This window comes from Streptomyces sp. R-07, from assembly GCF_049913175.1.
Taxonomy (GTDB): domain Bacteria; phylum Actinomycetota; class Actinomycetes; order Streptomycetales; family Streptomycetaceae; genus Streptomyces.
Genome location: NZ_CP183978.1, coordinates 5700291 through 5756548, shown reverse-complemented (window position 1 = coordinate 5756548; position 56258 = coordinate 5700291). Strand labels below are relative to the sequence as shown.

At 71.2% G+C, this 56258-nt stretch carries 53 protein-coding genes, 5 tRNA genes and 1 pseudogene (2 of these 59 cut by a window edge); 19 read left to right on the top strand and 40 right to left on the bottom strand.

Features of this window, described 5'->3' with window-relative positions; genetic code table 11:
- The 4 genes from ACN9M0_RS26580 to ACN9M0_RS26565 all read right to left on the bottom strand — a co-directional run.
- A protein-coding gene (locus ACN9M0_RS26580; protein WP_426404323.1) for a [protein-PII] uridylyltransferase crosses the window boundary here: on the bottom strand, positions 1–900 show its 5' portion. It extends 1566 nt beyond the left edge of the window; only the first 900 of its 2466 coding nucleotides appear in the window; its start codon is at positions 898–900; its stop codon lies beyond the left edge, outside the window.
- A 20-nt stretch (positions 901–920) separates the two neighbouring features.
- Positions 921–1259 carry a P-II family nitrogen regulator gene (locus tag ACN9M0_RS26575; RefSeq protein ID WP_015036464.1) on the bottom strand — a complete coding sequence of 113 codons (339 nt, stop codon included), beginning with the start codon at positions 1257–1259 and terminating at the stop codon, positions 921–923.
- Positions 1256–2602, bottom strand: coding sequence for an ammonium transporter (locus ACN9M0_RS26570; RefSeq protein WP_366038737.1), 1347 nt, complete (start codon positions 2600–2602; stop codon positions 1256–1258). The genes ACN9M0_RS26575 and ACN9M0_RS26570 overlap by 4 nt, the downstream gene beginning before the upstream one ends.
- Before the next feature lie 320 nt (positions 2603–2922).
- Positions 2923–4398 carry a transcriptional repressor NsdA gene (locus ACN9M0_RS26565; protein ID WP_366038739.1) on the bottom strand — a complete coding sequence of 492 codons (1476 nt, stop codon included), beginning with the start codon at positions 4396–4398 and terminating at the stop codon, positions 2923–2925.
- A gap of 426 nt (positions 4399–4824) precedes the next feature.
- Here ACN9M0_RS26565 and ACN9M0_RS26560 point away from each other — a divergent pair, with 426 nt between their 5' ends.
- A complete protein-coding gene (locus ACN9M0_RS26560; RefSeq protein WP_366038741.1) occupies positions 4825–5478 on the top strand; it encodes a bifunctional DNA primase/polymerase in 654 nt (217 codons plus the stop codon).
- A gap of 63 nt (positions 5479–5541) precedes the next feature.
- Here ACN9M0_RS26560 and ftsY read toward each other — a convergent pair whose 3' ends face one another.
- Complete coding sequence (ftsY, locus tag ACN9M0_RS26555; protein ID WP_366038742.1) at positions 5542–6762, bottom strand: signal recognition particle-docking protein FtsY; 1221 nt, start codon at positions 6760–6762, stop codon at positions 5542–5544.
- A gap of 87 nt (positions 6763–6849) precedes the next feature.
- Between ftsY and ACN9M0_RS26550 the strand changes: the two genes are divergently transcribed.
- Together ACN9M0_RS26550 and ACN9M0_RS26545 are read left to right on the top strand one after the other, a co-directional pair.
- Positions 6850–8304, top strand: a complete 1455-nt coding sequence (locus tag ACN9M0_RS26550) for a cytosine permease (RefSeq protein WP_426404322.1) — start codon at positions 6850–6852, stop codon at positions 8302–8304.
- A gap of 52 nt (positions 8305–8356) precedes the next feature.
- Positions 8357–9328, top strand: coding sequence for an LLM class flavin-dependent oxidoreductase (locus ACN9M0_RS26545; protein WP_426404321.1), 972 nt, complete (start codon positions 8357–8359; stop codon positions 9326–9328).
- A gap of 104 nt (positions 9329–9432) precedes the next feature.
- Here ACN9M0_RS26545 and ACN9M0_RS26540 read toward each other — a convergent pair whose 3' ends face one another.
- From ACN9M0_RS26540 to ACN9M0_RS26525, 4 genes are all read right to left on the bottom strand, one after another.
- Positions 9433–10866: a sugar porter family MFS transporter gene (locus ACN9M0_RS26540; protein WP_366038746.1), complete on the bottom strand. Its 1434-nt coding sequence runs from the start codon at positions 10864–10866 to the stop codon at positions 9433–9435.
- 182 nt (positions 10867–11048) lie between these two features.
- The gene (gene smc, locus ACN9M0_RS26535; protein WP_366038747.1) at positions 11049–14585 is read right to left on the bottom strand and encodes a chromosome segregation protein SMC; all 3537 of its coding nucleotides are present in this window, start codon (positions 14583–14585) and stop codon (positions 11049–11051) included.
- Positions 14586–14814: 229 nt separating this feature from the next.
- Entirely contained in the window at positions 14815–15033 is a 219-nt protein-coding gene (locus ACN9M0_RS26530) for a hypothetical protein (RefSeq protein WP_030690660.1), read from the bottom strand.
- 389 nt (positions 15034–15422) lie between these two features.
- Positions 15423–15704 (bottom strand): acylphosphatase, encoded by a 282-nt coding sequence (locus ACN9M0_RS26525; protein WP_366038748.1) that lies wholly within the window; start codon positions 15702–15704, stop codon positions 15423–15425.
- Between the two features lie 192 nt (positions 15705–15896).
- Here ACN9M0_RS26525 and ACN9M0_RS26520 point away from each other — a divergent pair, with 192 nt between their 5' ends.
- Complete coding sequence (locus tag ACN9M0_RS26520) at positions 15897–16829, top strand: CAP domain-containing protein (protein WP_366038749.1); 933 nt, start codon at positions 15897–15899, stop codon at positions 16827–16829.
- Between the two features lie 74 nt (positions 16830–16903).
- Here the strand turns inward: ACN9M0_RS26520 and ACN9M0_RS26515 are convergent, their stop codons facing one another.
- Positions 16904–17488 (bottom strand): flavodoxin family protein, encoded by a 585-nt coding sequence (locus tag ACN9M0_RS26515; protein WP_366038750.1) that lies wholly within the window; start codon positions 17486–17488, stop codon positions 16904–16906.
- A 123-nt stretch (positions 17489–17611) separates the two neighbouring features.
- Here ACN9M0_RS26515 and ACN9M0_RS26510 point away from each other — a divergent pair, with 123 nt between their 5' ends.
- Positions 17612–17998 (top strand): winged helix-turn-helix transcriptional regulator, encoded by a 387-nt coding sequence (locus ACN9M0_RS26510; RefSeq protein ID WP_366038751.1) that lies wholly within the window; start codon positions 17612–17614, stop codon positions 17996–17998.
- A gap of 4 nt (positions 17999–18002) precedes the next feature.
- Here the strand turns inward: ACN9M0_RS26510 and mutM are convergent, their stop codons facing one another.
- From mutM to ACN9M0_RS26465, 9 genes are all read right to left on the bottom strand, one after another.
- Complete coding sequence (gene mutM, locus ACN9M0_RS26505) at positions 18003–18863, bottom strand: bifunctional DNA-formamidopyrimidine glycosylase/DNA-(apurinic or apyrimidinic site) lyase (protein WP_366038752.1); 861 nt, start codon at positions 18861–18863, stop codon at positions 18003–18005.
- Between the two features lie 142 nt (positions 18864–19005).
- Positions 19006–19800 carry a ribonuclease III gene (gene rnc, locus ACN9M0_RS26500; protein WP_366038754.1) on the bottom strand — a complete coding sequence of 265 codons (795 nt, stop codon included), beginning with the start codon at positions 19798–19800 and terminating at the stop codon, positions 19006–19008.
- A gap of 19 nt (positions 19801–19819) precedes the next feature.
- Positions 19820–19993: a 50S ribosomal protein L32 gene (gene rpmF / locus ACN9M0_RS26495; protein ID WP_015036448.1), complete on the bottom strand. Its 174-nt coding sequence runs from the start codon at positions 19991–19993 to the stop codon at positions 19820–19822.
- 2 nt (positions 19994–19995) lie between these two features.
- Positions 19996–20649, bottom strand: coding sequence for a YceD family protein (locus tag ACN9M0_RS26490; protein ID WP_366038759.1), 654 nt, complete (start codon positions 20647–20649; stop codon positions 19996–19998).
- A gap of 140 nt (positions 20650–20789) precedes the next feature.
- Complete coding sequence (locus tag ACN9M0_RS26485; protein ID WP_399695997.1) at positions 20790–21842, bottom strand: ATP synthase F0 subunit B; 1053 nt, start codon at positions 21840–21842, stop codon at positions 20790–20792.
- A 110-nt stretch (positions 21843–21952) separates the two neighbouring features.
- Complete coding sequence (gene coaD / locus ACN9M0_RS26480; protein ID WP_193384147.1) at positions 21953–22432, bottom strand: pantetheine-phosphate adenylyltransferase; 480 nt, start codon at positions 22430–22432, stop codon at positions 21953–21955.
- A 26-nt stretch (positions 22433–22458) separates the two neighbouring features.
- The gene (gene rsmD / locus ACN9M0_RS26475; RefSeq protein WP_366035914.1) at positions 22459–23040 is read right to left on the bottom strand and encodes a 16S rRNA (guanine(966)-N(2))-methyltransferase RsmD; all 582 of its coding nucleotides are present in this window, start codon (positions 23038–23040) and stop codon (positions 22459–22461) included.
- A 61-nt stretch (positions 23041–23101) separates the two neighbouring features.
- On the bottom strand, positions 23102–25297 hold the full coding sequence (gene recG, locus ACN9M0_RS26470; RefSeq protein WP_366035915.1) for an ATP-dependent DNA helicase RecG: 2196 nt from the start codon (positions 25295–25297) through the stop codon (positions 23102–23104).
- 59 nt (positions 25298–25356) lie between these two features.
- Positions 25357–27006, bottom strand: coding sequence for a DAK2 domain-containing protein (locus ACN9M0_RS26465; RefSeq protein WP_399695998.1), 1650 nt, complete (start codon positions 27004–27006; stop codon positions 25357–25359).
- A 237-nt stretch (positions 27007–27243) separates the two neighbouring features.
- Between ACN9M0_RS26465 and rpmB the strand changes: the two genes are divergently transcribed.
- Positions 27244–27429: a 50S ribosomal protein L28 gene (gene rpmB / locus ACN9M0_RS26460; RefSeq protein WP_003957616.1), complete on the top strand. Its 186-nt coding sequence runs from the start codon at positions 27244–27246 to the stop codon at positions 27427–27429.
- A gap of 106 nt (positions 27430–27535) precedes the next feature.
- Here rpmB and thiD read toward each other — a convergent pair whose 3' ends face one another.
- Complete coding sequence (gene thiD, locus ACN9M0_RS26455; RefSeq protein ID WP_426404320.1) at positions 27536–28330, bottom strand: bifunctional hydroxymethylpyrimidine kinase/phosphomethylpyrimidine kinase; 795 nt, start codon at positions 28328–28330, stop codon at positions 27536–27538.
- On the bottom strand, positions 28327–29289 hold the full coding sequence (locus ACN9M0_RS26450; RefSeq protein WP_366035918.1) for a thiamine-phosphate kinase: 963 nt from the start codon (positions 29287–29289) through the stop codon (positions 28327–28329). The genes thiD and ACN9M0_RS26450 overlap by 4 nt, the downstream gene beginning before the upstream one ends.
- 233 nt (positions 29290–29522) lie before the next feature.
- On the opposite strand from ACN9M0_RS26450, the gene ACN9M0_RS26445 reads away from it, so the two are divergent.
- Together ACN9M0_RS26445 and ACN9M0_RS26440 are read left to right on the top strand one after the other, a co-directional pair.
- Positions 29523–29756: an Lrp/AsnC ligand binding domain-containing protein gene (locus tag ACN9M0_RS26445; RefSeq protein WP_328942344.1), complete on the top strand. Its 234-nt coding sequence runs from the start codon at positions 29523–29525 to the stop codon at positions 29754–29756.
- A 20-nt stretch (positions 29757–29776) separates the two neighbouring features.
- Positions 29777–30274, top strand: coding sequence for a DUF3515 domain-containing protein (locus ACN9M0_RS26440; protein ID WP_366035919.1), 498 nt, complete (start codon positions 29777–29779; stop codon positions 30272–30274).
- Positions 30275–30305: 31 nt separating this feature from the next.
- Here ACN9M0_RS26440 and ACN9M0_RS26435 read toward each other — a convergent pair whose 3' ends face one another.
- The 3 genes from ACN9M0_RS26435 to ACN9M0_RS26425 form a co-directional block, all read right to left on the bottom strand.
- Entirely contained in the window at positions 30306–31445 is a 1140-nt protein-coding gene (locus tag ACN9M0_RS26435; RefSeq protein WP_399696000.1) for a D-alanine--D-alanine ligase family protein, read from the bottom strand.
- A gap of 90 nt (positions 31446–31535) precedes the next feature.
- Entirely contained in the window at positions 31536–32537 is a 1002-nt protein-coding gene (locus ACN9M0_RS26430; RefSeq protein ID WP_366035921.1) for an NAD(P)H-dependent glycerol-3-phosphate dehydrogenase, read from the bottom strand.
- Positions 32534–33286, bottom strand: coding sequence for a lysophospholipid acyltransferase family protein (locus tag ACN9M0_RS26425; protein ID WP_366035922.1), 753 nt, complete (start codon positions 33284–33286; stop codon positions 32534–32536). The genes ACN9M0_RS26430 and ACN9M0_RS26425 overlap by 4 nt, the downstream gene beginning before the upstream one ends.
- A 127-nt stretch (positions 33287–33413) precedes the next feature.
- On the opposite strand from ACN9M0_RS26425, the gene cofC reads away from it, so the two are divergent.
- Together cofC and ACN9M0_RS26415 are read left to right on the top strand one after the other, a co-directional pair.
- On the top strand, positions 33414–34061 hold the full coding sequence (cofC, locus tag ACN9M0_RS26420; protein ID WP_399696001.1) for a 2-phospho-L-lactate guanylyltransferase: 648 nt from the start codon (positions 33414–33416) through the stop codon (positions 34059–34061).
- A gap of 10 nt (positions 34062–34071) precedes the next feature.
- Complete coding sequence (locus tag ACN9M0_RS26415) at positions 34072–34281, top strand: hypothetical protein (protein ID WP_366035924.1); 210 nt, start codon at positions 34072–34074, stop codon at positions 34279–34281.
- 61 nt (positions 34282–34342) lie between these two features.
- Here the strand turns inward: ACN9M0_RS26415 and ACN9M0_RS26410 are convergent, their stop codons facing one another.
- From ACN9M0_RS26410 to leuC, 4 genes are all read right to left on the bottom strand, one after another.
- Positions 34343–35044: an HU family DNA-binding protein gene (locus tag ACN9M0_RS26410; RefSeq protein ID WP_366035925.1), complete on the bottom strand. Its 702-nt coding sequence runs from the start codon at positions 35042–35044 to the stop codon at positions 34343–34345.
- Positions 35045–35187: 143 nt separating this feature from the next.
- The gene (locus ACN9M0_RS26405; RefSeq protein ID WP_015036430.1) at positions 35188–35415 is read right to left on the bottom strand and encodes a hypothetical protein; all 228 of its coding nucleotides are present in this window, start codon (positions 35413–35415) and stop codon (positions 35188–35190) included.
- 104 nt (positions 35416–35519) lie between these two features.
- Positions 35520–36113, bottom strand: coding sequence for a 3-isopropylmalate dehydratase small subunit (gene leuD / locus ACN9M0_RS26400; protein ID WP_365225635.1), 594 nt, complete (start codon positions 36111–36113; stop codon positions 35520–35522).
- 6 nt (positions 36114–36119) lie between these two features.
- Positions 36120–37544, bottom strand: coding sequence for a 3-isopropylmalate dehydratase large subunit (gene leuC, locus ACN9M0_RS26395; protein ID WP_366035926.1), 1425 nt, complete (start codon positions 37542–37544; stop codon positions 36120–36122).
- 140 nt (positions 37545–37684) lie between these two features.
- On the opposite strand from leuC, the gene ndgR reads away from it, so the two are divergent.
- Positions 37685–38401, top strand: coding sequence for an IclR family transcriptional regulator NdgR (ndgR, locus tag ACN9M0_RS26390; RefSeq protein ID WP_005311436.1), 717 nt, complete (start codon positions 37685–37687; stop codon positions 38399–38401).
- 143 nt (positions 38402–38544) lie between these two features.
- Here the strand turns inward: ndgR and ACN9M0_RS26385 are convergent.
- From ACN9M0_RS26385 to ACN9M0_RS26345, 9 genes are all read right to left on the bottom strand, one after another.
- Positions 38545–38617, bottom strand: a tRNA-Glu gene (locus ACN9M0_RS26385).
- 41 nt (positions 38618–38658) lie between these two features.
- A tRNA-Gln gene (locus ACN9M0_RS26380) sits at positions 38659–38730 on the bottom strand.
- A gap of 14 nt (positions 38731–38744) precedes the next feature.
- Positions 38745–38817 (bottom strand) — tRNA-Glu (locus ACN9M0_RS26375).
- Between the two features lie 61 nt (positions 38818–38878).
- A tRNA-Glu gene (locus ACN9M0_RS26370) sits at positions 38879–38951 on the bottom strand.
- Positions 38952–38995: 44 nt separating this feature from the next.
- Positions 38996–39067 (bottom strand) — tRNA-Gln (locus tag ACN9M0_RS26365).
- A 93-nt stretch (positions 39068–39160) separates the two neighbouring features.
- Positions 39161–39883: an HAD family hydrolase gene (locus ACN9M0_RS26360; RefSeq protein ID WP_426404319.1), complete on the bottom strand. Its 723-nt coding sequence runs from the start codon at positions 39881–39883 to the stop codon at positions 39161–39163.
- A gap of 106 nt (positions 39884–39989) precedes the next feature.
- Positions 39990–41465, bottom strand: a complete 1476-nt coding sequence (gene gltX, locus ACN9M0_RS26355) for a glutamate--tRNA ligase (RefSeq protein ID WP_366035928.1) — start codon at positions 41463–41465, stop codon at positions 39990–39992.
- On the bottom strand, positions 41458–42243 hold the full coding sequence (locus ACN9M0_RS26350) for a fumarylacetoacetate hydrolase family protein (protein WP_041131422.1): 786 nt from the start codon (positions 42241–42243) through the stop codon (positions 41458–41460). The genes gltX and ACN9M0_RS26350 overlap by 8 nt, the downstream gene beginning before the upstream one ends.
- A gap of 129 nt (positions 42244–42372) precedes the next feature.
- Complete coding sequence (locus ACN9M0_RS26345) at positions 42373–42576, bottom strand: hypothetical protein (protein ID WP_366035929.1); 204 nt, start codon at positions 42574–42576, stop codon at positions 42373–42375.
- A 568-nt stretch (positions 42577–43144) separates the two neighbouring features.
- Here ACN9M0_RS26345 and ACN9M0_RS26340 point away from each other — a divergent pair.
- The 8 genes and pseudogenes from ACN9M0_RS26340 to ACN9M0_RS26305 all read left to right on the top strand — a co-directional run bounded on the left by ACN9M0_RS26340 (position 43145) and on the right by ACN9M0_RS26305 (position 53764).
- A pseudogene (locus ACN9M0_RS26340) lies at positions 43145–46985 on the top strand (sensor histidine kinase).
- Positions 46986–46994: 9 nt separating this feature from the next.
- On the top strand, positions 46995–47408 hold the full coding sequence (locus ACN9M0_RS26335) for a roadblock/LC7 domain-containing protein (protein ID WP_015036421.1): 414 nt from the start codon (positions 46995–46997) through the stop codon (positions 47406–47408).
- A 160-nt stretch (positions 47409–47568) separates the two neighbouring features.
- The gene (locus ACN9M0_RS26330; RefSeq protein ID WP_024756254.1) at positions 47569–47973 is read left to right on the top strand and encodes a DUF742 domain-containing protein; all 405 of its coding nucleotides are present in this window, start codon (positions 47569–47571) and stop codon (positions 47971–47973) included.
- Entirely contained in the window at positions 47954–48535 is a 582-nt protein-coding gene (locus ACN9M0_RS26325) for an ATP/GTP-binding protein (RefSeq protein ID WP_161374012.1), read from the top strand. The genes ACN9M0_RS26330 and ACN9M0_RS26325 overlap by 20 nt, the downstream gene beginning before the upstream one ends.
- 339 nt (positions 48536–48874) lie before the next feature.
- Positions 48875–52144, top strand: a complete 3270-nt coding sequence (locus ACN9M0_RS26320) for a nitrate- and nitrite sensing domain-containing protein (RefSeq protein WP_426404318.1) — start codon at positions 48875–48877, stop codon at positions 52142–52144.
- A gap of 7 nt (positions 52145–52151) precedes the next feature.
- A complete protein-coding gene (locus ACN9M0_RS26315) occupies positions 52152–52565 on the top strand; it encodes a roadblock/LC7 domain-containing protein (RefSeq protein ID WP_056644956.1) in 414 nt (137 codons plus the stop codon).
- 91 nt (positions 52566–52656) lie between these two features.
- Entirely contained in the window at positions 52657–53202 is a 546-nt protein-coding gene (locus ACN9M0_RS26310) for a DUF742 domain-containing protein (RefSeq protein WP_366035932.1), read from the top strand.
- On the top strand, positions 53183–53764 hold the full coding sequence (locus ACN9M0_RS26305) for a GTP-binding protein (protein WP_015036414.1): 582 nt from the start codon (positions 53183–53185) through the stop codon (positions 53762–53764). Before ACN9M0_RS26310 ends, ACN9M0_RS26305 begins: the two co-directional genes overlap by 20 nt.
- Before the next feature lie 225 nt (positions 53765–53989).
- On the opposite strand, the gene ACN9M0_RS26300 is transcribed toward ACN9M0_RS26305, so the two are convergent.
- The 3 genes from ACN9M0_RS26300 to ACN9M0_RS26290 form a co-directional block, all read right to left on the bottom strand.
- Positions 53990–54184, bottom strand: a complete 195-nt coding sequence (locus ACN9M0_RS26300; protein WP_366035933.1) for an acyl-CoA carboxylase subunit epsilon — start codon at positions 54182–54184, stop codon at positions 53990–53992.
- 14 nt (positions 54185–54198) lie between these two features.
- A complete protein-coding gene (locus tag ACN9M0_RS26295) occupies positions 54199–55782 on the bottom strand; it encodes an acyl-CoA carboxylase subunit beta (protein ID WP_366035934.1) in 1584 nt (527 codons plus the stop codon).
- A 153-nt stretch (positions 55783–55935) separates the two neighbouring features.
- On the bottom strand, positions 55936–56258 hold the final stretch of the coding sequence (locus ACN9M0_RS26290) for a polysaccharide lyase 8 family protein (protein WP_426405328.1). 1999 nt of this gene lie beyond the right edge of the window; only the last 323 of its 2322 coding nucleotides appear in the window; the start codon falls outside the window, past its right edge; its stop codon occupies positions 55936–55938.

Genomic DNA, 56258 nt, shown 5'->3' with positions numbered 1-56258 from the left:
ACGGGTGGAGCGGGCCTTGAGCACGCGGTTGACCTCGCGCCAGGTGACGTCGGTGGCGTACGAGATGGTCCGCGCGGCTTCGTACACCTCGCGGAGCAGGGTGTCGGCGTCGAGGAGGCCCAGTTCGGCGGCGACGGCGTCCTGTTCCTGGAGGGCGAGCCGGTCGGTGGCGCGGCCGGTGGCGAGGTGGAGGGCGTCGCGGGCGTCGAGGAGGCGGCGACGGGCGGCGTCGAGGCCTTCGCGGGGGGCGTCGGCGAGCCAGGAGGCGGCGACGGCGCGCAGGACCTGGGCGTCGCGGAGGCCGCCTCTGGCCTCCTTGAGGTCGGGTTCGAGGAGGTACTGCAGCTCCCCCATGCGGTCGGCGCGCTCGCGGCAGAGCGCGTCGAGTTCGGGGAGCCGCTCGGTGGCCTGGTTGCGCCAGTCGGCGAGGACGGTGGTGCGCAGGGCGGCGACGAGTCCGTGGTCTCCGGCGACGGGCCGGGCGTCGAGGAGGCCGAGGTGGACCTTGAGGTCCTCGGCCGCGGTGGCGCGGGCTTCGGCGGGGGTGCGGACGGAGTGGTCGAGGGCGAGGCCGAGGTCCCAGACGGGGTACCAGATGCGGTCGGCGAGGGCGGCGACGGCGGCCGGGTCGGCGGTGCCGTCGTGGAGCAGGAGGAGGTCGAGGTCGCTGCGCGGGGAGAGTTCGGCGCGTCCGTAGCCGCCGACGGCGACGAGGGCGGTCCCGCGGGGCGGTGCGGCGGCGGCGAAGAGGCCGGCCAGCCAGTCGTCGGTGAGCCGGGCGAGGGCGGCACGGCGCGGCGGCCCGGGCCGCTCCTTCTCCTGGAGGAGGAGCAGCCGGGCCGCCGCGTAACCGCCGGGTCCCGAATCTTCGGTCTCTTCGCTGACTTCGAGGCTCGTCACCCGGCGGCTCCTTCGTGTGCTTACAGTGCGTCCGGACCGCGCTCGCCGGTGCGGACCCGTACGGCGGTCTCGACCGGCACGCTCCACACCTTGCCGTCTCCGATCTTGCCGGTCCGGGCGGCCTTGACGACGACGTCGATGAGCTGTTCGGCGTCCTCGTCCTCGACGAGGACCTCGATGCGGATCTTGGGGACCAGGTCGACGGTGTACTCGGCGCCCCGGTAGACCTCGGTGTGGCCGCGCTGGCGGCCGTAGCCGCTGGCCTCGGTGACGGTGAGGCCGTGGACGCCGAAGGCCTGGAGGGCCTCCTTGATCTCGTCCAGTCGGTGCGGCTTCACGACCGCGGTGATGAGCTTCATGCGTCCACCTTCTTGTTCTCGCTCAGGACGGGCGTCGCCGCGGCGGTGCTGCGTCCGGTGATGCCGCCGCCGGCTCCGCTGAAGTCGTACGCGGTCTCGGCGTGCTCGACCTGGTCGATGCCGGAGACCTCGTCGTCCTCGCTGACCCGCATCCCCATCGTCTTGTCGATGATCAGGGCGAGGATCGCGGAGGTGATCAGAGAGTAGGCGAGGACCGCGAAGACGCCGATGGCCTGCTTGCCGAGCTGCTCCAGGCCGCCGCCGTAGAAGAGGCCCTTGGCGTCGGACTGGACGCCGCCGGTGGCGAAGAGGCCGACGAGGAGGGAGCCGAGCACACCGCCGACGAGGTGGACGCCGACGACGTCGAGGGAGTCGTCGTAGCCGAACTTGTACTTGAGGCCGACGGCCATGGCGCAGAGGAGGCCGGCGATGGCGCCGACGGCGATCGCGCCGAGCGGGCTGACGGCGCCGCCGGACGGGGTGATGGCGACGAGGCCGGCGACCGCGCCGGAGGCGGCGCCGAGGGTGGTGAAGGAGCCGTGGCGGACCTTCTCGTACGCGAGCCAGGCGAGCATGGCGGCGGCGGTGGCGACCTGGGTGTTGACGAACATCACGGCGCCGACGCCGTCGTCGTTGCCGAGCCAGGAGCCGGCGTTGAAGCCGAACCAGCCGAACCAGAGGAGGCCGGCGCCGAGCATGACCAGGGGGAGGCTGTGCGGGCGCATCGGGTCCTTCTTGAAGCCGACGCGCTTGCCGATGACGAGGATGACGCCGAGGGCGGCGGCGCCCGCGTTGATGTGGACCGCCGTGCCGCCGGCGAAGTCGATGACGCCCATCTCGAAGAGCCAGCCGCCCGCGCCCCAGACCCAGTGGGCGACGGGGAAGTAGACGACCGTGACCCAGAGGGTGATGAAGAGGGCCCAGGCGGTGAACTTGACGCGGTCGGCGAGGGCGCCGCTGATGAGGGCGGGCGTGATGATCGCGAACATCAGCTGGAAGACGGCGAAGACGTACACCGGGATGGTGTAGCCGTCCCAGAGCTCGGTGATGCCGATGCCGCTGAGGCCGACGTAGTCGGAGGACCAGCCGATGAGCGAGCCCGAGTCGGCGCCGAAGGCGAGGCTGAAGCCGAAGAGCACCCAGAGGATCGTGACGATCCCGAGGCTGATGAAGCTCATCATCAGCATGTTGAGGGTGGACTTGACGCGGACCATGCCTCCGTAGAAGAAGGCGAGTGCCGGGGTCATCAGCATGACCAGGGCGGAGCAGATGAGCATGAACCCGGTGTTGGCGGCGGACAGCTCGGGGGCGTCTGCTGCCAGGGTCGTGATGGCTGGTGCCATCGGCGTCTCCTCGTCGTCAATGCGGCCTGTGCGGGGCGGGGCCGGGGAGCGGTCGGCCGTGAGGGGGTGGCCGGTTATGCGCCAGAGATTCGCGCAGCGCGGTTTCCGCCGATGCCGCTCGATGTTTCGGCGCAGTGACGAAGGGGTGGGGTGTGTTACGTGGCCGTGAACGGACGGGTCACGGCCAGGTAACGCCTCGGGTGCACAAAAAGCCCGGCCGCGTCGCCTGTCCGTGTGACCTTGCGGCGGGGGAGCCGAGTCGGGCAGTACGGGACGGGCGGCGCGGCCGGGGTTCTGGGGGCTCGCCGGTGCCGGGCGGGTCAGACCGCTTCGGCGGCCTCGGGCAGGAGCTGGGTGAGCCGGTCGGTGAGCTGGACGACCTCGGCGACGTCGCTGTAGTTGCGTGCGGCGTGGTCGACGGTCTTGCGGAGCCGGGTGTTGACCCGCTCGGAGCGGATGCTGCGGGCGACCCCGAGGGCCTTCTCGGCGAGGACGACGGACTGCTCGGGCTCGCGCTTGAGGAGGTGGACGGTGGCCATGCCGATCAGGTTGAGGGCGTACGACCGCTGGTGGTCGGGGTCCTTCTCGAAGAGCTCGACGGCCCGCTCCATGACGGGCTCGGCGAGCGAGGCGTAGGTCGGGGAGCGGCCGGCGACGTAGGCGAGGTCGCGGTAGGAGTGGGAGTTCTCGCCGTTGAGCTCGGCCTCGGAGAAGAAGCCGATCCAGTCGGGCTCGGGCTCGCCGTCGAGGCCGACGTCGGCGAAGGTGTCCTCGGCCATCCGGACGGCCCGCTTGCACTTGGAGGGCTGGCCCATGTTGGCGTAGGCGCGGGCCTCCATCGCATACAGCATGGCCTGGGTGCGGGCGGTGGCGCAGTCCCGGCTGCCGTACTGGGCGAGGTGGATGAGTTCGAGGGCGTCGTCGGGCCGGCCGAGGTGGATCATCTGGCGGCTCATGGAGGACAGGATGTACGAGCCGAGGGGCTTGTCGCCGGCCTCCTTGGCGGCGTGCAGGGCGAGCACGAAGTACTTCTGGGCGGTGGGCTGGAGGCCCACGTCGTAGCTCATCCAGCCGGCGAGTTCGGCGAGTTCGGCGGCGCAGGTGAAGAGGCGCTTGGCGGTGGCGGCGGGCTGGGACTCCTGGAGGAGGTCGGTGACCTCGTGGAGCTGGCCGACGACGGCCTTGCGGCGCAGTCCGCCGCCGCACTGGGCGTCCCACTTGCGGAACATGGCGGTGGTGGACTCCAGGAGGTCGAGCTCGATCTCGGAGAGCCGGTTGGGGCGGCGGGCGTCGACGAGGGGCTCGGGGCGCTCGGTCTCGCCCGTCGGGGTGGGGACGAGCCAGCGCTGCATCGGTTCGATGAGGGCGGGTCCCGCGGCGAGCTGGAGGGAGGAGCCGAGGAAGCCCCGGCGGGCGAGCATGAGGTCGCTGCGGGAGAACTCGCTGAGCAGGGCGACGGTCTGCGGTCCGGCCCAGGGAAGGTCGACGCCGGAGACGGAGGGCGACTGGTGGGCGGTGCGCAGTCCGAGGTCCTCGATGGCGACGACGGAGCCGAAGCGCTCGGAGAACAGCTCGGAGAGGATCCGCGGGATGGGCTCGCGGGGCTGCTCGCCGTCGAGCCAGCGGCGTACGCGCGAGGTGTCCGTGGAGATGTGGTGCGCGCCCATCTGGCGTGCCCTGCGGTTCACTTGGCGTGCCAGTTCGCCCTTCGACCAGCCGCTGCGCACGAACCACGAGCCCAGCTGCTCGTTCGGGCGCTTGCCGGCAGTCGTACCGTCTGCGCCGTTGCCGCTCACTGGAACGCCCCCATCCACCTGATGTATCTGTCGTCCGAACCCCTATCAGAATGCCGTCTCTCACGGCACCCGTCCGACGTTCGCACTCCTTCGAACTGGAAACCGGGTTGCCTCCGGCATACCCATGCGCGCATGCGGTCCCGGGCTTCGAGTACCGAAAGTAATCCTACGATCACCCCTCCACGAGGGCGATTCAAGAAACGCCACCATTCGCCACCCCTTCGAATGAACTCGCCCCGCGCGGAACGCGATTCACTTGACATGCGACGAACCGGAGTCGGCGGACGGAAGCGCGGAGAGGCGCGCGCCTCGGTCCGCACCACCCCTCGCACGACCGCGCACCACACCGGGCGACGGAGCGTGACGAAGGGTGACGACGGTGCTCCGGGTCGTAACCACCGGCGCGCTCGACCCGTTGGAGGGGGCATGGGTTTCACGATCGGCGGCATTCGTGAGATGCGGTCCGGCGCACGCCGCCGCGTACGCACCACGGAGTGCACTGCGGTGGCCGAGTACACGGGACTGTGGGGCTGGGACGTCGTCCCCGGCGCGCGGGCCGTCTCCGGCCAGTGCTCCTGCGGGGATCCGGCGTGCACCGCCCCCGGCGCCCACCCCCTCTCCTTCGCGGAACCGGTCCCGGCGGGCGCCGGCCTCGACGACGCCACCAAGGCGTGGTCCGAGTACCCGGGCGCCGCGCTGCTCCTGCCGGTGGGCCGGGCCTTCGACGTGATCGAGGTCGCCGAGGCCGCGGGCCGGCGGGCGCTGGTGCGCCTGGAGCGCATGGGCCTGCCGCTGGGCCCGGTGTGCGCGACCCCGACCGGCCGGGCGCGGTTCTTCGTGGCCCCGGGCGCGGCGGCCGAGCTGCCGCAGCTGCTGTACCGGATGGGCTGGGACGACGCCGATCTGGACCTGCACGGTCTGGGGCCCGGCTCCTACGTCACCGCTCCCCCGTCGGACCTGGGCGGGCTCGGACCGGTGCGCTGGCTGCGGCCCCCGACGCTGGACACGGCGGGCGCGCCGCCGCAGGCCCGGCTGCTGCTCGGCACCCTGGCGTACATCTGCCACCGGACGCACTTCTAGACACGCGTGAGGGCCCCCGCCACGAGTGGGCGGGGGCCCTCACGCGTGCGCGTGGACCGCGGGTCAGTCGCCGATCAGGGCGTCGACGAAGGCGCCCGGCTCGAAGGGCGCCAGGTCGTCCGGGCCCTCGCCCAGGCCGACCAGCTTGACCGGGACGCCCAGCTCGCGCTGGACGGCGACGACGATGCCGCCCTTGGCGGTGCCGTCGAGCTTGGTCAGCACGATGCCGGTGATGTCGACGACCTCGGCGAAGACGCGGGCCTGGATCAGGCCGTTCTGGCCGGTGGTGGCGTCGAGGACGAGGAGGATCTCGTCGAGCGGGCCGTGCTTCTCGACGACGCGCTTGACCTTGCCGAGCTCGTCCATGAGGCCGGTCTTGGTGTGGAGGCGGCCGGCGGTGTCGATGAGGACGACGTCGGCGTTCTCGGCGATGCCCTCCTTGACCGCGTCGAAGGCGATCGACGCCGGGTCGCCGCCCTCCGGGCCGCGCACGGTCCGGGCGCCGACGCGCTCGCCCCAGGTCTGGAGCTGGTCGGCGGCGGCGGCGCGGAAGGTGTCGGCGGCGCCGAGGACGACGGACTTGCCGTCGGCGACCAGGACACGGGCCAGCTTGCCGGTGGTGGTGGTCTTGCCGGTGCCGTTGACGCCGACGACCATGACGATGCCGGGGACGTCCGCGGGGCTCTCGGTCTTCACCGTGCGGTCGAAGTCGCCGAGGAGGGCGACGAGCTCCTCGCGGAGCAGGCCGCGCAGCTCGTCGGGGGTGCGGGTGCCGAGCACCTTGACGCGCTCGCGCAGCCGGTCGACGAGCTCCTGGGTGGGGGCGACGCCGACGTCGGCGGTGAGGAGGGTCTCCTCGATCTCCTCCCAGGTGTCCTCGTCGAGGTGCTCGCGGGACAGGAGCGTGAGCAGCCCCTTGCCGAGCGAGTTCTGGGAGCGGGCGAGGCGGGCGCGGAGCCGCACGAGACGGCCGGCGGTGGGCTCCGGGATCTCGATCTCGGGGGCGGCGGGCTCGACGACGACGGGGTCCTCGACGGCGGCCGGCGTCTCGACGGCCTCCTCCGCCGGGAGTTCGACCTCCTCGACCGTGCGGCGTGGTTCTTCCCGCGGCGTCTCCGCCTCGTCGCCGACGTGCGGTTCCGCGGGCGGAGCGGTGATGGTCGGCGTGGTGGACGGCGGCTCGGCCGGCGGCAGCTTCTTCTTGCGACCGCTGATCACGAGCCCGCTTGTCACGGCGACCGCGACGACCAGAGCGATGACTACAGCAAGGATGAGTGTGTCCATAACTCGTCCAGTATCGGCCACGAGGGGGCTGACGGCGGAGCACGTACAGTGGGTGGTTCCCCCACATCTGTACAACGGAGTACCCCTATGCCCCACGCCTCCGAAGCCGCAGGCGCGACGCACGACGGTGCCATGGAGACCCGCGGTCTCGAACCCGTCCCCGACGCCGAGCGGACCGGGCGGGTCCGCGAGCTCTTCCCGACCTGGGTCGCGGCGAACATCAGTGTGCTGCTGCTCACGATGGGCGCCGGTCTGATCGTCTTCAACGGCCTGAACTTCTGGCAGGTCCTGACCGTGGCGATCGCCGCGCCGGTGCTGTCGTACGGGATCGTCGGCCTGATCTCGATCGCGGGGAAGCGCGGCGGGGCGCCGGGGATGGCGCTGTCGCGGGCGGTGTTCGGTCAGCGCGGAAACCTTTTTCCCGGTGCGTTGATCTGGGTGGCCCGCTGGGGCTGGGAGACCATCAACGCGGTCACCGGGGCGTACGCGGTACTGACCGTCCTCGACCTGCTCTTCGGCGTGAAGTCGAACACGCTCCTCATCGTGGTGACGCTGCTGCTCTTCGTGACCTGCACGTTCCTGGTCTCGGGCCTCGGCATCAACGCGCTGCGGGTGTGCAGCAAGTGGTCGACGTACGTCTTCGGCGCCTTCTCCGTGCTCGTCCTGGTCCATCTGGTGGCGAACACCGACTGGTCGGCGGTCTTCGACAAGCCGGCCGGCTCGACGGCGATGATGGTCGCGGGCATCGGCACGATCGCGGCCGGCGGCATCAGCTGGGTGCCCTCGGGGCCCGACTTCACGCGCTACCTGCCCCGCACGGCCTCCTCGCGGGCGATGGTCGGCTCGACGATCGGCGGCGCCGGGATCGTGGTGCTCCCGATGGTGCTGATGGGCGCGGTGATGGCGGTGTCGACGCCGGACCTGGCCTCGGCGCAGGACCCGGTCTCCTTCATCGGTGAGCTGCTGCCGATGTGGATCTCCGTGCCGTACCTGGTGATCGCGCTGCTCGGGATGGTGCTGATCAACTCGATGTCGATGTACTCGGCCGGGTTCACGGCGCAGACCCTGGGCATCAAGGTGCCGCGGGCCGCGGCGGTGAGCGTGAACGCCGTGATCAGCCTGGTCTTCGGATTCCTCCTGATGGTCGTGGCGACCAGCTTCATCGGCTCGTTCATCTCCTTCCTGACCCTGCTCGCGGTGGCGTTCTCGGCCTGGATCGGGGTCTTCGGCGTGGACATGCTGCGCCGGAGGTCGTACGACGCGGTGGCGCTGATGGACACGACCAGGACCAGTGCCTACTGGTACCGGGGCGGTTTCGCCTGGCAGGCGATGACGGCGTGGGCCGTGGCGCTGCTCGCGGGACTGCTGTTCACGAAGGTCGACTGGTTCTCCGGTCCGCTCGCCTCGTCGTGGATCGGCGAGAACGGTCTCGGCTGGGCGGCGACGATCGTGGTCGCGGGCGTGCTGTACGCGGTGCTGCCGCGCACCGCGCAGCCGGCGCCGGTGCCGGCCGCCGAGGTCCGCGAGACCGTTTCCATCTGACGCTCCGTCAGCTACTGTCCCCCTTCCGCGCACCAGCGAAGGGGGACTTCCCATGCCGTTCAGCGTCGTACGGTTCAACCTCGTCGATCCCCGCGCGACCCCGGACTCGCTCTCGGAGCGCTACCGGGCCGCGCTCGCCATGACCTCGTACGCGGACGAGCACGGGGTCGACACGGTGCAGACCGAGGAGCACCACGGGGTCGAGAACAACTGGCTGCCCTCCCCCTTCGCCTTCGCGGGCGCGGTCTTCGGCGCGACGCGCAGGATCGCGGTCACGGTCTCGGCGATCATCGGCCCGCTGCACGACCCGTTGCGCCTCGCCGAGGACATCGCGGTCCTGGACCTGCTGAGCGGCGGCCGGCTCGTGACGGTGGCGGGGATCGGCTACCGGCCGGAGGAGTACGAGGAGCGCGGGGTCGACTGGGGGCGGCGCGGCAAGCTCCAGGACCTGCTCCTGGAGACCCTGCTCACGGCCTGGACCGGGGAGCCGTTCACGTATCAGGGCCGTACGGTACGGGTCACCCCGCGGCCGTTCACCCGGCCGCATCCGATGCTCCTGGTCGGGGGCTCGTCGCGGGCGGCGGCGCGGCGGGCGGCCCGGCTCGGGCTGCCGTTCTTCCCGAGCGCGCACCTGCCGGAGCTCGAGACGTACTACCGGGAGCGGTGCGCGGAGTACGGCACGGAGGGCTGGACGATGATGCCGGCCGAGGTGACCCCGCTGCTGCACCTGTCGGAGGACCCGGACCGGGCCTGGGCGGAGTACGGGGAGCACTTCCTGCACGAGGCGCGGACGTACGCCTCCTGGCAGTCGAAGGACATCCGCTCGGCGGTGCGGTCGGCGGCGACGACGGTCGCGGAGCTGCGGGCGGAGGGGGTCTACCGGATCGTCACCCCGGAGGAGTGCCTGGCGCTCGGCCTGGAGAGCCTCGTGCTGCATCCGCTGTGCGGCGGGATGCCGGTCGAGGAGGGATGGCGGAGCCTGCGGCTGTTCTGCGACGGCGTACTGCCCCGGATCGCGGCCTGAGACGACGTACTGCCCCGGCTCGCGGCCTGAGACGACGTACTGCCCCGGCTCGGGGCGTGAGGCCTCGGCCGGGGCAGTCGTCGTGAGGAGAGGGGCAGCGGGGTTTAGCCCATCTCCTCCAACGCCTTGCCCTTCGTCTCCTTGACGTACCGCAGCACGAAGGGGATCGAGAGCACGGCGAAGACCGTGTAGATGATGTAGGTGCCGGAGAGGTTCCAGTCCGCGAGGGACGGGAAGCTCGCGGTGATGGCCCAGTTGGCGATCCACTGGGCGGAGGCGGCGACGCCGAGGGCCGCGGCGCGGATCCGGTTGGGGAACATCTCGCCGAGGAAGACCCAGACCACCACGCCCCACGAGAGGGCGAAGAAGAGCACGAAGACGTGGGCGGCGACGAGCGCCACGACGCCCTGCGTCTCGGGCAGCTTGCCGTCGACGAGGTCCGCGGAGAAGGCCCAGGCCTCGAAGGCGAGGGCGATCGCCATGCCGACCGAGCCGACGAGGGCGAGCGGCTTGCGGCCGACCCGGTCGACCAGGACCATCGCGATCACGGTGCCGATGATGTTGATGATCGACGTGGTGAACGAGTAGAAGAACGAGCTCGACGGGTCGACGCCGACGGACTGCCAGAGCGTCGAGGAGTAGTAGAAGGCGACGTTGATGCCGACGAGCTGCTGGAAGACCGAGAGTCCGATGCCGACCCAGACGATGGGCAGGAGCTTGAAGCGGCCGCCCGCGACCATCAGGTCCTTGAACGTGGACTTGTGCTCGCTGCGCATGGCCCGGTCGATCTCGGCGACGCGGTGGTCGAGGTCGACGCCATGGCCCTCGACCTCGGCGAGGACCTCCTTGGCCCGGTCGACCTTCCCGACGGAGATGAGGAAGCGGGGGGACTCGGGGATCGCGAAGGACAGCATGCCGTAGAGGAGGGCGGGGACGACCATCACGCCGAGCATCCACTGCCAGGCCTCGATGCCGCCGATCTCGCCGCGCTGGTCGCCGTCGGCGAGCTGGAGGATGCCGTAGTTGACCAGCTGGGAGATGGCGATGCCGATGACGATCGCGGCCTGCTGGAAGGAGCCGAGCCGGCCGCGGTAGGCGGCGGGGGCGACCTCGGCGATGTAGGCGGGGCCGATGACGGAGGCCATGCCGATGGCGAAGCCGCCGATGATCCGCCAGAGGGCGAGGTCCCAGAGGGCGAAGGGCAGCGCGGAGCCGACGGCGCTGACGGCGAAGAGCACCGCGGAGATCTGCATGCAGCGGATGCGGCCGATGCGGTCGGCGATCCGGCCGGCGGTGGCGGCGCCGATGGCGCAGCCGATCAGGGCGATGGCGATGACCTGCGCGAGGGTGCCGGAGCCGATGTCGTAGCGGTCGCGGATCGCCTCGACGGCGCCGTTGATCACGGAGCTGTCGTAGCCGAAGAGGAAACCGCCCATCGCGGCGGAGGCCGTGATGAAGATGACGTGGCCGAGGTGGTCCGGGTGGGCGGCTCGGCCTTCGGAAGGCGGCGGCGTGGGCGCCTGCGCGGTGCTGGTCACATGGACTCCTCGGTGGGGGGCAAGCCCTTCCAGTGGCGCACAACTTCACGCCGCTCACCACGTGAAGGTAAAAGCAACGTTGCAGAGACTATGCCTTCAAGTTTCGAAGTCAAGAGGCGATGTCGTGTGACTTTATGAGCACAGCGATGGGTCCTTGAGTTCAGAACTTGAACGTTCGCCCGTCAACGCAGCCGCTGGCTGATCACCTTCGAGACGCCGTCGCCCTGCATGGACACGCCGTACAGCGCGTCCGCGACCTCCATCGTCCGCTTCTGGTGCGTGATCACGATGAGCTGGGAGGACTCCTGGAGCTCCCGCATGATCCTGATCAGCCGCTGGAGGTTGGTGTCGTCGAGCGCCGCCTCGACCTCGTCCATCACGTAGAACGGGCTGGGCCTGGCCTTGAAGATCGAGACGAGGAGCGCCACGGCGGTGAGCGAGCGCTCGCCGCCGGAGAGCAGCGAGAGCCGCTTGACCTTCTTGCCCGGCGGGCGGGCCTCCACCTCGACGCCGGTGGTGAGCATGTTGTCCGGATCGGTGAGGATCAGCCGGCCCTCGCCGCCCGGGAAGAGCCGCGAGAAGACGCCCTCGAACTCGCGGGCGGTGTCCCGGTAGGCCTCGGTGAAGACCTGCTCGACGCGCAGGTCGACCTCCTTCACGACCTGAAGCAGGTCGGTACGGGTCTTCCTCAGGTCCTCCAGCTGCTCCGAGAGAAACTGGTGCCGCTCCTCCAGGGCCGCGAACTCCTCCAGGGCCAGCGGGTTGACCTTGCCGAGCTGGTGGTACGCCCGTTCGGCGGCCTTCAGCCGCTTCTCCTGCTCCGAACGGACGAACGGGCGCGGCTCGTCCCGCGCGTCCTCGTCCCGTGTCTCCCCCTCCGCGGCCGGCGACGGGGGCACGGGCTGGTCGGGGCCGTACTCGGCGACCAGGGCGGTCGCCTCCACGCCGAACTCCTCCAGGGCCTTCGCCTCCAGCTGCTCGATCCGCAGCCGCTTCTCGGCGCCGAGAACCTCGCCCCGGTGCACGGAGTCGGTCAGCTTGTCGAGCTCGGCCTTGAGGTCCCGGCCCCGGACGCGGGCGACCGTCAGGCCCTGCTCCCGGTCGGCGCGCGCCGCCTCGGCCGCCGCCCGCTCCCGCTCGGCGCGGACCAGCGAGACCTCGACATGGGCCAGGAGCGCGCGGGCACCGGCGGCGACCGCGCCGGCGACCCGCTCCTCGTGGCGCAGCCGGGCCCGGCGCTGCTCGGCACGCGCGCGTGCCTCCCGTTCGGCGCGGGCGGCCCGGTCGAGCGAGTCGGCCCGTCCGGCGAGTCCCTTGACCCGCTCCTCGTGGGTACGGACCTGGAGCCGCGCCTCCATCTCGGTCTGGCGCGCGTGGGACCCGTCGGCCGCGAGCCGGTCGCGCGTGGAGGTGTCGGGCTCGTCCTCGGCCGGCATCTCCTCGGCCACGAGGAGCCGTTCGGCCAGCTCCTCGGCTTCAGCGGTCGCCTTCTCCAGGGCCTCCTGGGCGCGGGCGGCGGCCGCGGCGGTCCGCTCGGCCTCCCCCGCCGCTCCCCTGGCCTGCCCGGCGAGCCGTCCGAGACGCTGGGCGACGGCGGACCTCTCGCGCTCGCCGGCGCGGCGGCGGGTGTCGAGCTCCTCGACGAGCGCGCCGGCGGTACGGCGCCGCTCGTCGGCCTCCTGCAGTGCGGCCGCCGACTCCTCGCACCGCACGCCCAGTTCGTCGAGCTCGGCGGCGGCCTCGGCGACCGAGGCCTGTACTTCGAGGAGGCTGGGCGCCCCGGCGGAGCCGCCCTGCGCGAAGTGCGCCCCGAGCAGGTCCCCCTCGGTGGTGACGGCGGTCAGCGCGGGCCGGGTCCTGATCAGCTCGGTGGCCTCGTCGAGGTCCTCGACGACCACGATTCCGGCGAGCAACCGGCGGACGGCGCCGAGGAGTTCGCGGGGCCCCCGGACCAGGTCGGCGGCGTACCGGTATCCCTCGGCGACGGGCAGCGGGTCCGGTTCCGGGGCTCCGCTCAGGACCAGGGTGGCCCGGCCCGCGTCCTGCTTCCGCAGCAGGCGCAGGGCTTCGGCGGCGGCGGAGGGTCCGTCGGCGGCGACCGCGTCGGCGGCCGCGCCGAGGGCGGCGGCGACGGGGATCTCGTACCCCGGGGTGACGGTGAGGAGTTCGGCCGCCGGGCCGAGGAGTCCGCTGAGCCCCGCGGAGAGCAGTGCGCCCGTGCCGTCCTTGCGGCGCAGCCCGAGGGCGAGGGTGTCGTGCCGGGCCCGGGTCGCGGCGCGGCGGCGTTCGGCGGCGCCGGCGGCCTCGCGTGCGGCGCTCAGCGCGGCCTCGGCGTCGGCGAGTTCGCGGCGGGCGGCCTCGTACCGCTCGCAGTGTTCGGTGTCCTCCGCGTCGAGACCGTCGACCTCGGCCTTGAGCTGCTCGTACTCCTCCTGGGCGGCCGTCGCCCGCTCCGCCGCCTCGTCGCGGGTGGCGGCGAGGCGGTCGATCTCGGCCTGGGCGGCGGCGGCGCGCGAGCGGGCCGCGTTGACCTGGCCGTGCAGCCGGGCGAGGCCCTCGCGCCGGTCCGCGATGGCGCGGGCCAGGTCCTTCAGGCGGCGCTCCTCGTCCGCGAGCGTCCGCTCCAGGTCGGCGCGGTGGGCGACGGTGTCCTCCAGGGCCCGTTCGGCGGCCTCCAGGGCCGCTTCGAGCTCCGCCTCCTGTGCGCGAACCCGGGCGGCCTCCCGCTCCAGGTCCTCCGGGTCGCGGCCGCGCCGCTCCTCGGCGGGCGCGGTGGTGGCGCTCTTCACGCGCGCGTCGGCCAAGGAGACGGTGCCGCGTACGCGTTCGGCGAGCTGGGAGAGGGCGTACCAGTTCTGCTGCGCGCGCTCCAGGCGGGGCACGAGGGTGCGGGCCTCCGCCTCCAGCTCGGCCTCCCGGGCGAGGGCGGCGCGCAGCTCGGCCTCGGTGGTCTCCTTGCGGGCGAGCAGGGCCGCCTCGTCGGCGACCTCGGCCGTGAGCGCCGTCTTGAGGTGGACGAGGTCGTCGGCGAGGAGGCGGAGCCGGGCGTCGCGCAGGTCGGCCTGGATGACGACGGCGCGGCGGGCGACGGCGGCCTGCCGGCCGAGCGGCTTGAGCTGGCGGCGGAGTTCGTCGGTGAGGTCCTGCACGCGCGCGAGGTTGGCCTGCATCGCGTCCAGCTTCCGCAGCGCCTTCTCTTTGCGCTTGCGGTGCTTGAGGACGCCGGCGGCCTCCTCGATGAAGGCGCGGCGGCCCATCGGGTCGGCGTGCAGCACGGAGTCGAGCTGTCCCTGTCCGACGATGACGTGCATCTCGCGTCCGATGCCGGAGTCGGAGAGCAGGTCCTGGAAGTCGAGCAGCCGGCAGGTGTCGCCGTTGATCTGGTACTCGCTGCTGCCGCCGCGGAACATGATCCGGGTGAGGGTGACCTCGGCGTAGTCGATGGGCAGCGCGCCGTCGGAGTTGTCGATGGTCAGCGAGACCTCGGCGCGGCCGAGCGGCGGGCGCCCGGTCGTGCCGGCGAAGATGACGTCCTCCATCTTGCCGCCGCGCAGCGACTTGGCGCCCTGCTCGCCCATGACCCAGGAGAGGGCGTCCACGACATTGGACTTGCCCGATCCGTTGGGTCCCACGACACAGGTGATTCCCGGCTCGAACCGCAGCGTGGTGGCCGAGGCGAACGACTTGAATCCGCGGAGTGTCAGGGCCTTGAGGTGCACTCCGGGGACTCTACCGGGGCCCGTGCGTTTCGCCCGCTATGGCATGGGGCAGATCCTCGGATGAGGAGGGGTGGGACGCGGGGGAAACAACAGGTGAAAGAGTGAAGGGACGCCGAAGCGCCCCTTGCGTGTCCAGCTGTCGTGCACGTGCGTCGATCCGCACGATCAGCTGTGTTGTTCGGCTGCGCCGACGAGAATGCTTTCCACCTGGCCCCTGGGGGCTGGGTTGTCAGGTGAGCGCAGGCTCTGCCTGGGGTACGTCGAGGTCGATGCTGTTCAGCAGCGACTCTCCCTGGTGCTGAGCGGCGGCAGCGGCGAGCGTGTCGTTCTCGGACTGGATCCGTACCAGCTCGGATTCGAGGTCCTGGACGCGCTGCTGAAGCCGTCGCATCTCGGCGAGGAGTCGCGGGTCGGAGCCGCCGACGTAACCGAGAAGCGCCTTTGCCATGATGGATGGTCCTCCACAATGAGTGACCGACCGAAGCGGTGTGGGTCGTGAGGGATTCGCACCCGCGGTGCTCGGCAGTACTGCTTGTCGTGCCGGTTCCACTGCCAAACAGCTAAGGTGCGCGGGGATTCCAGCGTCTCACCAAAAAGTTTGACGGTCAACACGATCACGCCCCGTTTGAAGGGCTACCGAGGAGTCCACGGCCGCTCAGCGGGCGGCGGGGCCTTCGAACTCGGTGCCTCGGGGGCGTCGCGATCATTCTTACCGGGCAGCCTTGCACGCCCGGCGTCACTTGGCAACCATCAGGCCGTTCGCTGGTCACACCCCTGTTACCGCCCGTCCGCCCGGTACCGCTCTCGGTCACCGGACGGGGTGTCGGAGCGTGATCGTCAGCGGATGGCGAAGCCGTCGTAGCCGCCGCGCGGGGTGTCCCAGATCTCGGTGACGCCGTCCACGCGTCCGGGTGTGTCGTCGGAGTGGAGCCAGCCGAGCAGACGGTGGCAATTCTCACGCGGCCCCTCGGCCACCACCTGTACCCGGCCGTCGTCGAGGTTCAGGGCGAAGCCCACCAGGCCGCCGATCTCCAAAGCGTTTGCCCTGGTGAACCAGCGGAAGCCCACTCCCTGTACCCGGCCGCGCACCCAGGCGGTCATCCGTACGTCGTCACTCATGGCTGCACGCTAACCGGCGGATTGCCAGATGAGCACATCGCCCCTGCTTTACATGGCGTACAGTCCCGACCGAACACGCCTCACCCGTTCGGGCGCCCGCCGTTCGACTGTCGATCCGACATCGGTACCGACAGCAAAGATCAGCAAAGCCCGGCAAAGACCAGTGAAGACCAGCAGAGGAAGGCAGAGCAGATGGGACGCCACCGTCGCTCCGGCGCCGCACCCGCCGCAGAAGACTACGCGGCCGGTTCGGGCCACCCTCAGCGGGGTGCCCGCCGCCGCCGGCCCGTGCGGACCGGCCTCCTCGGCGCCTCCGCGGCGGTCGCGGTCGGCGCCGTCGCCGTCGCCTCGGGCCTGCTGCCCGGCGGGGACACCTTCACCGTCGGCAGCGCCGGTACGAGCGAGCGCCAGGTCCAGTCCCGGCAGGCCCCGGAGCTGACGACGCAGGGCGGGTCCACGCAGACTCCGACCGGCGAGTCGGGCGGTACGAGCAAGAACGCGGGCACGGGCAGGACCACCGCCGCCTCCCCGTCCGCGAAGCCGTCCGCGAAGCCGTCCACGAAGCCCTCGGCGAAGCCGAGCCCGAAGGTCACCCCGAAGCCGACCCCGACGAAGACGCGGACGGCCGCTCCGAAGCCCGTGCCGACCAGGACCTCGGCCGCGCCCACGACGCAGGCGCCCGCGCCGAAGCCGGCCCCGACCACGGCGGCGCCGACCCGGACCACGGTCACCTCCACCGCCGACCGGGGCGCGGCCGCCGAGGCCGAGGTCCTGCGCCTGGTCAACACCGAGCGCGCCAAGGTGGGCTGCACCCCGGTCCGCGCTGACGCACAGCTCGCCTCGCTGGCCGGCGCGTTCAGCGCGGACATGGCGACCCGCGGCTTCTTCGACCACACGGACCCGGACGGCGACACCCCGTGGGTCCGCGCGCAGCAGGCGGGCATCTCGGGCATGGGCGGCGAGAACATCGCGCGCGGCCAGGTGGACGCGGCGGCGGTGATGGCGTCCTGGATGAACAGCGACGGCCACCGCGCCAACATCCTGAACTGCGACTTCACCACTCTGGGCGTCGGTGTCGCCTTCGGCGACGGCGGCCCCTGGTGGACACAGGACTTCGGCTACTGAGACGGGCGAGAACGAGAGGGCCCCGTCACCTTCGTGGTGACGGGGCCCTCTCGTGTGTGAGGACGCCAGGGGCGTCAGGCGGCGGCCTTGCCGGTCGCGAAGGTGCGGGCGGTCTGCGCGACGCGGCGGCCGAGGTGTTCGGCGGTGGCGACGTCGGCCTTGTGGACGCCCTCGGGGCCGAGGTCGGTGTGGGTCTGGGCGCCGGCGCCGGAGAAGAAGCCGAGGCGGTTGAGGTCGTTCTCGGAGGCCTCGCTGCTGTTCCAGCCGGGCTTCAGGCCGAGGTTGACCCAGGTCATGCCGTGCTGGCCGGCGAGGGTCTGGAAGAACTGCAGGGTGTGCAGCTTGTCGCCGCTCTTGGAGCCGGAGTTGGTGAAGCCCGCGGCGAGCTTGTCCAGCCAGGCGTCGGTGAACCAGCGCTTCGAGGTGGCCTCGGCGAACTGGTGGAAGGCGCCGGAGGCGGTGCCCATGTAGGTCGGGGAGCCGAAGACGATCGCGTCGGAGGCGTCGAGCAGCTCCCACTCGGCGTCGGTGATCCCGTCGACCTTGATCAGGTGGACGGTGGCGCCCGCGTCGGCGGCGCCGTCACGGACGGCCTCGGCCAGGACCGCGGTGTGGCCGTAGCCGGAGTGGTAGGCGATGGAGACGACGGGGGTGGTCACAGAGGGCTCCTCGAAGAGGTGTGCGGGGTGATGACCAGAAGTAGAGCACTAACTTTTGGATAGCGCAACCTGTGAGCTGGCGCACTCATGGCGGTAAGCGCTGTGCGGGAGTACGGTGGGGGCATGACTGACGACCTCGCCTACGACGTGTTCGCGCGCGCCTGTCCCTCGCGCGGCACGCTGGAGCACGTGACGGGCCGCTGGGGCAGCCTGACCCTGGGCGCCCTGCACGAAGGGACGTTCCGCTTCAACGAGCTGAGGCGCCGGGTCGACGGCGTGAGCGAGAAGATGCTGTCGCAGACCCTGCACGCCCTGGAGCGCGACGGCCTCGTCCACCGCGAGGCGCAGCCCACGAACCCGCCGCGGGTCGACTACCGGCTCACCCCGCTCGGCCGCGAGATCGCGGAGCGGCTGATCGGTCTGATCGAGCTGGTGGAGGGGCGGATGGACCAGGTCATCACCGCCCGCGAGAGTTACGACGCGGAGCGCGCCGAGACCGTCACCGCCTGACGGTTCAGGCGGTCGCGCGCGGCGGGCGCTGGCAGCGCGGGCAGAAGTAGCTGGACCGGTTCATCCACGCCCGCCGCCGCATCGGCGTACCGCAGCGGCGACAGGGCTCGTCCTCGCGTCCGTACGCGTCGAGCGAGCGGTCGAAGTAGCCGGACTCACCGTTGACGTTCACGTACAGGCTGTCGAAGCTGGTGCCGCCGGCGTCGAGCGCCGCGTTCATCACGTCCCTGACGTGCCCGAGGAGTTCGGCCGAGCGCGGCCGGGTCAGGGTGGCGGTCGGCCGGTCGTAGTGCAGCTTCGACCGCCAGAGCGCCTCGTCCGCGTAGATGTTCCCGACGCCGCTGATCAGCGACTGGTCGAGCAGTGCCCGCTTGACGGTGGTACGACGCAGCCGCAGCGCGCTCTGGAAGGCGGCGTCGTCGAACGCCGGGTCCAGCGGGTCGCGGGCGATGTGCGCGATGACGTCCGGAAGCCCGTCCGGGGTCTGGTCGTGGAGCGAGAGGCCGCCGAAGGTCCGCTGGTCGACGAAGCGGAGCTCGGTGCCGGCCGCATCGTCGAAGCGGACCCGGATGCGCAGGTGCTTCTCGTCCGGGGCGTCCCCCGGCTGGACGAGCAGCTGCCCGCTCATGCCGAGGTGTCCGAGGACGGCGGTGCCGGAGTCGGCGAGCGGCAGCCAGAGGTACTTGCCGCGGCGCCTGGCCACCTCGAAGCGCTGCCCCTTCAGCCGGGCCGCGAAGTCCTCGCCGCCCGCCGGGTGGCGTCGTACGGCCCTCGGGTGCAGCACCTCGACCTCGGTCACGGTCCGTCCGGCGACCCAGCGCTCCAGACCGCGCCGTACGACCTCGACCTCGGGCAGCTCGGGCACGGGACTCCTCCGAAGGGGGTACGGGGTGGTGGTCAGCCAGCCTACCGCCCGAGGCTTCCCCGGAAACGGCTCCGCCCGCCCCTGGCAGGGGCGGGCGGGAAGGACTCCGTCGAAGGAACGCGGGAGCTGCACGGGATCGTGGTCAGGCGGTGGCCGGGGTGGCCCCGTCCTTCCGGTCCTGCTCGGCGGTGGTGCCGGCGTCGGCCTCGGCCTTCGCCGCCGCCGCGCGCTCGTCCGCGGCCGCGCGGATCGCGCGCCACGCGGATTCCGCCGCCTGCTGTTCCGCTTCCTTCTTGCTGCGGCCGGTGCCGGTGCCGTACGAGACACCACCGACGCGGGCGGCAGCAGTAAAGGTCTTCTCGTGGTCCGGACCCTCTTCGGAGACGAGGTATTCCGGGACACCCAGACCCTCGGCCGCGGTGAGCTCCTGGAGACTGGTCTTCCAGTCCAGTCCGGCACCGAGGTTCGAGGACTTCTCGATCAGCGGGTCGAAGAGCCGGTGCACCAGCTCGGACGCCGCGTCGAGGCCCTGGTCGAGATAGACCGCGCCGATCACCGCTTCAAGGGTGTCGGCGAGGATGGACGCCTTGTCCCGGCCGCCCGTGCCCTCTTCGCCCCGGCCGAGCCGGATGAAGGAGCCGAGTTCGAGGCCGCGGCCGACCTCCGCCAGTGCGCGCGAGTTGACCACCGCGGCCCGCAGTTTGGCCAGCTGGCCTTCCGGCAGGTCGGGGTGGGTGCGGTACAGCGTGTCCGTGACCACCAGGCCGAGCACGGAGTCCCCGAGGAACTCCAGACGCTCGTTGGTGGGCAGACCGCCGTTCTCGTACGCGTACGAGCGGTGGGTCAGCGCACGCACCAGAAGGGCGGACTCGAGCTGATACCCGAGCCGCCCTTCCAGAAGCGTGTGGGACGAGGCTGCGCTGATGCTCTCAGACATCGTGCCTCTCACCAGCCACTCAGACCGAGAGGACCTGGCGCTTGTTGTAGGTGCCGCAGCTCGGGCACGCGATGTGCTGCAGCTTCGGCTCCTGGCAACGCTCACACGAAACCAGGGTGGGGACCGCAGCCTTCCACTGCGACCGGCGGTGGCGCGTGTTGCTGCGCGACATCTTCCGCTTCGGAACAGCCACGGCTACTTCTCCTGCTTCTCGGCGGCGCTTCGGACGTCCCCGTCAGAGGCTTTGCCGCTCATGTTGTCCTTCTCATCGGTTCCCAGCGAACCGGCGAGTCCCTGCAGTGCCGCCCAACGAATGTCGACGGCGTCATGGTGGTGGTCCGGGTTCTCGTTCAGGTTGGTCCCGCATTCGGAACACAGACCCGCACAGTCCTCCCGGCACACCGGCTGCATCGGCAGTGCGAGCACCACCGCATCACGCAGCACGGGTTCGAGGTCGAACATGCCGTCCTCGAGGGGGATCATGTCCTCGTCTGCCTCGGCTTCGTCGTCCGCGGCCGCCTTGGAGCGGCCCCGGTCGTCGGAGTCGGGGTACGAGAACATCTCCTGGAAGTCCACGTCGAGATCAAGCTCGACGGGCTCCAGACACCTTACGCACTCCCCCTCGGCCGATGCACGGGCGGTGCCTGTGACAAGCACCCCTTCCATGACCGACTCAAGACGGAGATCAATGTCCACCGGAGCGCCCTCGGGCACTCCGATGACTCCTTCGACGCCCAGGTCCCGGGGGGCCTCGATCGAACGCGAGATCCGCTGGAGGGCACCAGGACGCCGCCCCAGCTCGTGTGTGTCGAACACGAGGGGGTTGCGGTGGTCGAGGCGCGTGCTCAGGGTTCTTCCTGCTTTCGGATCGTTCTGCGTCGTAGAGGAGGGCTGCCGGACGAGGGCAGCAGAGGATCGCGGACATAGCGCGACCGAAGGGCCAGGATACTGGACGCTTCGCTCAGGGCCCAATCCGGGCCCCGTGCCCCTTACTGTCCCTGTTCGTACCGGCGCAGCTGCTCCAGGTCGATCATGCCCGTGTCGAAGAAGCTGGTCTCGTCGAGGGCGGCGGCCTGCTGCGGCTGGTGGGGCTGGACCTGACCCTGGACCTGGCCCTGGGGGGCGTACTGCTGCTGCTCGTAGCCGTACTGCCCCTGGTACGCGTAGGGGTCCTGCTGCTGGTAGCCGTAGGCGTCCTGCTGCTGGACGTTCTGCTGCTGGTACGCGTAGGCGGGGTCCTGCTGCGGCTGCTGGTAGCCGTACGGGTCGGGCTGCTGGGCCGGGATCTGGGCCTGCGGCTGCGCCGGCTCCGGGTCGGAGAGCTCCGCGAGCCCGGCCAGGTAGTCCGCGTCGCTGGTGTGCACCGAGCCGCCGAGGCCGTCCTGCGCGGCCATGTGCTCGCCGAGGTCGTCGCTGGCGATCCGGCCGTGGAGCTTCTGCCGGCCCCGCCCGACGGCCTCCAGGGTCTTGCTGAGGACGGCCTCGAAGGCGCCCAGCTTGGCGTCCACGTACTCGTCGGCCCGCTGGATCAGGGTCTGCGGGTCGGCGCTGTACTCGGGGGCGTCAGCGTCGGCGTAGCCGTCCTGGTCGAGGCCCGGGCCGCGGCCGAGGAGCTTCTCGCGCCCGCGGTCGACGGAGCCGATGGTCTTGTTGAGGACGACCTCGAAGTTGGCGAGCTTGGAGTCGACGTAGTCGTCGGCCTCGGCCCGTACCTCCTCGGCCTCGCGGCGGGCCTCGGAGAGGATCCGGTCGGCCTCGTCCTGCGACTCCCGGGCGACCTGGGTGTCGGAGACGATCGAGCCCCGCTCGGCGTGGGCGGCCTCGATGATCCGCTCGGCCTCCTGGCGGGCCCGCTCGACCATCTGCTCGCGGCCGCCGATGAGTTCCTGGGCCTGGGCGAGGGAGCCGGGCAGGGCCTCCCGCACCTCTTCGAGCAAGGCGAGCAGCTCGGCGCGGTTGACCACGCAGGATGCCGACATGGGCATGGAGCGGGCGCCCTGCACGGTCGCGACGATCTCGTCGAGCTTCTTCTGCACGTCCACCTGGTGCTCGCCACTCTCTACAGCTGGATGGAGACGGACGGGACGACTGTAAGGGCAGTCGGCGCCCGTCCGACACCAGGTGACGGAGCGTCAGCGGCGGTGGCCGCGCGTCACTTCTGCGCGAGCCGCTCGGTCAGCCGCGGGAGGACCGTCGGCGGGACCAGGTGGGAGACGTCGCCGCCCCAGGCGGCGACCTCCTTGACCAGCGAGGAGGAGAGGAAGCTGTACGTCGGGTTGGTGGGGACGAACAGGGTCTCCACGCCCGTGAGGCCGTTGTTCATCTGGGCCATCTGCAGCTCGTAGTCGAAGTCGCTGACCGCCCGCAGACCCTTGACGATCGCGGGGATGTCGCGCTGCTTGCAGAAGTCGACGAGCAGTCCGTGGAAGGACTCCACCTCGACGTTGCCGAAGTCGGCGGTGACCTCGCGGATCAGCTCGATCCGCTCGTCGACCGTGAAGAGGCCCTTCTTCGACTGGTTGATCATCACCGCGACGTGCACGACGTCGTACAGCTTGGAGGCTCGGGCGATGATGTCGAGATGTCCGTTGGTGATGGGGTCGAATGACCCCGGACAGACGGCGCGGCGCAACTTGGGTCCCTCGCTCTCCGGTCCGGTCATCGTGCGTCTTCGCACGTAGAGGCGGCGCGACCGTACCAAAACGTTCCCTCGCCGTAGCGACGGGACCGCAGGGCCTCGAAGCCGGCCGGCCAGCCGAACTCCCCGCCTCGGGTGCTGCGCTCCACGGTGACGAGGGCATCCTCGCTCAGCCAGCCCCCTGAGCGCAGTGTGAGGAGAATCTCGCGGAGATCGTCGTCCGAGACCGCGTAGGGCGGGTCGAGGAAGACCAGGTCGTACGGGTCGGCCGGGGCCGGTCCCGTGACGATCTGCTCGGCCCTGCCGGTGCGGAGTTCGGCGCCGGGCAGGCCGATCGACCGGACGTTGTCCCGGATCGTCTTCGCGGCGCGGGGCTCGGCCTCGACGAGGAGGGCGTGGACGGCTCCCCGGGAGAGCGCCTCCAGGCCGACGGCGCCGGAGCCCGCGTACAGGTCGGCGACCCGGGCCCCGGTCAGGCCGTGGAACGCCTCCCAGGTGGAGAAGAGGCCCTCCCGCGCCCGGTCGGAGGTGGGGCGGGTGCCGTTGCCGGGGGGCACGGCCAGGCGCCGTCCGCCGGCACTGCCGGCGATCACGCGGGTCATCGGTGTCCTCGTCCTGCGTCGTCCAATGCGTACGTCCCAGGATATGGCCGCGGCCGGGCGCTCAGCCCTTCTCCAGGTACTCCTCCCGCTCCTCGCTGAGGAGGGCGTCGAGCGCGGTGCGCAGGCCCGGGTGGGCGGTGAGGCCGGGGTCTTCGAGGACGAGGGCGGTCGCCTCCTCGCGGGCGGCGGCGATGACCTCCTCGTCCTCGATGACGGCGAGCACCCGCAGGGAGGAGCGGACGCCGGACTGGGCCTGGCCGAGGACGTCTCCCTCTCGGCGCTGTTCGAGGTCGATGCGGGAGAGCTCGAAGCCGTCGAGGGTGGTGGCGACGGCGTTCAGCCGCTGCCGGGCGGGGCTCGCCTCGGGCATCTCGCTGACGAGCAGGCAGAGGCCGGGGGCGGATCCGCGGCCGACGCGGCCGCGGAGCTGGTGCAGCTGGGAGACGCCGAAGCGGTCGGCGTCCATGATCACCATGGCGGTGGCGTTGGGCACGTTGACGCCGACCTCGATGACGGTGGTGGCGACGAGGACGTCGAGCTCGCCGGCGGCGAAGCGGCGCATGACGTCGTCCTTGTCGTCGGGGTGCATGCGGCCGTGCAGGACGGCGATCCGCAGGCCGGCGAGGGGGCCGGTGCGGAGCTTCTCGGCGACGTCGAGGACGGCGAGCGGCGGGCGCTTCTCGGCCTCGTCCTCGGGGGACGCCTTGGACTTCTTCTTCTGGTCCTCCTCGTCGCCGATGCGGGGGCAGACGACGTACGCCTGGTGCCCGTTCCCGACCTCCTCGCGGACCCGCTCCCAGGCGCGCGCGAGGAAGTGCGGCTTGTCGGCGGCGGGGACGACATGGCTGGCGATCGGCGAGCGGCCGGCGGGCAGCTGGTCGAGGACGGAGGTCTCCAGGTCGCCGAAGACGGTCATGGCGACGGTCCGCGGGATGGGGGTGGCGGTCATCACGAGCAGGTGGGGCGGCTGCTTGCCCTTGCTCCTGAGCGCGTCGCGCTGCTCGACGCCGAAGCGGTGCTGCTCGTCGACGACGACCAGGCCGAGGTCGTGGAACTGGACCTTGTCCTCGATCAGCGCGTGCGTGCCGATGACGATGCCCGCCTCGCCGGTGACCAGGTCGAGCAGGGCCTGCCGGCGGGCGGCGGTGCCCATGGAGCCGGTGAGCAGGACGACCTTGGTGGCGCGCTCGGCGCCGCCGAGCATGCCGCCCTCGGCGAGCTCGCCCATCATCTCGGTGACGGAGCGGTGGTGCTGCTGGGCGAGGACCTCGGTGGGGGCGAGCATGGCGGCCTGCCCGCCGGAGTCGACGACGGCGAGCATGGCGCGCAGCGCGACCATGGTCTTGCCGGAGCCGACCTCGCCCTGGAGGAGGCGGTGCATGGGGTGTTCGGTGGCGAGGTCGTCGAAGATCTCCTTCGAGACCTTCGTCTGGCCGTCGGTGAGAGTGAAGGGCAGCTTGGCGTCGAAGGCGTCGAGGATGCCGCCGGGGGCAGGTCGGCGGGCGACGGCGGGCAGTTGGGTGTCGGCGTGGCGGCGGCGGGCGAGGGCGACCTGGAGGACGAAGGCCTCGTCCCACTTGAGCCGCTCGCGGGCGTCGGCGATGTCCGCCTTGGTACGGGGCCGGTGGATCATCCGCAGGGCGTCGGGCAGCTCGGCGAGGCCGCGGCCCTCGCGCAGGGCGGGCGGCAGCGGGTCGACGGCGTCACCGGCGCTGGGCAGGACGGCGTCGACGGCCTTGGCGATCTTCCAGGACTCCATCTTGGTGGTGGCGGGATAGATCGGGATGAGGGCGCCGGCCCAGGTGTCGACCGCCTCCTCGCTGTCGCCGCGGAGGAGTTCGTAGGAGGGGTGGGCGAGCTGGAGGCGCCGGTTGAAGAGGGAGACCTTGCCGGCGAACATCGCGCGGGTGCCGGGCAGCAGGTCGTGGTGCGGCTTGTGCACGCCCTTGCCGAAGAAGACCAGCTGGAGGCGGCCGCTGCCGTCGGTGATGGTCACTTCGAGGCGCTGGCCGCGCCCCTTGGAGCCGTTGAAGGTCAGCACGCGGGCGTCGGCGACCTGCGCGACCACCGTGACGTGCTCGTCGAGCGGCAGGTCGGCGAGCGTGGTCAGCTCCCCGCGCTCGGCGTACCGGCGGGGGTAGTGGTGGAGCAGGTCCCCGACCGTGTGCAGGTCGAGCGCCTCGGCCAGGACCTTGGCGGTGGCGGGGCCGAGGGACTTCTTGCTGAGTGGTTCGTCGAGCGCGGGCACGCCTTCCATTGAAGACCACCGGACCGACAGTCGTGCCGAAGGCTGTGGACAACCCTCGGGAACGGGACCTATTCCACCCCGATGAGCAGCGGCGGGGCCCCCGCGCCCGCGTGGTACGTGGTGGTGTCGACGGCCAGGTAGCCGCGCCGGACGTGGCGTTCGAGGTCGGGGGCGAGCCCGGGCGGGGTGTCGTCGGCGACGACGAGGGTGACGAGTTCGCCGCCGGCCGAGAGCATGCGGTCCAGGACGGTGCGGGCGGTCTCGGTCAGGTCCTTGCCGATGACGGCGACGTCGCCCTCGATGAGGCCGAGGATGTCGCCGGCCTGGCAGACGCCGGCCGAGGTGAAGGACTGGCGTTCGGCGACGGCGAGTTCGGCGTAGCGGGTGGCTCCGGCGGCGGCGGTCATGGCGACGACGTCCTCGTCGAAGCGCCGGTCGGGTTCGTGGACGGCTAGGGCGGCGATGCCCTGGACGGCGGCCCGGGTGGGGATGAGGGCGACGCGGATGCCCTCGGCCCTGGCACGTTCGGCCGCGGCGGCCGCGGTCTGGCGCAGGTCGGTGTCGTTGGGCAGGAGGACGACCTCGCGCGCGTGCGCCCGCCGGATCGCCTCGACGAGTTCGTCGCCGGCGGGGGGTTCGCCGGGCCTGCTGCGGACCGTGGTCGCGCCTGCCTCGGCGCAGAGTCCGGCGAGGCCCTCGCCGGGGACGACGGCGACGACGGCGCGCTGGGCGCGTTCCCCGCGTCCGGTGCCGGCCGCCGCGTCGGCCGCGAAGTGGGTGACGCGGATGCGGTGGGGGCGGCCGGCCTCGACGCCGGCCTCGACGGCGGCGCCCGCGTCGTCGACGTGGACGTGGACGTTCCACAGCCCGTCGCCGCCGACGACGACGAGGGAGTCGCCGAGGGCGTCGAGGCGGGCCCGCAGCAGGTCCACGGCCGCGTCCTGGGCCTCCAGGAGGTAGATCACCTCGTAGGCGGGCCCGGCCTGGCCGTCGCAGGTTCCGGTGGCGGCCGGGACGGCCCGTACGTCCCCCAGCACCCGTACGCCGCCCGTCGCGCCCGTCGCGTCCTCCTCGCGGTCGGGCGCGCGGCCGCTCACGGTCTCGACGAGCGCGCCGAGGACGGCGACCAGGCCGCGTCCTCCGGCGTCCACGACCCCGGCGCGGGCGAGCACGTCCAGTTGACCGGGGGTCGCCTCCAGGGCGGTCCTGGCGCCCTCGTGGGCCCGTACGGCCACGTCCGCGAGGGTGCCGCCGCCCGCGCAGCCGGCCGCGGCGGCCGCGGCCACGGTGAGGACGGTGCCCTCGACGGGGTGGGCGACGGCCTGCCGCGCGGCGGCGGAGGCCTCGGCCAGGGCGCGGGCGAGGTGATCACCGTCACGTCCCCCGGCGAGGACGGCGGCCATGCCGCGCAGGAGCTGGGCGAGGATGGTGCCGGAGTTGCCCCGGGCGCCGAGGAGGGCGCCGTGCGCCATGGCCCGTACGGTCTCGGCGGTGTCGGGCTCGGAGGCGGCGAAGACGGCTTCGACGGCCTGGTGGGCGGCCTCGGCAGTCAGGTACAGGTTGGTGCCGGTGTCCCCGTCCGCGACCGGGTAGACGTTGATCGCGTCGATCTCCTCGCGCTCCCGTCCGAGGGCGTCGAGGGCCCTCGCGCACCAGGTCCGGACCGCTTCGGCGTCGAGCTCGACGAGCTCCTCGTCAGGCTGAACGGCTCGCGACAACGGGGGGTCCTCCTTCGGCGGTGAGCTCACCGCAGGGTAGACCGGGGGGCACCCGCTCGTGACCGGGGCCCGGGGCGAGGTCCGCGGAGACCATGGTAGTTTCGTTCCACCGAGACAGGCGTTGTATGCTGCTTCGGTTGCCCGGTTCAAACCGGGCCATCCCCCGGCAAGCCACTTCAGACTCCTGATTCCGGTGCGCCGGATTTCACTGTAATTCTGAAGTCTTTGGAGTGACCCGTGGCTGCCAACTGCGACGTCTGCGGCAAGGGGCCGGGCTTCGGCAACAACATTTCGCACTCGCACCGCCGTACGTCCCGTCGCTGGAACCCGAACATCCAGCGCGTGCGTGCCGTGGTCGGTCGGACGCCGAAGCGGCTCAACGTCTGCACCTCGTGCATCAAGGCCGGCAAGGTCTCGCGCTAATTGCGACGCGTGTTCTGTCGTAGCGCAGCCCCTGCGGTTGCCTTGAAAGGCCGGTTCACCTAGGTGAACCGGCCTTTTGCCTTGCCCGGAAACCGCTAGGCCCTCCCTAGGCGCGGAAGCGCCAGCCGTGGTCGACCGGGCCGATGCCCGAGCCCAGCGCGAATCCGGCGGCTAGGGCCCCCGTGACGTACTCCTTCGCCTGCCGCACCGCCTCCGGCACCGCCAGGCCCTTGGCGAGCCCTGAGGCGACCGCCGAGGCGAGCGTGCAGCCCGTGCCGTGGGTGTGCCGGTTGTCGTGGCGCGGGGCACGCAGCCAGTGCTCCTCGGTGCCGTCCGTGAGCAGGTCCACGGCCTCCTGGCCGCCGGGCAGGTGCCCGCCCTTGATCAGGACCCAGCGCGGCCCGTACGACAGGACGGCCTCGGCGGCCGGCCGCATGTCGCTCTCGTCGGCGACGCGCACGCCGGTGAGCTGCGTCACCTCGTCCAGGTTCGGGGTGGCGACGGTCGCCCGGGGCAGCAGCCTGCGGCGTACGGAGTCGAGCGCGGTCTCGGCGAGGAGCGGGTCGCCGTGCTTGGAGACGCCGACCGGGTCGACGACGACGGGGGCCCCGGTGTCCGCGAGGAGCTCGGCGACGGTCTCCACGAGTGCGGCGGAGGCCAGCATGCCGGTCTTCACGGCCTGGACGCCGATGTCGTCGACGACGGCCCGGTACTGGGCGCGTACGGCCTCCGTGGGGAGCTCCCAGACGCCCTGGACGCCCCGCGAGTTCTGAGCGGTGACGGCGGTGAGCACGCTCATGCCGTGGACGCCCAGCGCGAGCATCGTCTTCAGGTCGGCCTGGATGCCCGCGCCGCCGCCGGAGTCGGATCCGGCGACGGTGAGGACGAGCGGCGGATTCACTCCGTCTCTCCGAAGTGGTCCCAGCCGCCCACGCTGTGCCAGGGCGCGCCGTCCACGGTGACCTGCGGCAGCGCCGAGGGGTTGAGGACCTCGCCGATGACCTTCCAGCGGGCGGGGAGCTTCACGTCCGGCGGGAAGGTGGCCACGATGGCGTGGTCCTCTCCCCCGGTGAGCACCCACTGCATGGGGTCGACGCCGACGGCCTGGCCGATGTCGTTCATCTGCGTGGGGATGTCGATGAGTCCGGAGCGCAGGTCGATGCGGACCTTGCTGGCCTCGGCGATGTGCCCGAGGTCGGCGATGAGGCCGTCGCTGACGTCGCACATGGCGGTGGCGCCGAGACCGGCGGCGGCCGGGCCCGCGTGGTACGGCGGCTCGGGCCTGCGGTGGGCCTCGACGAAGGCGCGCGGGGAGCGGAAGCCCCGGGAGAGGACCGCGTATCCGGCGGCGGACCAGCCGAGCCAGCCGGTGTAGGCGACGACGTCGCCGGGCTGGGCGCCGCCCCGGGTGACCGGGTCGTGGTTGCGGAGGTCGCCGAGGGCGGTGATGGAGACCATGATCGTGTCGCCGCGGACGACGTCGCCGCCGACCACGGCGGCGCCCGCGACCTGACATTCGTCGCGCAGGCCGTCCATCATTTCTGTGGGCCAGGTGACGGGGAGTTCGGCGGGGACGACGAGGCCGAGGAGGAGCGCGGTGGGGACCGCGCCCATGGCGGCGATGTCGGCGAGGTTCTGCGCGGCGGCCTTGCGGCCGACGTCGTACGCCGTCGACCAGTCGCGGCGGAAGTGACGTCCTTCGAGGAGGATGTCCGTGCTGGCCACCACGCGCCGGTCGGGCGCGGAGACGACCGCGGCGTCGTCGCCGGGCCCGATCCGTACCGCCGGGGTGGAGGTGAGCCGGGACGTGAGCTCCCTGATGAGCCCGAACTCGCCCAGCTCTCCGACTGTGCCCTTCACCGCGCCTCACCTCGTGTCTTCGTGCCGGCCGGCGGGCGGGGACGCGTCTGTGCGCGCCGCGGGTCGCGGGCCGTCACCGTGCTGGGTACCGTCAAGTAGACCGTCAACTTCTGTCCTGCGTACGCCACACCCCGAGCGCCTCCGGACGCGCGGGTCTCCCCGTGGCCCGCGGCGACGCGGTACCGTGGCGTCCCTTTCTCCCACAAGATCCTCGTGGTCGCCCTGGAGGTTCCGTGGTTCAGGCGTACATCCTCATCCAGACCGAGGTGGGCAAGGCGTCGACCGTCGCCGACACCATCTCCAAGATCCAGGGGGTGATCCAGGCCGAAGACGTGACCGGTCCGTACGACGTGATCGTGCGCGCGCAGGCGGACACCGTCGACGAGCTGGGCCGCATGGTGGTTGCCAAGGTCCAGCAAGTGGACGGCATCACGCGCACCCTCACCTGCCCGGTCGTTCATCTGTAGCCCCCGTCTACGCTTGGCCGGTGACGTCTTCCCACCGGCCCTTCGGCCTGCCCGCCGCCGTCGCGGCCGCCGTCCTGCTGTCGGCCGTCGCCGGCTGCTCCTCGCCGGACGCCGCGGCGTCCGTCGTGGTTCCCAGTCCGCCGGCGAAGGAGGCGGCCCTCTGCCAGGCCCTGGCGAAGGAGCTTCCGGACACCGTGGCCGGTCTGGGACGGAGTGACCCGGAGCCCGGCTCCGAGTTGACCGCCGGGTGGGGTGACGGTGCGATCGTACTGCGCTGCGGGGTCCCCCGGCCCGAAAAGATGAGCGACCCGAAGGCGCAGGGCGTCTCCGTGAACGGCGTGCGCTGGATGCTGGAGCAGCGCGAGGGCGACGGTCCCCGTTTCACCTCGGTGTACCGGAAGACGTACGTCGAGGTGACGCTGGACGCGCGGTACGCGCACGACGCCGGCCCGCTCACGGATCTCGCGGGACCCGTGGGGCGGGCCGTTCCGTGCGCCCTGGAGCCGGAGTGCGGGTGACCGCACCCCGGCGCCCAGGGCCTCGGTTCGGCTAGCGCAGGCCCGTGGAGCGGGTCAGCGCGGCCTGGATGAGCCGGTCGACGAGCTCCGGGTAGCTCACGCCGCTCTCCTGCCACATGCGCGGGTACATGGAGATGGGCGTGAAGCCCGGCATGGTGTTGATCTCGTTGATGACGAAGTCGCCTTCCTCGGTGAGGAAGAAGTCGGCGCGGACCAGGCCCTCGCAGGACACGGCCTCGTAGGCGGCGACGGCGAGGCGCTGGACCTCGGCGGTGGCCTCGTCCCCGATGGGGGCGGGCACGATGCCGGAGGCCGAGTCGATGTACTTGGCCTCGAAGTCGTAGAAGTCGTGGTTCGTGACCGGCGGGATCTCGGCCGGGACGCTGGCGCGCGGGCCGTCCTCGAACTCCAGGACGCCGCACTCGATCTCGCGGCCGCGCAGCAGCGACTCGACGAGGATCTTGGGGTCGTGGCGGCGGGCCTCCTCGATGGCCTCGTCCAGGCCGGAGAGGTCGTCGACCTTGGTGATGCCCATGGAGGAGCCGCCGCGGGCCGGCTTCACGAAGAGCGGCCAGCCGTGCTCGGCGGCGAACTCGACGATCTTCTTGCGTGCGGCGGCGGGGTTCTGCTCCCACTCGCGCGGCCGGATGACCTCGTACGGGCCGACGGGCAGGCCGAAGGAGACGAAGACCCGCTTCATGTACTCCTTGTCCTGGCCGACGGCGGAGGCGAGGACGCCCGCGCCGACGTAGGGGACGCCGGAGAGCTCCAGGAGGCCCTGGAGGGTGCCGTCCTCGCCGTACGGGCCGTGGAGCATCGGGAAGACCACGTCGACCTCGCCGAGGGCCCTGGGCACGTTGCCGGGCTCGGTGAGGACGACCTCGCGGTTGGCGGGGTCGACGGAGAGGACGACGCCGCCCTCCCCGGACTCGGCCAGGTCGGCGACGTTCGGCAGGGCGCGGTCGGCGATGGCCATCCGCTCGGGGGCGTCGGCGGTGAGCGCCCAGCGTCCGTCCGTCGTGATGCCGATGGGCAGCACGTCGTACTTGTCCCGGTCGATGGCGCTCAGGACGGCGCCCGCCGTGACGACGGAGATGGCGTGCTCGGAGCTGCGGCCGCCGAAGACGACGGCCACGCGCGGCTTGCGGGGGCTCTGGGTGTTCTCGCTCATATCGCGATGAGCGTACCTTGCGGCTCCCGAACTCCTGAGCGCCCCGCTGCACCCGCGCGCGTACGGCGCAGCGGTGGCTTCACCGACGGTTCAGCGGCGTTCGGGCTTGGCCGAGCGGGACATCAGTTCCTTGAGCGCGACGACCGGCGGCTTGCCGTCGTGGACGATCGAGACGACGGTCTCGGTGATGGGCATGTCGACGCCGTGGCGGCGGCCCAGATCGAGCACGGACTCGCAGGACTTGACGCCCTCGGCGGTCTGCTTGGTGGCCGCGATGGTCTCCTGGAGGGTCATCCCGCGGCCGAGGTTGGTGCCGAAGGTGTTGTTCCGGGAGAGCGGCGAGGAGCAGGTGGCGACGAGGTCGCCGAGGCCCGCGAGGCCGGAGAAGGTGAGCGGGTCGGCGCCCATGGCGAGGCCGAGGCGGGTGGTCTCGGCGAGGCCGCGGGTGATGAGCGTGGCCTTGGAGTTGTCGCCCAGGCCCATGCCGTTGGCGATGCCGACGGCGAGGCCGATGACGTTCTTCACGGCGCCGCCGAGCTCGCAGCCCACCACGTCGGTGTTGGTGTACGGGCGGAAGTACGGGGTCATGCAGGCGGTCTGGAGGCGCTGGGCGACCGTCTCGTCGGAGCAGGCGACGACGGCGGCGGCGGGCTGCCGGGCGGCGATCTCCTTGGCCAGGTTGGGGCCGGTGAGGACGGCCACGCGGTCGGCGGGGACGTCGGCGACCTCGGTGATGACCTCGCTCATCCGCTTGGCGGTGCCGAGTTCGACGCCCTTCATGAGGGAGACGAGCACGGTGTCCGGGGCGAGCACCGGCTGCCAGGCGGCGAGGTTGCCGCGCAGGGTCTGGGAGGGGACGACGAGGACGGTGAAGTCGGCGTCCGCGGCGGCCTCTGCGGGGTCCGCGGTGGCCGTGATGCCCTGCGGGAGTTCGACGCCCGGCAGGTAGTCGGGGTTGACCCGGGTGGTGTTGATCTCCTTGGCGAGTTCGGCGCGGCGGCCCCAGAGGCTCACCTCGCAGCCCGCGTCGGCGAGCACCATGGCGAAGGCGGTGCCCCAGGATCCGTTGCCGAAGACGGCTGCCCTGGTCACTTGGCGCCCTCCTCGGCGGCCCTGCGCCGCTGCTCCAGGCGGGCCTTGCGGTGGTCGTACGGCTGGGCGGGCGCCTTCTCGCCGCGGACCTCCTCCAGGAGGGCGGTGATGGCGGCCATGATGACCTCGGTGGCCTCGCGGAGCACCTCGGGCGTCGGCTCCAGACCGTGGAAGCGGGAGAGGTCGACGGGCGGGCCGGCCTGCACGGTCAGCGTCTTGCGGGGGAACAGGCGGAGCTTGTTCTCCTTGGCGTACGGCGGCATCGCGAGGTTGGCGCCCCACTGGGCCACCGGGATGACGGGTGCCTGGGTCATCAGCGCGACGCGCGCTGCTCCGGTCTTGCCCGCCATGGGCCACATGTCGGGGTCGCGGGTGAGGGTGCCCTCGGGGTAGAAGGCGACGCACTCGCCCCGCTCGATGGCGTCGACGGCGGCGCGGAAGGCGTCCAGCGCGTTGGTCGTCTCGCGGTAGACGGGGATCTGTCCGGTGCCGCGGAGCATCATGCCGACGAAGGGGGCCTTGAAGAGGCCCGCCTTGGCGAGAAGGCGCGGGACGCGACCGGTGTTGTACTGGTAGTGCGCGTAGGACAGGGGGTCCAGGTAGGAGTTGTGGTTGACCGCGGTGATGAATCCGCCGTCGGCCGGAATGTGCTCCATGCCGCGCCAGTCCCGCTTGAACAGAACCACCAGGGGGGGTTTGGCGATGACCGCCGCGAGGCGGTACCAGAAGCCGATTCTGCGGCGGGGCACTCGGACACCTTTCTCCGGGACTGGCTGGCAGGGGGTCAAGTGTCGCCCCATGCTCCTGCTCTGTCGAGTGACACCGTACGCCCCGGGCCCTCCGGTGGACCGCGTGGGCGGGACAGAATGGGCCGCGATGAACACCGACGCCGACGACGGCTGGTCCCTGGTCATACCCCTGAAGCGACTTGCCCTGGCGAAGAGCAGACTGGCCGCGGGGGCGGGAGCGCTGCTGCGCCCCCGGCTCGCGCTCGCGTTCGCCGAGGACACCGTGGGGGCGGTCCTGAACTGCGCGCGGGTGCGCGATGTGGCCGTCGTCACGGACGATCCCGCCGCCGGGGCGGCCCTCGCGGCCCTGGGCGCGCGGATCGTGCCGGACTCTCCGGCGGCGGGGCTGAACGCGGCGCTCGCGCACGGGGCCCGTGCCGTGCGGGCCGGGCGGCCGCACGCGCGCGTGGCGGCGCTGAACGCGGACCTTCCGGCGCTGCGGCCCGCGGAGCTGACCCGGGTCCTGGACGCGGCCGGCAATTTTCCGCGGGCATTTCTCGCGGATGCCGCCGAAATCGGTACGACATTCCTCTCGGCGGCTCCGGGGGTGGAATTGGAACCGGCATTCGGGGGTGCGTCGAGGCTGCGGCATTTGTCTTCGGGGGCGGTGGAAATCCGGCTCGCCGGGGTGGATTCCGTACGCCGGGACGTGGACACCGGGGAGGATCTGGCGGCGGCCCTCGCGCTGGGGCTCGGTCCGCGGACGGCCGCCCGGTGGCCGGCGGCGGCCGGATAGGCTGCGGTCCATGCAGGCGACCGCGTTCACGTACGACTCCGAGACCCGCAGCGGCAGCGTGCTGCTCGACGACGGCACCCCCGTGGAGTTCGGGGCGGAGGCCTTCGAGGCCGGCGGGCTGCGGCTGCTGCGGCCGGGGCAGCGGGTGCGGATCGAGACCGAGCCCGGCACCTCGGGCGCCGGACTCCGGATCACGCTGGTGACGCTGCAGACCTTCTGAGACACGCCGCGGGCCGGGCTCCCCGGGGGGAGCCCGGCCCGGCGGGTCGGTACCGCGCGTCCTACTTCTTGGCGGCGGTCTTCTTGGCGGTGGTCTTGCGCGCCGTCGTCTTCTTGGCCGGCGCCTTCGTCGCCGTGGCCTTCTTCGCGGCCGGCGCGGTCTTCTTGGCCGTGGCCTTGGTCGCCTTCTTCGCGGCGGCCGTGGTGGTCTTCTTGGCGGCGGCGGAGGTCTTCTTCGCCGCGGCCGTGGTGGCCTTCTTCGCGGGCGTCGCCTTCTTGGCGGCCGCGGTGGTGGCCTTCTTCGCCGGGGTCGCCTTCTTGGCGGCCGCCGCCGTGACCTTCTTCGCCGGGGTCGCCTTCTTCGCGGCGGCCTTCTTGGCGGTGGTGGCCTTCTTGGCTGCGGCCTTCTTGACGGTCGCGGAGGCGCCGCCGGTCAGGCTGCCCTTGGGGGCCTTCTTGACGGAGACCTCGCCGCCCTTGGGGAGCTTCTTCGAGCCGCTGACCAGGTCCTTGAAGCCCTGACCTGCACGGAAGCGCGGGACGGAGGTCTTCTTCACGCGGACTCGCTCACCCGTCTGCGGGTTGCGGGCGTAGCGGGCCGGCCGGTCGACCTTCTCGAACGAGCCGAAACCCGTGACCGAGACCCGGTCACCGGCCACCACGGCACGCACGATGGCGTCGAGCACGTGGTCGACGGCTTCGGCGGCCTGCTGACGACCGCCCATCTTGTCGGCAATCGCTTCTACGAGCTGCGCCTTGTTCACGTCTTCCCCTTCGGAGACATTGCCAGAACGAAAGTGTTCAAGCTTTTTCGCACGTTAGGCATGTATATACCGCAAATCAAACACGAAACGGTCTAATCACCCTAGTGCCGCAACGCAGAAGTCCCGTTGCGGAGTTCCTGGTGTCAGTCGTCCTCTGGGAATCGGCCCTCGTCGAGGTCCTTCATCAACCGGTCGAGACGCGTTGCCGCGTCCTTGAGATCGTGCTTCGCCGCTGCCGTGACGACCAGCAGCTTCCGGGACAGCGCCATCCTTACGCCCTCCGGGACTTGCAGTGAGCGCACTCTTGTGTGCGCTTCCTTCAATCGGGCGGCGACTGCCTCGTAGAGCTCGAGTTGGCTGTCGCGTTCCATGCACCGATTGTGCCATCTAGGGCGAGTTGTCGCCCGACAGGGTCTCAACAAGCGACTGCGCCCCCCACCGGAAGGTGGGGGGCGCAGTCTTGGAAAAGCGCTGCTCAGACCGTAATTGTACGGGGCTTGAAGGCCGGTCGAGCCGCCTCGTAGGCCGCGATGTCGGCTTCGTTCTGAAGGGTGAGGCTGATGTCGTCGAGACCGTTCAGCAGACGCCAGCGGGCGTTCTCGTCGAGCTCGAAGTCGGCGTCGATCCCGGCGGCCAGGACCTTGCGGGCCTCCAGGTCGACGGTGATCTCGGCGGTCGGGTCGGCCTCGGTCAGCTCCCAGAGGGCGTCCACCGTCTCCTGCGGGAGGACGACGGTCAGCAGCCCGTTCTTCAGCGAGTTGCCGCGGAAGATGTCGGCGAAGCGGGCGGAGATGACCGCCTGGAAGCCGTAGTTCTGGAGCGCCCAGACGGCGTGCTCACGGGAGGAGCCGGTGCCGAAGTCGGGGCCGGCGACCAGGACGGAGGCGCCCTGACGCTCGGGGCGGTTGAGGACGAACTCGGAGTCCTTGCGCCAGGCCTCGAAGAGGCCGTCCTCGAAGCCGTCGCGGGTGACCTTCTTGAGCCAGTGCGCCGGGATGATCTGGTCGGTGTCGACGTTGCTGCGGCGCAGCGGGACGGCCCGGCCGGTGTGCGTGGTGAAAGCTTCCATGGTTCCTCAGACCCCCGCGGTGGTGGCGACGTCGGACAGGTCGGCCGGGGAGGCCAGGTGGCCCAGGACGGCGGTGGCGGCGGCGACCTGGGGGGAGACCAGGTGCGTCCGGCCGCCCTTGCCCTGCCGGCCTTCGAAGTTGCGGTTGGAGGTGGACGCGGAGCGCTCGCCGGGGGCCAGTTGGTCGGGGTTCATGCCCAGGCACATCGAGCAGCCCGCGTGCCGCCATTCGGCGCCGGCCTCCTTGAAGACCTTGTCCAGGCCCTCCTCGACGGCCTGCAGGGCGACCCGGACCGAGCCGGGGACGACCAGCATGCGGACGCCGTCGGCGACCTTGCGGCCCTCCAGCAGGGCGGCGGCGTTGCGCAGGTCCTCGATGCGGCCGTTGGTGCAGGAGCCTACGAAGACGGTGTCGACCTTGATGTCGCGCAGCGGCTGCCCGGCGGTCAACCCCATGTACTCCAGGGCCTTTTCGGCGGCCAGGCGCTCCGAAGCGTCTTCGTACGAAGCCGGGTCGGGGACGCTCGCCGAAAGCGGCGCGCCCTGGCCGGGGTTGGTGCCCCAGGTGACGAACGGAGCCAGCGAGGGCCCGTCGATGACGACCTCGGCGTCGAAGACCGCGTCCTCGTCGGACTTCAGGGTCTTCCAGTACGCGACGGCGGCGTCCCAGTCCTCGCCCTCGGGGGCGTGGGCGCGGCCCCGCAGGTAGGCGAAGGTGGTCTCGTCGGGGGCGATCATGCCCGCGCGGGCGCCGGCCTCGATCGACATGTTGCAGATGGTCATCCGGGCCTCCATCGAGAGCTTCTCGATGGCGGAGCCGCGGTACTCCAGGATGTAACCCTGGCCGCCGCCGGTGCCGATCTTCGCGATGATCGCCAGGATCAGGTCCTTGGCGGTGACGTCCTCGGGCAGCTCGCCGTCGACCGTGATGGCCATGGTCTTGGGGCGGGCCAGCGGCAGCGTCTGGGTGGCGAGCACGTGCTCGACCTGGCTGGTGCCGATGCCGAACGCCAGCGCGCCGAAGGCGCCGTGCGTGGAGGTGTGCGAGTCGCCGCAGACCACGGTGGTGCCGGGCTGGGTCAGGCCCAGCTGCGGTCCCACGACGTGGACGACGCCCTGCTCGACGTCGCCCAGCGGGTGCAGCCGGACGCCGAACTCGGCACAGTTCTTGCGGAGGGTCTCCAGCTGGGCGCGGGAGACGGGGTCGGCGATCGGCTTGTCGATGTCGAGGGTCGGGGTGTTGTGGTCCTCGGTGGCGATGGTGAGGTCGAGGCGCCGCACCTGCCGGCCGTTCTGGCGCAGGCCGTCGAAGGCCTGGGGGCTGGTCACCTCGTGCAGCAGGTGCAGATCGATGAAGAGGAGGTCGGGCTCGCCCTCGGCGCGCCGGACGACATGGTCGTCCCAGACCTTCTCCGCGAGTGTCCTACCCATCGCTTTCCCTCCGGCCGACGTCTACGCCGGCACAACTAGAGACCCGTTTCGCGGGCCGTTGTGCGGCCGCAACACCAGGGTCACAGGTTCCGAGAAAAATTGAACTTGCGTTTCACAGAGTGAGACGCGAATATCGTTGCATGGACAACTCTAGCGGCGTAGGCGTTCTCGACAAGGCAGCCCTTGTCCTGAGCGCCCTGGAGTCCGGTCCGGCCACCCTCGCAGGACTGGTCGCGGCGACGGGACTCGCACGACCCACGGCACACCGACTGGCCGTGGCACTGGAACACCACCGGATGGTGGCGCGTGACATGCAGGGCCGGTTCATCCTCGGACCGCGCCTGGCGGAGCTCGCCGCCGCGGCCGGCGAGGACCGCCTGCTCGCGACCGCGGGCCCGGTTCTGACGCATCTGCGCGATGTCACCGGCGAGAGCGCCCAGCTCTACCGCCGGCAGGGCGACATGCGCATCTGCGTGGCGGCGGCCGAGCGGCTCTCGGGCCTGCGGGACACGGTCCCGGTCGGCTCGACGCTGACCATGAAGGCCGGCTCGTCCGCGCAGATCCTGATGGCCTGGGAGGAGCCCGAGCGGCTCCACCGCGGCCTTCAGGGCGCCCGCTTCACGGCGACGGCCCTCTCGGGCGTACGGCGCCGCGGCTGGGCCCAGTCGATCGGCGAGCGGGAGCCGGGCGTGGCGTCCGTATCCGCGCCCGTACGCGGCCCCTCGAACCGCGTGGTGGCCGCCGTGTCGGTCTCGGGTCCGATCGAGCGTCTGACGCGCCACCCGGGCCGTATGCACGCCCAGGCCGTCATCGACGCCGCCGCCCGTCTCTCCGAGGCGCTCCGCCGCAACGGCTGACGCTCCGCTTCCCTCTGTTCGTCCCGGCCCACCGCTCCAACGCCGCAGCGGTGGGCCGGAGTTGTGCGCGTCACCTTCGGAAAAGGGCCGGGCGCCGAACAGCGAAGAAGCCCTCCCCCGAAGGGAAGGGCTTCTTCGTCTTGTACCCCCGACCGGATTCGAACCGGCGCTACCGCCTTGAGAGGGCGGCGTGCTAGGCCGCTACACAACGGGGGCCTTTGCGGATCAGATCCGCGGGTGCAGATGAGCTCTGCGAGCTGGCCTACCTGGACTCGAACCAAGAATGACGGTACCAGAAACCGTAGTGTTGCCAATTACACCATAGGCCATGGTGGTTACACCGTACCCCCGACCGGATTCGAACCGGCGCTACCGCCTTGAGAGGGCGGCGTGCTAGGCCGCTACACAACGGGGGCCCTAGCGATCCTGCATCGATACCACTGGGAGCTACCCAAGTGATCCCGCGGGAAGGATCTGTACCCCCGACCGGATTCGAACCGGCGCTACCGCCTTGAGAGGGCGGCGTGCTAGGCCGCTACACAACGGGGGCTTTGCGGATGAGATCCGCGTACATGTGCAGATGAGCTCTGCGAGCTGGCCTACCTGGACTCGAACCAAGACTAACGGAACCAGAAACCGTCGTGCTGCCAATTACACCATAGGCCACCGGGGCAACGTCCCCACCAGGGAGGATCTTGCTCGGCTTGCGCTTTCCGGGTTCTTGCCTTTCGGCTTGTTCCCCTCGGCGCAGAAAGAACATTACCCGAAGGTGGACGGTGCTCCAAAACGGGTATCCCCGCTGAGCAGCGCGGGGAGCTGGTGGAGGTCCGTGATCCGCTTCAGCTCGGGCCGGCCGCCGGTTCCGGCCCGGTCCAGCCAGATGCCCCGCAGTCCCGCCTCCAGGGCGCCGCGGGCGTCGATGTCGGGCTGGTCCCCCACGTACGCCACCTGGTGCGGGGGCAGGCCGAGGGCGGTGCAGGCCGCGTGGAAGGCCTCCGGCGCCGGCTTGGCGAAGCCGAGCTCGGCGGCGCACAGCACGGCCTCGAACCGGTCCCGTACCCCCAGGAGCCGGAGCTTGCGGTCCTGGTTGTGGATGCTGGAGTTCGACAGGATCCCGTGACGGTAGTCACGGGCCAGGAGGTCGAGGACGGGCAGCGCGTCGGGGAAGAGCTCCCAGGCCGCCTCGTAGTGCGCGAGGTACCGCTCGAACCAGGCGTCGGCCTCGATACCGGTCAGCGCGGGCTCGCCCAGGAAGTCCCGGACCCGCTCCCTGCGCTGCTCCCGGAAGTCGACCCCGCCGGCCTCGAAGCGGCGCCAGTGGAGCGCGGTGAGCTCCCGCCACCGGTCCAGGGCCGCCTCCGCCGAACCGAAGCCGTCGAGCAGCCCCTCCGCCGCGAGGTGGTCACGCATGCCGACCGTGTCGGCCGTGGCGTAGTCGAAGAGGGTGTCGTCGACGTCCCAGAGGACGGCCCGGATGACCATGGGGCCACGGTACTCGCCGGACGCGGGCGGGGGCCGGGGTTTTCCGGGTACGCCGGAGGGCGGCGGCCGTCTGCGGCCACCGCCCTCCGGTGCGTACGGGTGTCGCCTAGGCGGCGAGCTTCGCCAGGGCCGCGTCGATGCGGGCCAGCGTCTTCTCCTTGCCCAGGATCTCCAGGGACTCGAAGAGCGGCAGGCCGATCGTGCGGCCGGTGACGGCGACGCGGACCGGGGCCTGCGCCTTGCCGAGCTTGAGGCCGTGGGCCTCGCCGGCGGCGAGGACCGCGTTCTTCAGGGACTCCGGGTCGCTCCAGTCGGCGTCGACGAGCTTCTCGCGGGCCGTGGTGAGCAGCGCGGCGGGCTCGCCCTTCATCGCCTTGTCCCAGGAGGGCTGGTCGAAGACCGGCTCGGCCAGGAAGAGGAAGTCGACGTTGGCCGTGATGTCCGAGAGGACCGTCACACGGGTCTGGGCGTGCGGCGCGATGGCCTCCCAGGCGGCGCGGTCGAAGTCCTCGGGCGCCCAGTTGGCGTGCGGGGCCTTCAGCCAGGGCTCGCAGGCCTCGGCGAAGGCCTTCACGTCCAGCATGCGGATGTGGTCGGCGTTGATCGACTCGGCCTTCTTGAGGTCGAAGCGCGCCGGGTTGGCGTTGACGTCGGCGATGTCGAACTTCTTCACCATCTCGGGGATGGTGAAGATGTCCTGGTCGGCCGAGAAGGACCAGCCGAGGAGCGACAGGTAGTTCAGCAGGCCCTCGGGGAGGAAGCCGCGCTCCCGGTAGAGGTTGAGGGAGGCCTGCGGGTCGCGCTTGGAGAGCTTCTTGTTGCCCTCGCCCATCACGTACGGCAGGTGGCCGAAGGAGGGGATCTCCTTGGCGACGCCCAGCTCGATCAGCGCCTTGTAGAGCGCGACCTGGCGCGGGGTGGAGGAGAGCAGGTCCTCGCCGCGCAGGACGTGGGTGATCTCCATCAGGGCGTCGTCGACCGGGTTGACCAGGGTGTACAGCGGGGCGCCGTTGGCCCGGAGGATGCCGTAGTCCGGCACGTTCTCCGGGGTGAAGGTGAGCTCGCCGCGGACCAGGTCGGTGAAGGTGATCGGCTCGTCGGGCATCCGGAAGCGGACGATCGCCGCGCGGCCCTCGGCCTCGTACGCCGACTTCTGCTCCAGGGTGAGGTCGCGGCAGTGGCCGTCGTAGCCGGAGGGGCGGCCGGCGGCGCGGGCGGCCTCGCGGCGCTCGTCGAGCTCCTCGGTGGTGCAGTAGCAGCGGTACGCGTACCCGTGGGTGAGCAGCTTCTCGGCGACGTCCTTGTAGATGTCCATCCGCTGCGACTGGCGGTACGGCGCGTGCGGGCCGCCGATCTCCGGGCCCTCGTCCCAGTCGAGGCCGAGCCACTTCAGCGAGTCGAGGAGCTGGTTGTACGACTCCTCGGAGTCGCGCGCAGCGTCGGTGTCCTCGATGCGGAAGACCATGGTGCCCTCGTTGTGCCGGGCGAAGGCCCAGTTGAAGAGAGCGGTGCGGACCAGGCCCACGTGGGGGTTGCCGGTCGGCGAGGGACAGAAACGGACGCGGATGTTCGCGTTAGCCACGCTTGATCACCTTATTGGTGAGAGTGCCGATGCCTTCGATGGTGACGGCGACCTCGTCGCCGACGTTGAGGGGGCCGACCCCGGCGGGGGTGCCGGTGAGGATGACGTCGCCGGGGAGCAGCGTCATGGCCTCGGTGATGTGGACGACCAGGTCCTCGATGGAGCGGATCATGTCGCTCGTCCGACCCAGCTGGCGCTGTTCGCCGTTGACCGTGGCCTGGATGGTCAGGTCGCTCGGGTCGAGGTCGGTCTCCACCCAGGGGCCCAGCGGGCAGGAGGTGTCGAAGCCCTTGGCCCGGGCCCACTGCTTCTCGCGCTGCTGGGCGTCGCGGGCGGTGACGTCGTTGGCGCAGGTGTAGCCGAAGATGACGTCCTTCACGCGCTCGCGGGGCACCTCGCGGCACATGCGGCCGATGACCACGGCCAGTTCGGCCTCGTGGTGCAGCTCGTTGGAGAAGGAGGGGTACTCGATGGCGTCGCCGGGGCCGATCACCGAGGTGGTGGGCTTGAAGAAGGCGACGGGGACGTCGGGGACCTCGTTGCCGAGTTCGGCGGCGTGCTCGGCGTAGTTGCGGCCGATGGCCACGACCTTGTTGGGGAGCACGGGCGGCAGGAGCCGTACCTTGCTCAGCGGAACCTTGGTGCCGCTGAGCTCGAAGTCGGTGTACGGGATGCCCTTGATGATGTCGAGGACGAGGCCGCCGGACTCGACGGTTCCCTCGCCCTCGACGGCGCCGAAGGCCACATTGCCGTCGATGGAGAATCTGGCGATGCGCACGAGTGCTGTCGCCCCTCACTTGGTACTGGCTGGAGTCTGACGCTCCAGGCTAACGCGGCGAGGGGGTGGCCGACCGGCGATATCACCGGGGGCGATGACGAGCGTGACGCGGGCGTGGTCCCGGTCGGGTCAGCGGGACGCGGTGGCGAACGGCTGGGGCTCGTAGGGGGCCGGGGCCTGCATCAGGACGGTGCGGCGCGGGTTGGCCGTGTTGCCGGGCAGCTCGACCGCGTACTCCGGCTGGGCGCCCCGGCCGAGCTCTGCGGCGTCCGAGAGGTGGACGAGGGTGGATCGGCGGGGGTTGGCCGTGGTGCGGAGCGTCGTCGTCTTCATCGCGGTGATCAGACCTTGTTCCGGGACGGGCGCCCGTACGGGCGCGAAGGGGTGTAAAGCGTCAGGCTAAACATGCAATTCCCTTCGAATGCATGGCTGAGACATCGATCCGCGTGTGAGTTTGCTCACCACACGCGATACATTCCGGGCATTACGGACCGTCGCCGGACGGCACGGAAAGGGACATTCCGCCACTGAATGAGCTATTCCGCTCCTGATCATGTCGACTGGGACACACGGGGATGCCGGACCATTCGAGGGGATAAGCCCGAAACCTCCCTGATCATCTTCTACATGGGGTGACACTTCGTGCACACGTTGTCATACCCCTCACGCCACAACACGCGGCCCTTGTTGGAGATCCGGCACTGTGCTGGAATTCCACGCACCGCCGCGGGTTTCAAGCCGGCACGCAGGGGGCGCAACGCAGCGCCGGCCGAGTGGCGGGGAAGGGGGAACTGCGCCGGTCACCGACGACCACCTGGGGTGCTCCACGCACCCCGATCGACACCGACACCGTCCTCTCCGTTCACCCGGAAGGACGCCTGGTCCAGAGGTTGCGACGCTAGTGCAGGGACGTTTCAAGAGGGATGGCTCGGGGTCTCCCCAGGCCCGCCAGGGCCGAGCGGATGCTCCGGCGGAGCAGGAACCGCGTGCCGGGACCGACCGCGGTCCCTCGGCCTCGCACACCCCGAACCAGGGCCAGGGACCGTCCGGCGAAGGCGGTGACGGCGGCAGGCGCAAGAGCGCCGCGGCCGCGTCCGCCGAGCCGTCCGCCGCACCCCCCAAGGGCCGGGCCGAGAACGAGGTCGGCCCGCGAATAGCCCTGCGCAACTGGCGCATCTCCACGCGCCTCGTCGCGCTCCTCACCCTCCCCGTGGTCGCGGCGACCACCCTGGGCGGCATCCGCATCAGCGACTCGCTCCAGGACATGGAGCAGCTCGACCACATGCAGCTGCTCACCAAGCTGACCCGAGAGGCGACGGACCTCGCGCAGGCCCTGCAGGCCGAGCGCGACCTGTCCGCCGGCCCGCTGGCCAACGGCCGCCCGGTCAGCGACTACCAGGTCGCCAACCCCCGCCGGAAGACGGACCGCGAGTACAAGGCCTTCCTCGACGCCACCGAGGACATCCCGGCCACCGAGGGCGACGAGGCGCTGCGCAGCATCCGCCAGAACGTCAGCCAGATCGCCTCGCAGGTCACCGAGCTCCACTCCATCCGGGGCAGCGCCTACGAGAAGGACGTCTCGCACTCGGTGACGGTCGAGGCGTACAGCCGCCTCATCCGCTCGCTGCTCAGCCTGTCGCAGGACATGGCGCAGGCGACCAGCAACCCCGAGATGATCAAGCGGACCCGCGCGCTCGCCGCGTTCTCGTCCGCCAAGGAGTACGCCTCCATCCAGCAGGCGATCATCGCGGCCGCGCTCCCCCCGAGCGACCGCACCGCCGGCCGGCTCCAGCAGGGTGACCGCCTCTACGGCGAGGCCGCCCTCAACAGTGAGGGCGTCGAGCTCAAGTCCTTCCAGGCGATCTACGAGTCGACCGGCGGTGACGCCGCCGAGCGGACCGAGTCCCTGAACAGCGGCGACCCGTCGATCAACGCGGCCAACAAGTACGCCGAGCGCGTGCTCAACTCGGACGACGCGATGCCCGAGGGCGCCCGTCGCGGCCACCTGAACTTCACCGACGAGTACAGCACCAAGATCGCCGCCATGAACCGCATCGAGCGAGGTCTGCTCGGTGACATGGAGACGATGGCCCGTGAGCTGAAGCAGGAGTCGCAGCGCGACGCCATCATCAACGGTGCGCTGATCCTCCTCGTCCTCGGCGTCTCGCTCATCGGCGCCTTCGTCGTGGCCCGGTCCATGATCCGCTCGCTGCGCCGGCTCCAGGACACCGCGACCAAGGTCGCCCAGGACCGTCTGCCCGAGCTCGTCAAGCAGCTCTCCGAGTCCGACCCGCAGGACGTCGACACCTCCGTCGAGTCCGTCGGTGTGCACTCCCGGGACGAGATCGGCCAGGTGGCCGCGGCCTTCGACGACGTGCACCGCGAGGCCGTCCGCCTCGCCGCCGAGCAGGCCCTCCTCCGGGGCAACGTCAACGCGATGTTCACCAACCTCTCGCGCCGTTCCCAGGGCCTCATCCAGCGTCAGCTCTCGCTCATCTCCGAGCTGGAGTCCCGCGAGGCCGACCCGGACCAGCTCTCCTCGCTCTTCAAGCTCGACCACCTCGCGACCCGTATGCGCCGGAACGGCGAGAACCTCCTCGTCCTCGCCGGCGAGGAGCCGGGCCGTCGCTGGACCCGCCCGGTCCCGCTGGTCGACGTCCTGCGTGCCGCCGCCTCCGAGGTGGAGCAGTACGAGCGCATCGAACTGGCCGCGGTCCCGGCGACCGAGGTCGCCGGCCGGGTCGTCAACGACCTCGTCCACCTCCTCGCCGAGCTGCTCGAGAACGCCACCTCGTTCTCCTCCCCGCAGACCAAGGTCCGGGTCACCGGTCACGCGCTTCCCGACGGCCGCGTGCTCGTCGAGATCCACGACACCGGCATCGGCCTCTCCCCCGAGGACCTCGCCGCGATCAACGAGCGGCTCGCCTCGCCGCCCACCGTGGACGTCTCGGTCTCCCGCCGCATGGGTCTGTTCGTGGTCGGCCGCCTGTCCCTGCGACACGGCATCCGGATCCAGCTGCGCCCGTCCGACTCGGGCGGCACCACCGCGCTCGTCATGCTCCCCGTCGACGTCGCCCAGGGCGGCAAGAAGCCTCCGATGCCCAAGCCGGGCGCGGGCGGCCAGGGTGCGATGCCGCAGGGTGCCTCCGCCCCCGGCGGTCGTCTCCCCCGGCGGCCCCGGCGCGGCCGGCGGCCCCGGCGGCGGACGTCCGGGCCAGGGCGGTGCCCCGTCCTCGGCGGCCGGCCGCCTCGGCGCCGGCGCCGCGCGCGGTCAGGTCGGTACGAGCGGTCCCCGGGCCGCGCTGCCCGCCCGTGACGGTGCCCCGCTCGCCGGCGGCCCGCAGGGCGCGCCGCAGTCCCGCACCCCGCAGCCGCAGAACGCGCAGCTGGAGCAGACCGGCCAGCTGCCGCAGATCCCCCAGGCCCCGCAGGCTCCCCAGTCGCCCGACGCGCTGCGTCCGGGCCCCGGCGGCGGCCTCATCGGCGGCGCCGCGAGCGCCATCCCGTCCCGTACGGACGTGTGGGGCAACCAGTCCGGCCCGCAGGCCGGACCCGGTGCGCAGCAGCAGCCTCAGCAGGGCAACCAGCAGGGCGGGTACGAGTTCCCGCGTGCCGAGCTGCCCGGCGGCAACCCGCAGCAGCAGCGCCCGCAGGCCGCGAGCTGGGGCAACGACCCGCAGCAGCAGCCGGTCCGGCGCCCGCAGCAGGAGATGTCCCCGCTGGACGCCCCGCGCGGTCACGAGGAGCCGGACGCGGCGAGCCTGTTCGGCGGGCCGGCGGCTCCGCAGGGTCCCGGTTCCACGGGCCAGTTCCCGCGCCCGGACTTCGGCGCCCCGCTGGGGGCACCTCCCGGGCCGCAGGGCCCAGGGGGACAGCAGGGCCGGCACCAGCAGGTCCCGCAGCAGCAGGCCCCGCAGTCCTACCAGGGCGGAATGCAGGACCCGGCGTCCACGGCGCAGTTCCCGCGCCCCGACTTCGGTGCCCCGCAGGGTCCCGGCTCCACGGGCCAGTTCCCGCGCCCGGACTTCGGCGGCCAGCAGCAGCAGCCGCAGGCGCAGCAGCCCCAGGCGTACCAGGGCGGCCAGCAGCAGCAGTTCGGCCGGCAGCCCTTCGTACCGCAGGCGCAGCAGCAGGCCCCGCAGGCCCAGCCCCCGGCGCCGCGTCAGCGGGGCGGCAACGACTTCGGCGCCCCGCGCCCGGCCGAGCCGCAGCAGCCGCAGCTCCAGCAGCCTCGCCGTCCGGAGGCCCTGCCCCCGGCCGGTGGTGCGGGCGACGGTCGTACTCCGCTGTACGACTCGCTGGAGAACAACTGGTCGCAGCAGGAGCAGCAGGGCTACCAGGCGGACCTGACGCAGACGACGCAGACCCCGGTCGTGTCGCAGCCGTCCGCTCCGGCGCCCCGTCCGGCCGGTGACCCGGCCGCCGACGGCCGCCAGAACGGCGGGGCCGCCTGGCGGACCTCGCCCAACGACGAGCTGGTGCGCCAGGCGGAGCGGGTGCGCAAGCCCGCGGCCGGCGGCGTCACCACCTCCGGCCTTCCGCGCCGTGTGCCGAAGGCCAACCTCGTACCCGGGACCGCCCAGGAGCAGGCCCACACGGCCGGCCCCCAGGTCTCGCGTGCACCCGACGACGTCCGCGGGCGGCTCACCAATCTGCGCCGCGGTATCCAGCAGGGCCGCCAGGCCGGCAACTCGACCACGGGTAGCCACCACCTCGGTCCGAACCATCAGCAGGAGCGTTAGTTGAACGCGATGAGCCAGGCGGCGCAGAATCTGAACTGGTTGATCACCAACTTCGTGGACAACACCCCTGGGGTGTCGCACACGGTGGTGGTCTCCGCCGACGGACTCCTGCTGGCCATGTCCGAAGGATTCCCCCGCGACCGCGCCGACCAGCTGGCGGCGGTCGCATCCGGACTGACCTCGCTGACCGCGGGCGCGTCCCGGATCTTCGAGGGGGGCCCCGTCGCACAGACCGTGGTGGAGATGGAGCGCGGCTTCCTCTTCCTCATGCAGGTCTCCGACGGATCCTCGCTGGCCGTGCTCGCACACCCCGAGTGCGACATCGGCCTCGTGGGCTACGAGATGGCGCTGCTGGTCGACCGGGCCGGCAGCGTGCTCACCCCGGATCTCCGTGCGGAGCTCCAGGGCAGCCTGCTCCACTAGCCGGTCACGCACACCGGACACACATCCGCATCGACCGATCGACAGGGCGGTACGCCCCTCCGTACCGCCCTGGGCACCGTTCACCGTCCGGCCGCCCCACCCGGCCCCCCACCGGCCCCATCAGACGGCAGAAAGTCTTGCTGTCACGCCCGGAGGATTCATGACCCCGCCCCCCGCCTCTCACGATCCGTACGGCGCCTCAGTCGACGAGTACGGATACGAGGGCGACCAGCCGCTGGTGCGTCCTTACGCGATGACCGGCGGCCGGACCCGGCCGCGCTACCAGCTCGCCATCGAGGCGCTGGTCAGCACCACGGCCGACCCGGCACACCTCGCCACGCTCCTGCCGGAGCACCAGCGGATCTGCCACCTCTGCCGCGAGGTCAAGTCGGTGGCCGAGGTGTCGGCCCTCCTGTCGATGCCGCTCGGTGTCGCCCGGATCCTCGTGGCCGACCTGGCGGAGGCCGGCATGGTGGCGATCCACCAGCCGGGCAACGGAGAGACCGGCGGCACGCCGGACGTGACACTGCTCGAAAGGGTGCTCAGTGGACTTCGCAAGCTCTAGCGGCGGCGCGGCCAGATCGACCACCAGCGCGAAGATCGTGGTGGCGGGCGGCTTCGGCGTGGGCAAGACCACGTTCGTCGGCGCCGTCTCGGAGATCAACCCGCTGCGTACCGAAGCCGTCATGACCTCCGCGTCGGCCGGCATCGACGATCTGACGCACACCGGCGGCAAGACGACGACGACCGTCGCCATGGACTTCGGCCGCATCACCCTCGACCAGGACCTGATCCTGTACCTGTTCGGCACCCCCGGACAGGACCGCTTCTGGTTCATGTGGGACGACCTCGTCCGCGGCGCCATCGGCGCCGTCGTCCTCGTCGACACCCGCCGCCTCGCCGACTGCTTCCCCGCCGTCGACTACTTCGAGAACTCGGGCCTGCCGTTCGTCATCGCCCTGAACGGCTTCGACGGCAGCCAGCCCTACCAGCCCGAGGAAGTGCGCGAGGCCCTCCAGATCGGCCCCGACACCCCCATCATCACCACCGACGCCCGCCACCGCGCCGACGCCAAGAGCGCGCTCATCACGCTCGTCGAGCACGCCCTCATGGCCCGGCTCAAGTAGAGAAACGGGCCGGGCAGTTGTCATATGCCGCTGCCAGGGGCGGTCTGTGTCCTTCGACACGGCCGCCCGGGCGTTCATAACGTTTCGACAGAGAATTGGGGCGCCTCGGACACCCGACGCATCCGATCGGTGTCACTGCGCTCACATGAGCCCCGCCATTTGGCGGGGCTCGCTCTTTATGCCCGTTTTATGCAAGGCCTGGACCACTGAAGGCGGTCGCTTCCCAGTGTTTGGAAGGGACACCCTTCACGTGCTGCAATTCATGAACTCCCGAGTAGTACGGCCCTGAACGAAACACCGGCACAACGTAGGTGCCGACGCCGAGAGGTTGTTGGTCGAGTGAGGCGAAGCAAGGAAAGCTCCGCGGAGCAGGAGACGCGGGGCAACTTCACGCCGCCGTCGCGTACGGCGATGTCGCCCGCGGACGTGCCCGTGACGCCGCCCCCCATCGAGGCGCCCAAGGGAAGCTCCAGCAAGCTGTCGCCCCGCAACTGGCGGGTGCCCACCCGTCTGAACGCGATCCTCTGCATACCCGTGCTCGTCGGCCTCGTCATGGGCAGCTTCCAGGTCAAGGCGGCGATCGACACCTGGCAGGAGGCGCAGGACGCCGAGAAGACGGCGCTCATCGTGCGCGCCGCCTCGGAGTACAGCACCGCCCTCCTCAACGAGCGTGACCTCACCGCCGGCCCCCTGCTCGTCGCGAAGACCCCCGAGGACCGCAAGGTCGACGAGGTCCAGCGGGCGTACGCCGCGACCGACTCCGCCAAGGCGAAGTTCGACGAGGCCGTCAAGAGCATGCCGTCGGGCCAGGGCATGGAGCGCCGTCTGCGGCTGTTCCAGGACGAGGAACCCAAGCTGGAGGTGCTGCGCAAGGCCGCGTACACCCGCTCCCTCGACCCGGTGAACACCCAGCTCGGGTACACGGGCGTGCAGCACTACCTCATGGAGTTCTCCAACGAGCTCGGCCTGGGCACCGGCAACATCACCAGCTACGGCCGCACCGTCTACGCGGTCCAGCTCTCGAAGGGCGCGGAGTCCCTCCAGCGCTCCATCGGCACCCAGCTCCTGGTCCGGCCCAGCCGTGACGAGGCCGTCTTCGGTCAGCAGTCCGTGGCGTTCAACTCGTACAACTACCTGGAGCAGATCGCCCTCGGCGAGTTCAACTCCGGCGGTCTGCCCGAGGACGTCGAGCTGCTGAAGAAGGTCATGGCCGGCAAGGCCGCCGAGGGCGAGAAGCGGATGACCGCGGCGGGCATCGAGCTCCCCAAGGGCAAGGACGGCTCCGTCTACTCCGGCGTCGCCTCCCAGATCGGCACCGCCAAGGGCCCCGAGGGCATCGCGGCCCTGAAGGGCAAGGGCATCACGCCCGAGACCTGGATGGCCGTCGCCACCGCCAAGTTCGACGGCTACAGCGAGGTCGAGAAGACCCTCGTCGACAAGGCCGTGACCGAGGCCGCCGACATCTCCGACGAGGCCAAGACGGACGCCTGGGTCAACGGCGGCATCGTCGTCGTCGCCCTGCTCGCCGCCTTCATCCTCGCCGGGATGATGGCCCGCCAGATGAGCCGCGCGATGCAGCAGCTGCGGACCGCCGCCTTCGGCATCGCCGAGCAGCGCCTGCCGATGCTCGTCGACCAGCTCTCGCGTACGGAGCCGGGCCGGGTCGACACCCGCGTCCAGCCCATCCCGATCGACACCCAGGACGAGATCGGCGAGGTCGCCCGCGCCTTCGACCAGGTCCACCGCGAGGCCGTCCGGCTCGCCGCCGAGCAGGCCATGCTCCGCGGCAACGTCAACGCGATCTTCACCAACCTCTCGCGCCGCAACCAGTCGCTGATCGAGGGCCAGCTGACCCTCATCACCGACCTGGAGAACAACGAGGCCGACCCGGACCAGCTGGAGAACCTCTTCCGCCTGGACCACCTCGCGACCCGTATGCGCCGCAACGGCGAGAACCTCCTCGTCCTCGCCGGCGAGGAGCCCGGCCGCCGCTGGGACCAGCCGGTCCCGCTGGTGGACGTCATGCGCGCCGCCTCCTCCGAGGTGGAGCAGTACGAGCGCATCGAGCTGGCCGGCGTGCCGGAGGCCGAGATCCACGGCCAGGCCGTGACCGACCTCGTGCACCTGCTCGCCGAGCTCCTGGAGAACGCCACCACGTTCTCCTCCCCGCAGACCAAGGTCCGCGTCACCGCGACCCGTCTCCCCGACGGCCGCGTGATGGTCGAGATCCACGACAAGGGCATCGGCCTCACCGCCGAGGACTTCGCGGACATCAACCACAAGCTGGCCAACCCGCCGACCGTCGACGCCGCCGTCTCGCAGCGCATGGGCCTCTTCGTGGTCGGCCGGCTCGCCGACCGGCACGGCATCCGGGTCCAGCTCCGCCCCTCGGGCGAGCAGGCCGGGACGACCTCGCTGGTCATGCTGCCGGACGCGATCACGCACGGTGGTGGCGGCGAGCAGCCGCTCCAGGACGACTTCACCGTCTCGCAGATCATTCCGCAGCAGCAGCAGCAGAACGCCTTCGAGGCCGCTCCGCAGCAGCAGCCGATGCTGACCGCCGCCGACCTGGGCTTCGACGACTCGCGCTACGAGCAGCCGGCCGAGGAGGAGCGTCCGCTCGACCCGGTCAACCGCTCGCTGCAGCGCGAGGGGCGGCGTGCCGCCCTGGAGGCCCAGACGCAGGACGGCGACCGTCCGCTCTTCCGCGACGAGGCGGAGCCGGCGGAGCAGTACGGCCAGGCCCAGGAGTACGACCAGGCTCAGGAGTACGGGCAGCAGCAGGCCCAGGCCCAGGAGTACCGGGCCGAGCAGTACCCGGCGCAGGAGTACGGCCAGGAGTACGCGGCCGGCTACCCGCAGCAGGACGGTTACGCGCAGCAGGACGGTTACGCCCCGCAGGAGGGTTACGCCTACCCGCAGCAGGGCTACGAGACGTACCCCCAGCAGGGCTATGCGGAAGCCTCGTACGAGACCACGGGAACCGAACACCAGCAGTACGGCAATGCGTTCGATACCCAGTCCCACCAGGCAGAGTGGCCGGAACAGAACGCTTACCAGAACGGCTACGGACAGGATTTCGGAGCGGAATCGGAATCTGCTCCGAGCGCTCCCGAACAGGCCGCCGACCGCGTAGGCTTCGACCGTCCGGGTCCGACTTCGAGTCCCGCCCCGGACGCCGGACACGCGCTGACCGACGCCGGTCTGCCGCGCCGCGGCAGCGTCGCCCCGCAGACGCAGCAGGTGCCGCAGCAGGCGCCGCAGCAGCCGAAGCCCGCGCAGCCGGAACAGCAGCAGGACGAAGCCGACGGCACCGACGAATGGCGCTCGACGAACGACGAGCGCTGGCAGCGGGCCGGGAAGCTCAAGGACCCCAAGGCGGGCGGGGTCACCTCGTCCGGTCTCCCCCGGCGGGTCCCGAAGGCCAACCTGGTCGAGGGCACGGCTGAGCAGACCCCGCAGGGCGGCCCCCAGGTCTCCCGCGCACCCGAGGACGTACGGGGCAGGTTGAGCAACCTGCGCCGGGGCGTCCAGCAGGGACGCAACGCGGGAACGGACACGAACGGATCGGGCCTCGGCCCGGGCAGTACCTACAACCAGGAGCGTTAGTGTGAGCATGAGCCAGGCGGCGCAGAATCTGAACTGGTTGATCACCAACTTCGTGGACAACACCCCCGGGGTGTCGCACACGGTGGTGGTCTCCGCCGACGGACTCCTGCTGGCGATGTCCGAGGGCTTCCCCCGCGACCGCGCCGACCAGCTGGCGGCCGTCGCCTCCGGACTGACCTCGCTGACCGCGGGGGCGTCCCGGATCTTCGAGGGCGGTGCGGTCAACCAGACCGTGGTGGAGATGGAGCGCGGCTTCCTCTTCATCATGTCGGTCTCGGACGGATCCTCGCTGGCGGTGCTGGCCCACCCGGAGGCCGACATCGGTCTCGTGGGCTACGAGATGGCGCTGCTCGTGGACCGGGCGGGCACGGTTCTGACTCCCGACCTCCGGGCGGAGCTTCAGGGAAGTCTTCTCAACTAACAGACAGACAGTGCGTTTCGCGTCACCGCCCCGTAGGGTGCGGTGGCGCGGTCCAAGGGACATGGACCGCGAGGCAGTCGGAGGAGGAGACGTGGGTACACCCCCGGGCGCGAGCCCCTACAACGGTTATGACGCGCATCAGGCACCGCTGGGCGACACCGCGCAGAACCGGTTCAACTTTCCCTCCACCCCGAGCAGACAGGGCGTGTCGCAGCCCTACGCGCAGCCTCAGGTCCCGTCGGCCGCGGGTTCCCCCTCCACCTCGCGCGGCTCCGCCTCGGGCGGTTCCGGCGGGCACAACCCGCTCGTGCGTCCCTACGCGATGACCGGTGGCCGGACCCGGCCCCGTTACCAGCTCGCCATCGAGGCGCTGGTCAGTACGACGGCCGATCCGGCCCGGCTGCAGGGGCAGTTGCCCGAGCACCAGCGGATCTGCCGGCTCTGCTTCGAGATCAAGTCGGTCGCGGAGATCTCGGCACTTCTCTCCATCCCCCTCGGCGTCGCCCGAATCCTCGTGGCCGACCTGGCCGAGGCCGGACTCGTCGCCATCCACCAGCCCGGCGGCGACGAGGCCGCCGGCGGCCAGCCAGACGTGACACTGCTCGAAAGGGTGCTCAGTGGACTTCGCAAGCTCTAGCGGCGGCGCGGCCCGTTCAACCACCAGCGCGAAGATCGTGGTGGCGGGCGGCTTCGGCGTGGGCAAGACCACGTTCGTCGGCGCCGTCTCGGAGATCAACCCGCTGCGTACCGAAGCCGTCATGACCTCCGCGTCCGCGGGCATCGACGACCTCACCCACACCGGCGACAAGACGACGACGACTGTCGCCATGGACTTCGGCCGCATCACCCTCGACCAGGACCTGATCCTGTACCTGTTCGGCACCCCCGGACAGGACCGCTTCTGGTTCATGTGGGACGACCTCGTCCGCGGCGCCATCGGCGCCGTCGTCCTCGTCGACACCCGCCGCCTCGCCGACTGCTTCCCCGCCGTCGACTACTTCGAGAACTCGGGCCTGCCGTTCGTCATCGCCCTCAACGGCTTCGACGGCAATCAGCCCTACCAGCCCGAGGAAGTGCGCGAGGCCCTCCAGATCGGCCCCGACACCCCCATCATCACCACCGACGCCCGCCACCGCGCCGACGCCAAGAGCGCGCTCATCACCCTGGTGGAGCACGCGCTCATGGCGCGCCTGCGGTAGTCCCTGACGGTCGCACGGTAGAAGGCCCCGCACCCATGTCGGTGCGGGGCCTCTCGCGTACCCGTTGTGGGCAATCGTTCCGCAGGGCGGGGGGTCCCCCCGGACGAAGTCTGGGGGAGGGTGAGCACAACGGAACGGCGCCCTGGCGGGCGCGTTCGCTCCGGGGGCAGGTACCCCGAAAGGCCCCGCACCGATCGGTGCGGGGCCTTTCCGGTACGGCGGAGGTCAGCGCCAGCTGTGGGGCGCGCGGAAGCCGTGCTCGCGCTCCAGGCGGCGCCAGCCGGCCGTGGTGCGGCCGCGGTGGGCCTCCTCGGCGGGCTGGGAGGCGGCGCGGGCGAGCAGCACCGCCGTGATGGCGGCGAGCTCCTCGGGGTCGGCGTTGCCCTTCTCGACGCGGAGAAGGTTGGCAGGGGTTGTCACGTGGATGACTCCTCTTACTGAGGCGGGTTGCCGTGCTTGCGGGACGGCAGGTCGGCGTGCTTGGTGCGGAGCATCGCGAGGGACCTGATGAGCACCTGGCGGGTGTCGGCGGGGTCGATGACGTCGTCGACCAGGCCGCGCTCCGCCGCGTAGTACGGGTGCATCAGCTCGGCCTTGTACTCCTTGACCATGCGGGCCCGCATGGCCTCGGGGTCCTCGGCCTCCGCGATCTGCTTGCGGAAGATCACGTTGGCGGCGCCCTCGGCGCCCATGACCGCGATTTCGTTGGTGGGCCAGGCGTACGTCAGGTCGGCGCCGATGGACTGGGAGTCCATCACGATGTAGGCGCCGCCGTAGGCCTTGCGCAGGATCAGGGAGATCCGGGGCACGGTCGCGTTGCAGTACGCGTACAGCAGCTTCGCGCCGTGCCTGATGATTCCACCGTGCTCCTGGTCGACGCCGGGCAGGAAGCCGGGTACGTCCAGAAGGGTGATGATCGGGATGTTGAAGGCGTCGCACATCTGCACGAAGCGAGCGGCCTTCTCGGAGGCCTCGATGTCGAGCACGCCGGCCAGCGACTGGGGCTGGTTGGCGACGATGCCGACGACCTGGCCGTCGAGCCGGGCCAGGGCGCAGATGATGTTGCGGGCCCAGCGCTCGTGGATCTCCAGGAAGTCGCCGTCGTCGACGAGCTCCTCGATGACCTTGTGCATGTCGTACGGGCGGTTGCCGTCGGCGGGCACGAGGTCGAGCAGGACCTCGGAGCGGCGGTCGGCCGGGTCCTCGGAGGCGACGGTCGGGGGGTTCTCGCGGTTGTTCTGCGGGAGCATCGACAGGAGGTAGCGGACCTCGGCGATGCAGGTCTCCTCGTCGTCGTACGCGAAGTGCGCGACGCCGGAGGTCTCGGCGTGGACGTCGGCGCCGCCGAGGCCGTTCTGGGTGATCTCCTCGCCGGTCACCGCCTTGACGACGTCCGGGCCGGTGATGAACATCTGCGAGGTCTCGCGGACCATGAAGACGAAGTCGGTGAGGGCGGGGCTGTAGGCCGCGCCGCCGGCGCACGGGCCGAGCATCACCGAGATCTGCGGGATGACGCCGGAGGCCCTGGTGTTGCGCTGGAAGATGCCGCCGTAGCCGGCGAGGGCGGAGACGCCCTCCTGGATGCGGGCGCCGGCGCCGTCGTTCAGGGAGACCAGCGGGGCACCGGCCGCGATGGCCATGTCCATGATCTTGTGGATCTTGGTGGCGTGGGCCTCGCCGAGGGCGCCGCCGAAGATCCGGAAGTCGTGCGCGTAGACGAAGACCGTGCGGCCCTCGACCGTGCCCCAGCCGGTGACGACACCGTCGGTGTAGTGCTTCTTCGCCTCCAGGCCGAAGCCGACGGCGCGGTGGCGCCGCAGCTGCTCGACCTCGCTGAAGGAACCAGGGTCGAGCAGCAGCTCGATGCGCTCGCGCGCCGTCAGCTTGCCCTTCGCGTGCTGGGCCTCGGTGGCACGGTCACTCGGGCCACGGAGTGCCTGCTCGCGCAGGACGTGCAGCTCGGCCACTCGGCCACGGGCGTCAGCGGGCTCGCTCGGGATCTGGTCCACAACGGTCATGTGTCGACCCTACGAAGTCACACAAGAAAACCCTGCCGTCGACTCCGTACAGTCTCGCGTGTCGAATCCTGGTGGGGCTGGACAGAACCCTCACCCGTCCAGCCCGAGTCAACAGCCAGGTACCCCCCGTGTTTGTAGGGGTCCGACATAGACCTAGAGGAGAACCTCGCAACCATGGGTCGCACCCCCGGTACCGGGGGTGATCCGCAGCCGCAGCACGGGCCCGGTGGCGAGGACCTCAACCGAGGGGTCGTGGCGCACCACCCGGCGGACCGGACGGTTCCAGACCAGCTCCAGCGGCCGTCCCGTGCGGAGCGGCTCGGACACCCTCAGGTCGAGGACGGAAAGGCGGCGCCGGACGAGGACGCTCGCGGGCGCGGTGACGGTGAGGGGTCCCACCGTACCGGCCTGCCAGAGGTTCGCGGCGGTCAGTCCGAGAGACGGGACGGCGACCGCCTGCCGCTCGGCGGTGTTGT

Excerpts from the sequence above, each read along its gene's own strand:
- ACN9M0_RS26360 (WP_426404319.1), bottom strand. The coding sequence starts at position 39,883 with ATGGTCATCCGGGCCGTCCTCTGGGACGTCGACGACACCCTCTTCGAC.
- ndgR (WP_005311436.1), top strand. The coding sequence starts at position 37,685 with ATGGACAACTCTAGCGGCGTAGGCGTTCTCGACAAGGCAGCCCTTGTC.
- rsmD (WP_366035914.1), bottom strand. The coding sequence starts at position 23,040 with ATGACCCGCGTGATCGCCGGCAGTGCCGGCGGACGGCGCCTGGCCGTG.
- ACN9M0_RS26575 (WP_015036464.1), bottom strand. The coding sequence starts at position 1,259 with ATGAAGCTCATCACCGCGGTCGTGAAGCCGCACCGACTGGACGAGATC.
- ACN9M0_RS26295 (WP_366035934.1), bottom strand. The coding sequence starts at position 55,782 with ATGACCGTTGTGGACCAGATCCCGAGCGAGCCCGCTGACGCCCGTGGC.
- ftsY (WP_366038742.1), bottom strand. The coding sequence starts at position 6,762 with ATGGACACACTCATCCTTGCTGTAGTCATCGCTCTGGTCGTCGCGGTC.
- ACN9M0_RS26335 (WP_015036421.1), top strand. The coding sequence starts at position 46,995 with ATGAGCCAGGCGGCGCAGAATCTGAACTGGTTGATCACCAACTTCGTG.
- ACN9M0_RS26520 (WP_366038749.1), top strand. The coding sequence starts at position 15,897 with ATGGGACGCCACCGTCGCTCCGGCGCCGCACCCGCCGCAGAAGACTAC.
- ACN9M0_RS26315 (WP_056644956.1), top strand. The coding sequence starts at position 52,152 with ATGAGCCAGGCGGCGCAGAATCTGAACTGGTTGATCACCAACTTCGTG.
- leuD (WP_365225635.1), bottom strand. The coding sequence starts at position 36,113 with ATGGAAGCTTTCACCACGCACACCGGCCGGGCCGTCCCGCTGCGCCGC.
- ACN9M0_RS26530 (WP_030690660.1), bottom strand. The coding sequence starts at position 15,033 with ATGGCAAAGGCGCTTCTCGGTTACGTCGGCGGCTCCGACCCGCGACTC.
- ACN9M0_RS26415 (WP_366035924.1), top strand. The coding sequence starts at position 34,072 with ATGCAGGCGACCGCGTTCACGTACGACTCCGAGACCCGCAGCGGCAGC.
- ACN9M0_RS26570 (WP_366038737.1), bottom strand. The coding sequence starts at position 2,602 with ATGGCACCAGCCATCACGACCCTGGCAGCAGACGCCCCCGAGCTGTCC.
- ACN9M0_RS26345 (WP_366035929.1), bottom strand. The coding sequence starts at position 42,576 with ATGAAGACGACGACGCTCCGCACCACGGCCAACCCCCGCCGATCCACC.
- ACN9M0_RS26525 (WP_366038748.1), bottom strand. The coding sequence starts at position 15,704 with ATGAGTGACGACGTACGGATGACCGCCTGGGTGCGCGGCCGGGTACAG.
- ACN9M0_RS26330 (WP_024756254.1), top strand. The coding sequence starts at position 47,569 with ATGACCCCGCCCCCCGCCTCTCACGATCCGTACGGCGCCTCAGTCGAC.
- ACN9M0_RS26435 (WP_399696000.1), bottom strand. The coding sequence starts at position 31,445 with ATGAGCGAGAACACCCAGAGCCCCCGCAAGCCGCGCGTGGCCGTCGTC.
- recG (WP_366035915.1), bottom strand. The coding sequence starts at position 25,297 with ATGGAAGGCGTGCCCGCGCTCGACGAACCACTCAGCAAGAAGTCCCTC.
- ACN9M0_RS26560 (WP_366038741.1), top strand. The coding sequence starts at position 4,825 with ATGGGTTTCACGATCGGCGGCATTCGTGAGATGCGGTCCGGCGCACGC.
- leuC (WP_366035926.1), bottom strand. The coding sequence starts at position 37,544 with ATGGGTAGGACACTCGCGGAGAAGGTCTGGGACGACCATGTCGTCCGG.
- rnc (WP_366038754.1), bottom strand. The coding sequence starts at position 19,800 with ATGTCTGAGAGCATCAGCGCAGCCTCGTCCCACACGCTTCTGGAAGGG.
- ACN9M0_RS26405 (WP_015036430.1), bottom strand. The coding sequence starts at position 35,415 with ATGGAACGCGACAGCCAACTCGAGCTCTACGAGGCAGTCGCCGCCCGA.
- ACN9M0_RS26550 (WP_426404322.1), top strand. The coding sequence starts at position 6,850 with ATGCCCCACGCCTCCGAAGCCGCAGGCGCGACGCACGACGGTGCCATG.
- ACN9M0_RS26545 (WP_426404321.1), top strand. The coding sequence starts at position 8,357 with ATGCCGTTCAGCGTCGTACGGTTCAACCTCGTCGATCCCCGCGCGACC.
- cofC (WP_399696001.1), top strand. The coding sequence starts at position 33,414 with ATGAACACCGACGCCGACGACGGCTGGTCCCTGGTCATACCCCTGAAG.
- ACN9M0_RS26510 (WP_366038751.1), top strand. The coding sequence starts at position 17,612 with ATGACTGACGACCTCGCCTACGACGTGTTCGCGCGCGCCTGTCCCTCG.